The organism is Hominimerdicola alba (genome assembly GCF_900112155.1).
GTDB lineage: Bacteria > Bacillota > Clostridia > Oscillospirales > Ruminococcaceae > Hominimerdicola > Hominimerdicola alba_D.
This window is the reverse complement of the sequence record NZ_FOKQ01000004.1, coordinates 108675-166345: the sequence shown is the minus strand read 5'-3', so window position 1 is coordinate 166345 and position 57671 is coordinate 108675. Positions and strand designations below refer to the sequence as shown.

General features: G+C 45.8%; 50 protein-coding genes and 4 tRNA genes (1 of these 54 only partly in view). 41 read left to right on the top strand and 13 right to left on the bottom strand.

Annotation, left to right across the window (positions count from 1 at the left end):
* The 4 genes from BM265_RS03960 to BM265_RS03945 all read left to right on the top strand — a co-directional run.
* On the top strand, positions 1 to 13 hold the 3' end of the coding sequence (locus tag BM265_RS03960; protein WP_074960202.1) for an ROK family transcriptional regulator. It extends 1235 nt beyond the left edge of the window; 13 of the gene's 1248 nt are visible here — the last part of the coding sequence; the start codon falls outside the window, past its left edge; the stop codon is at positions 11 to 13.
* Positions 14 to 63: 50 nt separating this feature from the next.
* Positions 64 to 1341: a bifunctional folylpolyglutamate synthase/dihydrofolate synthase gene (locus tag BM265_RS03955; RefSeq protein ID WP_074960200.1), complete on the top strand. Its 1278-nt coding sequence runs from the start codon at positions 64 to 66 to the stop codon at positions 1339 to 1341.
* Between the two features lie 21 nt (positions 1342 to 1362).
* Positions 1363 to 1875 (top strand): phosphodiesterase, encoded by a 513-nt coding sequence (gene yfcE, locus BM265_RS03950; protein ID WP_074960198.1) that lies wholly within the window; start codon positions 1363 to 1365, stop codon positions 1873 to 1875.
* A gap of 129 nt (positions 1876 to 2004) precedes the next feature.
* On the top strand, positions 2005 to 4080 hold the full coding sequence (locus BM265_RS03945) for an EAL domain-containing protein (RefSeq protein ID WP_074960197.1): 2076 nt from the start codon (positions 2005 to 2007) through the stop codon (positions 4078 to 4080).
* A 91-nt stretch (positions 4081 to 4171) separates the two neighbouring features.
* Here the strand turns inward: BM265_RS03945 and argS are convergent, their stop codons facing one another.
* From argS to BM265_RS03910, 8 genes are all read right to left on the bottom strand, one after another.
* Positions 4172 to 5932 carry an arginine--tRNA ligase gene (gene argS / locus BM265_RS03940; RefSeq protein ID WP_074960195.1) on the bottom strand — a complete coding sequence of 587 codons (1761 nt, stop codon included), beginning with the start codon at positions 5930 to 5932 and terminating at the stop codon, positions 4172 to 4174.
* A gap of 14 nt (positions 5933 to 5946) precedes the next feature.
* Positions 5947 to 6387, bottom strand: a complete 441-nt coding sequence (locus tag BM265_RS03935; RefSeq protein ID WP_177219537.1) for a YwiB family protein — start codon at positions 6385 to 6387, stop codon at positions 5947 to 5949.
* 51 nt (positions 6388 to 6438) lie between these two features.
* Positions 6439 to 7260 carry a glutamate racemase gene (gene murI / locus BM265_RS03930; protein ID WP_074960191.1) on the bottom strand — a complete coding sequence of 274 codons (822 nt, stop codon included), beginning with the start codon at positions 7258 to 7260 and terminating at the stop codon, positions 6439 to 6441.
* On the bottom strand, positions 7253 to 8338 hold the full coding sequence (locus tag BM265_RS03925) for a D-alanine--D-alanine ligase family protein (protein WP_074960189.1): 1086 nt from the start codon (positions 8336 to 8338) through the stop codon (positions 7253 to 7255). Before BM265_RS03925 ends, murI begins: the two co-directional genes overlap by 8 nt.
* A gap of 214 nt (positions 8339 to 8552) precedes the next feature.
* A complete protein-coding gene (locus tag BM265_RS03920) occupies positions 8553 to 9038 on the bottom strand; it encodes a GNAT family N-acetyltransferase (RefSeq protein WP_074960188.1) in 486 nt (161 codons plus the stop codon).
* 130 nt (positions 9039 to 9168) lie between these two features.
* Complete coding sequence (locus BM265_RS03915) at positions 9169 to 10854, bottom strand: RNA polymerase sigma factor (RefSeq protein ID WP_074960187.1); 1686 nt, start codon at positions 10852 to 10854, stop codon at positions 9169 to 9171.
* The gene (locus BM265_RS19945) at positions 10841 to 10987 is read right to left on the bottom strand and encodes a hypothetical protein (RefSeq protein WP_177219536.1); all 147 of its coding nucleotides are present in this window, start codon (positions 10985 to 10987) and stop codon (positions 10841 to 10843) included. Before BM265_RS19945 ends, BM265_RS03915 begins: the two co-directional genes overlap by 14 nt.
* A gap of 547 nt (positions 10988 to 11534) precedes the next feature.
* Positions 11535 to 12743, bottom strand: a complete 1209-nt coding sequence (locus BM265_RS03910; protein ID WP_074960185.1) for an ATP-binding response regulator — start codon at positions 12741 to 12743, stop codon at positions 11535 to 11537.
* A 218-nt stretch (positions 12744 to 12961) separates the two neighbouring features.
* On the opposite strand from BM265_RS03910, the gene BM265_RS03905 reads away from it, so the two are divergent.
* From BM265_RS03905 to prfB, 12 genes are all read left to right on the top strand, one after another.
* The gene (locus BM265_RS03905) at positions 12962 to 13453 is read left to right on the top strand and encodes an RNA polymerase sigma factor (RefSeq protein WP_074960184.1); all 492 of its coding nucleotides are present in this window, start codon (positions 12962 to 12964) and stop codon (positions 13451 to 13453) included.
* Position 13454: 1 nt separating this feature from the next.
* A complete protein-coding gene (locus BM265_RS03900; RefSeq protein WP_074960182.1) occupies positions 13455 to 14642 on the top strand; it encodes a hypothetical protein in 1188 nt (395 codons plus the stop codon).
* A 345-nt stretch (positions 14643 to 14987) separates the two neighbouring features.
* Positions 14988 to 15416 (top strand): 50S ribosomal protein L13, encoded by a 429-nt coding sequence (gene rplM / locus BM265_RS03895; protein WP_024857551.1) that lies wholly within the window; start codon positions 14988 to 14990, stop codon positions 15414 to 15416.
* Positions 15417 to 15432: 16 nt separating this feature from the next.
* Positions 15433 to 15834, top strand: coding sequence for a 30S ribosomal protein S9 (gene rpsI / locus BM265_RS03890; RefSeq protein ID WP_024857550.1), 402 nt, complete (start codon positions 15433 to 15435; stop codon positions 15832 to 15834).
* A 115-nt stretch (positions 15835 to 15949) separates the two neighbouring features.
* Positions 15950 to 16426 (top strand): hypothetical protein, encoded by a 477-nt coding sequence (locus BM265_RS03885; RefSeq protein WP_207646949.1) that lies wholly within the window; start codon positions 15950 to 15952, stop codon positions 16424 to 16426.
* 131 nt (positions 16427 to 16557) lie between these two features.
* Positions 16558 to 17361, top strand: a complete 804-nt coding sequence (gene proC / locus BM265_RS03880; RefSeq protein ID WP_074960178.1) for a pyrroline-5-carboxylate reductase — start codon at positions 16558 to 16560, stop codon at positions 17359 to 17361.
* Positions 17362 to 17414: 53 nt separating this feature from the next.
* On the top strand, positions 17415 to 18029 hold the full coding sequence (locus BM265_RS03875; protein WP_074960176.1) for a hypothetical protein: 615 nt from the start codon (positions 17415 to 17417) through the stop codon (positions 18027 to 18029).
* Positions 18030 to 18068: 39 nt separating this feature from the next.
* Entirely contained in the window at positions 18069 to 18962 is an 894-nt protein-coding gene (locus tag BM265_RS03870; protein ID WP_074960175.1) for a YesL family protein, read from the top strand.
* 191 nt (positions 18963 to 19153) lie between these two features.
* The gene (locus tag BM265_RS03865; protein WP_074960173.1) at positions 19154 to 19987 is read left to right on the top strand and encodes a glycosyltransferase; all 834 of its coding nucleotides are present in this window, start codon (positions 19154 to 19156) and stop codon (positions 19985 to 19987) included.
* Positions 19988 to 20182: 195 nt separating this feature from the next.
* Positions 20183 to 22114: a protein kinase domain-containing protein gene (locus BM265_RS03860; RefSeq protein ID WP_074960171.1), complete on the top strand. Its 1932-nt coding sequence runs from the start codon at positions 20183 to 20185 to the stop codon at positions 22112 to 22114.
* Positions 22115 to 22296: 182 nt separating this feature from the next.
* Entirely contained in the window at positions 22297 to 23259 is a 963-nt protein-coding gene (gene pfkA, locus BM265_RS03855; protein ID WP_074960169.1) for a 6-phosphofructokinase, read from the top strand.
* A gap of 739 nt (positions 23260 to 23998) precedes the next feature.
* A complete protein-coding gene (gene prfB / locus BM265_RS03850) occupies positions 23999 to 25135 on the top strand; it encodes a peptide chain release factor 2 (RefSeq protein ID WP_074960167.1) in 1137 nt (378 codons plus the stop codon).
* A 317-nt stretch (positions 25136 to 25452) separates the two neighbouring features.
* Here prfB and BM265_RS03845 read toward each other — a convergent pair whose 3' ends face one another.
* Positions 25453 to 27012: an LCP family protein gene (locus BM265_RS03845; protein WP_074960165.1), complete on the bottom strand. Its 1560-nt coding sequence runs from the start codon at positions 27010 to 27012 to the stop codon at positions 25453 to 25455.
* 411 nt (positions 27013 to 27423) lie between these two features.
* On the opposite strand from BM265_RS03845, the gene BM265_RS03840 reads away from it, so the two are divergent.
* The 17 genes from BM265_RS03840 to BM265_RS03760 all read left to right on the top strand — a co-directional run bounded on the left by BM265_RS03840 (position 27424) and on the right by BM265_RS03760 (position 37832).
* A complete protein-coding gene (locus BM265_RS03840; protein ID WP_074960163.1) occupies positions 27424 to 28389 on the top strand; it encodes an RING finger protein in 966 nt (321 codons plus the stop codon).
* A 133-nt stretch (positions 28390 to 28522) separates the two neighbouring features.
* Entirely contained in the window at positions 28523 to 28813 is a 291-nt protein-coding gene (gene rpsF / locus BM265_RS03835) for a 30S ribosomal protein S6 (protein ID WP_074960162.1), read from the top strand.
* Positions 28814 to 28883: 70 nt separating this feature from the next.
* Positions 28884 to 29483: a single-stranded DNA-binding protein gene (locus BM265_RS03830; protein WP_074960161.1), complete on the top strand. Its 600-nt coding sequence runs from the start codon at positions 28884 to 28886 to the stop codon at positions 29481 to 29483.
* Between the two features lie 53 nt (positions 29484 to 29536).
* Positions 29537 to 29782, top strand: coding sequence for a 30S ribosomal protein S18 (gene rpsR / locus BM265_RS03825; RefSeq protein ID WP_024855864.1), 246 nt, complete (start codon positions 29537 to 29539; stop codon positions 29780 to 29782).
* A gap of 298 nt (positions 29783 to 30080) precedes the next feature.
* Complete coding sequence (gene lon, locus BM265_RS03820) at positions 30081 to 32501, top strand: endopeptidase La (protein ID WP_074960159.1); 2421 nt, start codon at positions 30081 to 30083, stop codon at positions 32499 to 32501.
* Positions 32502 to 32525: 24 nt separating this feature from the next.
* Positions 32526 to 32921 (top strand): cytidine deaminase family protein, encoded by a 396-nt coding sequence (locus BM265_RS03815; RefSeq protein ID WP_074960157.1) that lies wholly within the window; start codon positions 32526 to 32528, stop codon positions 32919 to 32921.
* 3 nt (positions 32922 to 32924) lie between these two features.
* Positions 32925 to 33389, top strand: coding sequence for a hypothetical protein (locus BM265_RS03810; protein ID WP_074960156.1), 465 nt, complete (start codon positions 32925 to 32927; stop codon positions 33387 to 33389).
* Positions 33390 to 33482: 93 nt separating this feature from the next.
* Positions 33483 to 34193: a ribosome biogenesis GTP-binding protein YihA/YsxC gene (gene yihA / locus BM265_RS03805; protein ID WP_177219535.1), complete on the top strand. Its 711-nt coding sequence runs from the start codon at positions 33483 to 33485 to the stop codon at positions 34191 to 34193.
* Positions 34194 to 34323: 130 nt separating this feature from the next.
* On the top strand, positions 34324 to 34632 hold the full coding sequence (locus BM265_RS03800; RefSeq protein ID WP_024855868.1) for a YerC/YecD family TrpR-related protein: 309 nt from the start codon (positions 34324 to 34326) through the stop codon (positions 34630 to 34632).
* A complete protein-coding gene (locus BM265_RS03795; protein WP_074960154.1) occupies positions 34629 to 35384 on the top strand; it encodes a class I SAM-dependent DNA methyltransferase in 756 nt (251 codons plus the stop codon). Before BM265_RS03800 ends, BM265_RS03795 begins: the two co-directional genes overlap by 4 nt.
* 30 nt (positions 35385 to 35414) lie before the next feature.
* Entirely contained in the window at positions 35415 to 35792 is a 378-nt protein-coding gene (locus BM265_RS03790; RefSeq protein WP_074960152.1) for a hypothetical protein, read from the top strand.
* Positions 35793 to 35888: 96 nt separating this feature from the next.
* Complete coding sequence (hslO, locus tag BM265_RS03785) at positions 35889 to 36770, top strand: Hsp33 family molecular chaperone HslO (RefSeq protein ID WP_074960150.1); 882 nt, start codon at positions 35889 to 35891, stop codon at positions 36768 to 36770.
* 234 nt (positions 36771 to 37004) lie between these two features.
* Positions 37005 to 37077, top strand: a tRNA-Val gene (locus tag BM265_RS03780).
* 46 nt (positions 37078 to 37123) lie between these two features.
* Positions 37124 to 37197 (top strand) — tRNA-Asp (locus tag BM265_RS03775).
* Between the two features lie 39 nt (positions 37198 to 37236).
* A tRNA-Gly gene (locus tag BM265_RS03770) sits at positions 37237 to 37309 on the top strand.
* Positions 37310 to 37319: 10 nt separating this feature from the next.
* Positions 37320 to 37390 (top strand) — tRNA-Cys (locus BM265_RS03765).
* A 16-nt stretch (positions 37391 to 37406) separates the two neighbouring features.
* Positions 37407 to 37832 (top strand): VOC family protein, encoded by a 426-nt coding sequence (locus BM265_RS03760; protein ID WP_278287599.1) that lies wholly within the window; start codon positions 37407 to 37409, stop codon positions 37830 to 37832.
* Positions 37833 to 38222: 390 nt separating this feature from the next.
* Here BM265_RS03760 and BM265_RS03750 read toward each other — a convergent pair whose 3' ends face one another.
* From BM265_RS03750 to BM265_RS03740, 3 genes are read right to left on the bottom strand one after another with little or no spacing between them, the layout of a single operon-like run.
* Positions 38223 to 38633 (bottom strand): peptide deformylase, encoded by a 411-nt coding sequence (locus tag BM265_RS03750; RefSeq protein ID WP_074960145.1) that lies wholly within the window; start codon positions 38631 to 38633, stop codon positions 38223 to 38225.
* Positions 38634 to 38637: 4 nt separating this feature from the next.
* Entirely contained in the window at positions 38638 to 40482 is a 1845-nt protein-coding gene (gene uvrC, locus BM265_RS03745) for an excinuclease ABC subunit UvrC (protein ID WP_074960143.1), read from the bottom strand.
* 56 nt (positions 40483 to 40538) lie between these two features.
* On the bottom strand, positions 40539 to 42383 hold the full coding sequence (locus BM265_RS03740; RefSeq protein WP_074960141.1) for a PIN domain-containing protein: 1845 nt from the start codon (positions 42381 to 42383) through the stop codon (positions 40539 to 40541).
* 859 nt (positions 42384 to 43242) lie between these two features.
* Between BM265_RS03740 and gdhA the strand changes: the two genes are divergently transcribed.
* Entirely contained in the window at positions 43243 to 44592 is a 1350-nt protein-coding gene (gene gdhA, locus BM265_RS03735) for an NADP-specific glutamate dehydrogenase (RefSeq protein ID WP_074960140.1), read from the top strand.
* Positions 44593 to 44786: 194 nt separating this feature from the next.
* Here gdhA and BM265_RS03730 read toward each other — a convergent pair whose 3' ends face one another.
* Positions 44787 to 45719, bottom strand: a complete 933-nt coding sequence (locus BM265_RS03730) for a LysR family transcriptional regulator (RefSeq protein WP_074960139.1) — start codon at positions 45717 to 45719, stop codon at positions 44787 to 44789.
* 326 nt (positions 45720 to 46045) lie between these two features.
* Here BM265_RS03730 and BM265_RS20540 point away from each other — a divergent pair, with 326 nt between their 5' ends.
* The 7 genes from BM265_RS20540 (at position 46046) to BM265_RS03690 (ending at position 57579) form a co-directional block, all read left to right on the top strand.
* Positions 46046 to 47578 (top strand): fibronectin type III domain-containing protein, encoded by a 1533-nt coding sequence (locus BM265_RS20540; protein ID WP_242940767.1) that lies wholly within the window; start codon positions 46046 to 46048, stop codon positions 47576 to 47578.
* Positions 47579 to 48012: 434 nt separating this feature from the next.
* The gene (locus BM265_RS03720; RefSeq protein WP_074960138.1) at positions 48013 to 49722 is read left to right on the top strand and encodes a BspA family leucine-rich repeat surface protein; all 1710 of its coding nucleotides are present in this window, start codon (positions 48013 to 48015) and stop codon (positions 49720 to 49722) included.
* Between the two features lie 213 nt (positions 49723 to 49935).
* Positions 49936 to 51507, top strand: coding sequence for a leucine-rich repeat domain-containing protein (locus BM265_RS03715; protein ID WP_074960136.1), 1572 nt, complete (start codon positions 49936 to 49938; stop codon positions 51505 to 51507).
* Positions 51508 to 51683: 176 nt separating this feature from the next.
* Positions 51684 to 52706, top strand: a complete 1023-nt coding sequence (locus BM265_RS19530) for a leucine-rich repeat protein (protein WP_177219534.1) — start codon at positions 51684 to 51686, stop codon at positions 52704 to 52706.
* 281 nt (positions 52707 to 52987) lie between these two features.
* Positions 52988 to 54184, top strand: coding sequence for a leucine-rich repeat domain-containing protein (locus tag BM265_RS03700; protein ID WP_074960134.1), 1197 nt, complete (start codon positions 52988 to 52990; stop codon positions 54182 to 54184).
* Between the two features lie 151 nt (positions 54185 to 54335).
* Positions 54336 to 55724 carry a leucine-rich repeat protein gene (locus tag BM265_RS03695; protein WP_074960132.1) on the top strand — a complete coding sequence of 463 codons (1389 nt, stop codon included), beginning with the start codon at positions 54336 to 54338 and terminating at the stop codon, positions 55722 to 55724.
* 664 nt (positions 55725 to 56388) lie between these two features.
* Complete coding sequence (locus tag BM265_RS03690) at positions 56389 to 57579, top strand: leucine-rich repeat domain-containing protein (RefSeq protein WP_074960131.1); 1191 nt, start codon at positions 56389 to 56391, stop codon at positions 57577 to 57579.
* Positions 57580 to 57671 lie beyond the last annotated feature (92 nt).

Here is a 57671-nt window from a genome sequence, read left to right as displayed (position 1 = left end):
TGCAAATTCATAATAAAATCTTCCCCGAGGGTCGAACTCTCGGGGATTTTTTGGGAGAAAACAATGTTTGAATACAGTAACGAAAAGGCAATAGAATACATATTCGGGTTCTCGCATTCGGGAAAGCCCGTGAAAGATCTTAGCCGCATAAAAAAGCTGATGGCGGCTATAGGCGACCCGCAGGACAGGCTGAGATTCGTGCATATTGCGGGAACTAATGGCAAGGGTTCGACTGCGCGTATGTTTGACGGCGTATTTGTCCGCGCAGGGCTGAAAACAGGGCTTTTCACCTCACCGTTCATCATCGAGTACGCCGACAGGATACAGGTGAACGACAGAAATATCGACAGAGAAGCCCTTGCAAGGTTGGCGGGCAAAGTTCATGAGGCGGTGTCACAATTCCCTGAAGATACGGGCTTTTCGCAGTTTGAGATAACTCAGGCGATAGCTTTCCTGTACTTTGAGGAACAGGGCTGTGATATCGTGGTTCTTGAAACAGGGCTGGGCGGTCTGCTGGACTGCACCAACATAATAACTACGCCCCTGCTGACCGTAATTACCAAGGTAGACCTCGATCATACCGCCATATTAGGCGATACTGTCGCGCAGATAGCCGCACAGAAAGCAGGCATAATCAAAAGGGGAGTGCCTTGCGTACTCAGTGCGGGCAACACCGAGGAAGTCAGGGCTGTGGTGGCAGATAAGGCGAGTGAGATGGATTCGAGCTTTGTTATACCTGACAATGATAAACTATCAGTACAAAATTCGGGGCTTGACGGAACGGACTTCACCTACAAGAACAAAAACTACCATGCTTCCATGGCGGGCATACATCAGACGGATAACGCGCTCTCTGTCATAGAGGGCTGTGAGATACTGCGTGGTGAACTTGGTCTTTCCGATGAAGATATCCGCGAGGGTATAGCAGATGCTGTACTGCCGGGCAGAACGGAGATACTTTCACGCGAGCCCCTTGTAATGCTGGACGGCGGTCACAATCCCGATGGAGTGCGTGCACTTGCAAAGGTCATAGCAGGGAAGCGCCCTTGTCATGCGGTAATTGGTATGTGCCGTGACAAAAATCTCCACGAGGCGTTGAGCGTGCTTATTCCTCACGTTGACAGCTTCATCACCGTTGACGGCTTCTCCGACCGCGCCGAAAATGCGTCGGAGCTTGCAGAGCTGATAAACGCTCTTGGCGGAAAAGCAGTGCCCGCTGAAAACAGCCTGCTGACCGTGATAGAAAATATGAAACAGCAGGACTCCGATGGGCTGACACTGGTGTGCGGCTCGCTTTATCTGGTCTCGGCTGTGCATGAGATCTACAAAAATAAAAACTGATTTGATAGAAAGTGTGATAATATGAAACTCTTTATAGCTTCCGATATACATGGTTCGGCTTACTGGTGCGAGAAAATGCTGGCGGCATTTGAAAAAAGCGGCGCTGAAAAAATGCTCCTGCTGGGGGATATCCTCTACCACGGACCCCGCAACGACCTGCCCGAGGGCTATGAGCCCAAGAAGGTCATTGCCATGCTGAATCCACTGAAAGAGAAGATGCTCTGCGTGCGCGGCAACTGCGATACCGAGGTTGACCAGATGGTGCTGGAATTCCCGATAATGGCTGAATATGCTTTCATCTATGCCGATAATTTAACAATATTCGCTACCCACGGACACAAGTTCAACTGTGATGCGCTGCCCCCTATGAGCAAAGGCACGATACTTCTCCACGGACATACACACGTCCCTGTTATCAAGGATCACGGGGATTTCACCTATATCAACCCCGGCTCTGTGTCTATCCCCAAGGAGGGTTCTGATCACAGCTACCTGATTCTGGAAAACGGAAAATTCACATTCGGAAAATTGTAAAAAAGCCTGTTTTTGTATTGTGCAAATCTTATAAAAATTTTATAACCTCTTGAATAAATTATAAAAATGTGATACAATTAAGAAAGAAGTAAAATTCGCTGTGTCATCACTGTTCAAGGGGGTGAGTGAATGGAAGAGAATAACAGGCTTAAAGCCGGCATCTGCTGTGTTGATTTTACAGCAGGCGGTAAGATAGTCTCTGTAGACGATGATTTTTTCAGCTTTACAGGGTACAGCCGTGATTATGTTCTGGAAAAGGAGCTTACATTCTACTCGCTTTTTGAAGAGAATGAACGTGAAAAGATCGAGGAATATATCGACAGCATTTCAGATGACAACAGGGCTTTCTGCGTAAGACTGCCCATAACTGCACGGGACGGAGAATCCATCTTCGTGCACTGCTGCGGCATAATCAACGACAGGAGCCGTGTTGAGGTGGTTTTCACCAACTGCAGCTGCCATGACAGGCTGGAAAACGAATATAAAAAGCTCAGGCGCAAGGTGGAGGAACAGCGGGATAAGCTGCATATGGTGGCTGAAAATACCGACGATGTCTACTACGATTACGATGTCAAGCGTGATATCATGCACCTGACCGTCAGCATCACAAGGTTCAGGCTGGATTATGACAACACTCTGGAAAACTTTCTGGGCAGCAGGGCAGCGGAGGAATTTCTCCATCCCGAGGACAAGGATGCCTATTTTGAAGCCTGGGAGGAAGCTCTGCAGAAGCCTATGAAAGGCACTATGGAGTTCAGGACAAAGGCGTATGACGATGATTACTGCTGGTACAGCGATGCGTATATCAGCTTTGCGGACGAATCTGGCAATGTTACCGAGGTCTTCGGCAGGCTTTCAAATATCCAGAAGCTGAAAGCTCTGGCTACCAAATCCGACAGTGATACCGAGTATATCAAGTTCCTGCTCCAGTCCGATCAGCTGACGGGGCTGTACAACCGCAAGGGCTTCACCCAGCAGGCGACAAATATGCTGGCGAAGCGGGAGAAGGATATGGTATATGCCATAGTGTATACGGATATCAATGAGTTCTCCTACGTCAATGAGAACTTCGGATATGAGACAGGCAACGCTATGCTTAGGGATTATACCGCCTGTCTGCGCGGCGGTGCAAGCTTTGTTATAGGTTGCCGCCTGTATTCTGATTTCTTTATATGCCTATGCAAGGCGAACACAAGGGCAGCGCTGATACGAAGCGTTGAACAGCAGAACGTAAGGTTCACCACGATGCAGAAGAAGAAATTCCCGTCGGGGGATATCCGTGTCGCCTGCGGAATGTATATACTTCCCGAGGGTGAGATCGAACTGAACACCGCCATCGACAATGCTAACCTTGCAAGGCGCAGCGTTAAGCATTCCAGCAGCATACTATGTGGAATATATTCTCAGAGAATGAGAATGCAGAAGCTCTACGAGCAGTCCATCTGCAACGAACTGCACGCGGCTATCAAAAACAGGCAGATAGAAATGTTCCTGCAGCCAAAGTTTCATCTTGAAAAACGTGTTATAATCGGCGCTGAAGCTCTGGCAAGGTGGAGAAATCCCAACGGCACGTACAAAATGCCATTTGAGTTCATTCCCGTGCTGGAAAAGGTGGGCTATATCGACGAGCTGGATTTCTTCATATACGGCGAGGTACTTCGCACCCTTGAAAAATGGAAGTGCGACGGCAAGCGAGTGCTTCCGGTATCGGTGAATTTCAGCCAGCATCATATTACGCAGCCGAAATTTGTTGATAATATCATCTGCACGGCGAATCTATACGATGTTGACAGAGGAGATATAGAGATTGAGATCACAGAATCCTGCTTCTCGGGAGATACTCAGGCACTGTTCTCGGTGATGGACAAGCTCAGGAACGAGGGATTCAAAGTCAGCATCGATGATTTCGGCATAGGTTATTCCACTCTCAGCGTGCTGATGAAAGCCCCTGTGGATATCGTGAAGATAGATAAGTCCTTCATAGACAATATCGAGCAGAATGAGAATGACCGTGATTTTGTTGCGAATATGTGCAGTCTTATCGACACCGCCCAGAAGGATATCATCTTTGAGGGCGTTGAGACCGATGCTCAGGCGGCTATCCTCTGCCAGAGCGGCTACACCAAAGCACAGGGCTGGCTCTTTGATAAGGCTATGCCTTTGGGCGACTTTGAAGAAAAGTATATGTATGACGATAAAAAATGATATAACAGGCTGCTGTACGGACAGCAGTCTGTTTTTAATGCAGAAAAAGCACTCTCCCGCGGGAAAGTGCTTTTTATTATCATAAGATCATTTACATACTCTCGGGACAGCCTATCTTCAGCATATCCAGTATGTTCTTGATTATCTGCTTTACAGCCATGGAGAGTGCAAGTCTTGCCTGCATAACGTTCTCTTCCTCGCCCTTGATACGGCAGGCATTGTAGAACTTGTGGTACAGTGTAGCGATATCTACCGCGTACTTGGTCACCTTTGCAGGGTCGTAAGCCTTTGCAGCTTCGGTTATGGTGGTGGGCAGAGTTGCCATCAGCTTGACAAGCTCCAGCTCCTCGGGTGTGCTGAGAGCTTCAGCCATATCAGCAGTAAAGGGCTTGGCTTCGATGTTCTCCTCTTTCAGCTTCTTGATGACTGAGCATATACGTGCGTGTGCGTACTGAACGTAGTATACGGGGTTCTGGCTGGAATTTGAGATAGCCAGGTCAAGGTCGAAATCGAACTGTGAGTTGGGCTCACGCAGGTTGAAGAAGAATCTTGCCGCATCTATCGGTATCTCTTCCAGAAGAGTATTCAGTGTGATAGCCTTGCCCGAACGCTTCGACAGCTTGTAGGTCTCGCCGTCCTTTACAAGTCTAACCATCTGCATGATGACAACATCCAGCTTCTTCTCGTCAACGCCCAGAGCTGTCATGGCAGCTTTCAGACGGGGGATATAACCGTGGTGGTCAGCGCCGAAGATATCTATCGCCTTATCGAACTTTCTTACAGCCAGCTTGTTGTAGTGGTAAGCGATATCGGGTACGAAGTAGGTGGGTATGCCGTTGTCGCGGACAAGAACTCTGTCCTTTTCATCGCCGAAATCGGTAGTCCTGAACCACAGCGCACCGTCCTGCTCGTAGGTGTATCCGCCTGCTTTCAGCTTTTCGATAACTTCCTGTACAGAGCCGTCATTGTGCAGTGTGCTCTCTCTGAACCATGTATCGTAGCTTATGCGGTACTTAGCAAGGTCTTTATGCAGACCATCGATATTCTTGGGCAGAGCGTAATCTACCAGAGCTTTCTTGCACTCCTCTTCGGGCTGTGCAGAAGCTATCATGCCGTATTCGTCAAAGAAATTCTTTGCATGGGCAATGATATCCATGCCGAGGTATACATCATCGGGCATGGGGAATGTTTCAGAATCTTCGTATATGGTCTTGCAGAAAGCGTCTATATCAAGGTTCTTGGCAACTATCTCCTGACCCTTGTCGCTGCATATCTGCATATATCTCAGTCTCAGGGACTTGCCGAACTTCTCTATCTGGTTGCCTGCATCGTTTATGTAGAATTCTCTCTCAACTTCATAGCCTGCATACTCCATAACAGCCGCCAGACAGTCACCGATAGCGCCGCCTCTTGCGTTGCCTATGTGCATAGGTCCTGTGGGGTTAGCGGATACGAATTCCACCAGAGCTTTTTTGCCCTTGCCGAAATCTGTCTTGCCGTACTCGGTACCCTCATCGAGAACTGCCTTTACTACCGAGCCGAACCAGCCCTTGCCGTAGTAAAAGTTTATAAATCCGGGACCTGCTATCTCGACTTTATCGAAACAGCTGCCCGTGGTACCTATCTTGCCGACTATTGCCTCCGCGATCTTTCTGGGAGCGCTCCTGAAAGGCTTTGCGCATACCATAGCCGCATTTGTGGAAACGTCGCCGTTCTTGGGGTCGGCGGGTATCTCAAGATTGAAAGCGGGCACAGCCTCAGCGGGGAATACCTCCTCGGCCACCAGCTGACCCAGTGCGTTCAGCACCAGTTCCCTTGCCTGCGCGAAAGCTTCCTTTATCAAATCCTGCATCTTACTTCCTCCGTTTATCTCAGTTTAAGTTGAATATCTATATCAAAGGTGCCTATCAGTCCCGAATTGACATCTACCACATACGAGAAAGACAGCCTGCCTCCCTCATCTGTGAGCTTATCGGTAATCTTACGTGCCTCAACGCCCACTTCAAAATTGCCGTAAAGCGTACCGTAGACACAGTGATGCTTCTCGCCGGGTTCTATCACCAGTTCAGAGGATACATTTCCCCGCCTGGACATCACCACTTTTTTCTTGCCGAAGCTCTCTATCTTCGTGATACAGCCCTCGAAGCCCGTAGCTTCGCTCTCTTCATACTCTATCAGATAGCCGTTTGCGGTCTTTTCGTATGTTCCCACCGAGAGCACTTCTGTCTGCTCGTAGTTCACGGGGTCATCGTCAAAGTCCTCGTACTGACGGCTGATGAGTATGATATCAACTTCTTTTTTATCCAAGCTCATTCTCCTAACATCGGTCAGCTTATTTTACTTATCCTGCCAAATGCATCAGTGGGCTGTCAGCACACATTTCTCCACCGTGCCCGTAAAGCTCTCTCCCAGAAATCTTTCCACGTTTTCCGAGAAAAGTTCGGGGCTGTCGGTGCAGTAAAGCTTCTGACTACCCTGCTCCTCACGGTCTGCAAGCTCATCGCTGTATGTGAGGGTCTTGACTGCGAACCTTGCAAGCTCGGCACCTGCTGATATCAGCTTAACGCCGTCACCCATGATGTCCGAGATAAGGTCAGCCAGCAGTGGATAATGTGTACAGCCCAGTATCAGTGTATCCACCTGTTCGCGCTTCATACATTCAAGGTATTCCTCTGCGAAATATCTGGTAGGCGCACAGTCCTTGCTGATATAGCCGTTTTCCACCAGCGGCACGAACATGGGGCAAGCCTTGCCTATTACCTTAGCGCTCGGGTCAATGCTTCTGATCACCTTGCCGTAGCTTCCGCTCCTGATAGTAGCACCTGTAGCGATAACGCCTATCCTGCCGTTTTTGGTAGATGCGCAGGCAGCATGGGCGGCGGGCATTACAACTCCGCTGTAGCTGGGTTCGGTGTTTCCGCTGAATTCGGGGCTGGACATTATAACAGAAGATGCTGTGCCGCAGGCAACAAGTATCATCTTTACGTTATGTCCCCTCAGAAATTCCATATCCTGTGCGGTGTATTCAGCTATCGTTTCCTTGCTTCGCGTACCGTAGGGGACTCTCGCGGTATCGCCAAGATATACTATATCCTCATGGGGCAGGAGCTTTGTGAGCTCCTTAACGCAGGTAAGTCCGCCCACGCCTGAATCGAATACACCAATAGGTGAATTATTCATAATCCACTTCCGATCTGTCGAGGGCAAGCTTTATCAGCCTGTCTTCCTGCTCGGGATAGCTTATGCCAGCGTGTTCCATCAGCATGGGGAACATACTGATCTTGGTATGACCCGGCAGAGTGTTTATCTCGTTGAGGATTATTTCGCCCTTGTCGGAAAGGAAGAAATCACATCTTGAAAGACCTGCACAGCCCATAGCCTTGTAAGCCTTAACAGCTGTCTCTCTGATAGCCTCGATCTTATCAGCGTCAATCCTTGCGGGTATGTAGGTCAGTGAACCCTCGTCATTGTACTTTGCGTCATAATCATAGAATTCGTTAGCAGGGGATATCTCGCCAACTGTTGAAGCGAAAGGCTCATCGTTGCCCATAACTGCACATTCAAGTTCGATGCCTACGATGCCCTGCTCAACCACAACTTTCTGGTCATGAGAGAACGCCGCCTTGATGCCTGCTTTCAGCTCATCGTAGTTGTGAGCCTTTGAGATACCCACGGAAGAACCGCAGTTAGCTGGCTTAACGTACATGGGATAGCCAAGCTCCTTCTCCATCTGTGCGCACTTTTCATCAAGCTGCTTCATATCGCGGTATATCATGCTTATCCACTTAGCGGTGCGTATGCCGTGAGCTTCAAGTATGGTATGTGTAACATCCTTGTCCATGCAGCAGGCAGAAGACAGAAGATCACAGCCCACAAAGGGTATCTCAGCCATCTGGAATATGCCCTGTATAGTACCGTCCTCTCCGTTTTTGCCGTGCAGTACGGGGAATACAACGTCAACCTTTATATTGGTGTAGCTGCCGTCATCTTCCAGCTGTATAAAGCCGCGGTGTACGGGGTCGGGGCTGAATATGCAGGCAGCGTTGTCGGGATTCTCAGCCCAGCTGCCGTTCTCGATATCCTCCACGCTTCCCATGAATCTTACCCAGTGACCCTTTTTGGTTATACCTATGCAGATTATCTCATAGCGGTCGGAATTTGCGCTGATACTGCGTATAACGTGAGCCGCTGAGACTACCGATACATCATGTTCATTGGATTTGCCGCCGAAAATGACAGCAACTTTAAGCTTTGCCATAATAATACGTCCTTTCGTGTACATACTACGTCAATTTAATATTATAACACATTTTTACGCTGAATGCAAACACTTATTACAATGAAATAAAAAGTTTACAATTTGCAGAGGTTTCTCACGCAGGATAAATACCAATAAAAAAGCTTTACCCCGAAGCATTATAAAGAACTTCGGGGCATGATTTTCCTGTCATGATAACTGAAAGGACAGATATCTATTTTATTATTTCGTAAAACACGATGGTCATTCTATCGTTGATTGGCATTTCATTGCCGACCAACTTAAATCCGCATTTTTCATACAGGTGACAATTGCCCGCTTCCTGCTTGATGGTGGAAAGTCTCCAAATATCGGCATTTTCGTACATATCAAAGAGCATTTTTATGACCCTCTGACCTATCCCTTTGTTCTGGTATTCGGGAATGATGAACAGTGGACTTATACGGTAAACGTGCCTGCCATCTTCAATACCGTCATCGACTACCCTAACTCCACCCACAGGCTTTGAGCCCGCATTTATGATATAATAATCCGTGTCTTCGCTTTTAAGATTGGCGATGACTTTTTCGATGGGCTCTTTTGCAGGGCTTGTTTCATCGTCTTTATAACGCTCATACAGCGGCAGAAAAGAAGAATACTTCAACGCGTGTATCGTCTTTTCATCGCCCGGTTTTGCTAAGATTAGTCTGATATCTTCCATGGTGCAGTCTCCGTAAATTTATTTGTCATAGTAAATATTATACTACCGGTCGGCATTGTTGTCAACAGAAAAGCCATAGTATCTCCGAATGCAAAACTGGGATACTATGGCAAATGCTTGTGTTTCAGGTTTAATAGTCTACAAAAATAAGTCCGGCAGAACTTATTTTTACGCCATTGTATGTGTTATATATATGTGCGTAGTCGCAAACAGGGTCGATACCGAGTTCAGTAAGGTCTATCATGGGGATATCGGTGGTACCCTCGTTTTCAAGCTCTATCTCATCTAACTTCTGATCGATGAGAGCCTTTTCTTCATCTGTTAATGCAAAGTGCAGCTGCCATACTCTGTAGTTTATCCAGGGATAAGCGAAGCCGTCGTTATAAAAATGCAGACTGCCGTTGGCATCTTTTATCTGGCTGTATGTCATGCCAACGCTGATACCCTCGCCGAGAGGTTCGTTACCCTGTACTATCAGTTCGCGGATCTCCTCACCGTCGAGCACTATCTTCTGATCTCCGTGCCAGCGATCGTATGTATCAAGAGGTCCGCTGGGCTGACCGTCTTCGCTTCTGCCGTCAACGATGTATACGTAGTTGGGGAAAGCTTTACATCTTATACCGTTCACAAGTGTGTAGGAATAGGGTTCAAGTACCACTTCAAAATCATTGTTTGAAAGCTCTCTCAGCTGAGAATTTGTCATGCTGAGAAGCTTTTGGGGAGTCATCTCCACGGGCTGAGTTTCTTTCTTTTCTTCGGGAACTTCAGTAGTTTCGGGAGCAGTCTCCACAGGTGCGGAGGTGTTCACTGCCGCGGTTACATCGATCCCATTGGAAGCCGGTGCAGGTTCTGCGTAGTTCTCGGCGGGTTTGGACGATGTATCATCTGCCTTGCTGTTTTCGGGACGGCTTGCGGTATCCTCAGCGGAAGATGCATCGGAGAGAGAAACTTCTATCAGCTCTGAAGCAAGTGTATCAACAGTGCTTGAATCATCTGCTTCAGCCGAAACAGCGCTGGAATCATGAACCCTTACGTTGCCTGCGATATCTGCATTTTTGTCCATGCGGCTAAGGCTAACTGGAACGCCCACAGCTATAACAGCCGCCGCGGATATGCCTGCAATCTTGCCGACCAGCGGGATACTGCTTAATGAAGCGCCTGATCTTGTCACCATAGCTGCCGCTTTCTTAGGTGATACTGTTCCGCGCAGCAGCTGGTTCATGGGCACAGCCGAGAGTACGATGCCCTTGCCAGCCATTTCCTCGATCTTGCTTTTCAGCTTCTTGCGTGCACGGAAGATCTTTTGCTTTGCAGTATTCTCGGGGATACCCATGGTCTTAGCCACATCAGCAAGGCTCATATCATTATAATAGTACAGTATCAGTGCCGATTTCATATCGGGCTTCAGGCTGTCTATCATGGATTTCAGCTGCCTGGCTCTGTCCTTGTCGGTGGCATAGTCCTCGGGAACCATTACGGGTTCGTTCAGGCTGTGGCTTTCCATAGCGGCTTCAAATTCCTCATCTGTATCAAAATATACATCGCTCTTTCTGCTGCGGAACATATCCGTACATCTGTTGTATGCGATGCTGTGAAGCCACGATACGTAATTTTCGGGCTTTTCCAGAGAATCGATCTTCTCCATAGATTTTAAGAAAGTATCCTGTGTTATATCCTCAGCCGCTTCCTTGCTGTCAACATTTTTCAGCACAAAGAAGTAAAGTCTGTCGTAGTATTCTTCATAAAGAGCCTTGAAAGCATTTTTATTTCCTGCCTTTACCTGTTCGACCATCTCGATAAGCTCATTCTTTTTCATCCGTGTTTTCCTCCTCATTGATCTTTGTTTCCAGTTTTTTCATTAATATTTCTTTCTCTTTCTCTGACAGTGCAGTATCTTTCTGCATCTGTATGAGCAAACGTCTGAACATCTCATCTATCGTGATATCCATACTGACCTCTCTTTTCTTATGATCCCTGTCATCTCCATTTTAGCATTTCCGGATGTGTTTGTCTACGTCTTTCTGTAAATAAGACGGGTGAAGTTTTAGCAGGGTTACACTTTTTTGAAAAAATTTTTTTCGGCGCACCGACCTCTCTATTTATTACTATCCATTGTTCTAACATTGTTTTTACCGATCGGATCTATGTCTCTCTGTTAATAAGACGGGTGAAGTCTGAGCGAGGTTACACTTTTGGAGAAAAATATTTTTGAGGTAAAAAAATATGCGTATCGGGAGGGGATACGCATGGGGGATATCGGGTTTCAGGGGAAGTTGGTGATGTGTTTGAAAATTTTTTGCAAATGGAATACGGAAGCCACCGTCAGCAAGGCTTGCTGTTATAGGAGATGCCTTACAGTCAAGACACAAAAGTGGTGGCAACAACAAAATCAGAGCGTATGCAAAACCAATTGCATACGCTCTTTATATCTGTGTATAATTATTGCCGCGCCTTTTGTCAGTGCGGGAAGTTTGTTACGCTTTTTGTTTCCGCCCATTATTTCAGCAGCTTTGCCAGCTCCGTATAAAGCACTGTCGGAATGACCGGCTTCGCGATATGCCTGTCCATGCCCGCCTCTTTTGAACGCTCCATATCCTCGGGATAAGAATTTGCACTCATTGCTATCATCTTTACTGTGGAACTGTCGCTGCGTTCAAGGGCGCGTATTTTGCCTGCGGCTTCAAGGCCGTCCATCACAGGCATTTTTACGTCCATAAGTATCACATCGTAATATCCGATGCCCGATGCCATGAACTTTTTCAGGCACTCATAGCCGTTGGCGGCAGAGTCCGTTTCAAAGCCCACACGCTTCAGCAGCTTGACTTCCAGTATGCGGTTTATGGAATGATCGTCCACCACAAGTGCACGTTTTCCACTGAAATCATAGCTAATTTCGGAGTTGTTCTCGTTAGCTTTGCCGCCCGATGCAGGCTCACAGTCGATCTCAACTACAAACTCAGTGCCCACGCCTACCTGGGATTTCACGCGGATGTCTCCACCCATCATATCCACAAGATTCTTGACTATGGAAAGACCAAGTCCCGAGCCCTGTATCTCCGCTGTTGCGGCGGTCCTTTCCTGGGTGAAGGGCTTGAACATATTCTTCGTGAACTCCTCTGACATACCGATGCCATTGTCCTTCACGGTGAACACCGTCCTCACCTTGCCGTTGCCCGCCGCCATCTGGGACACTGTCAGCACTACCCTGCCCTTTTCGGGGGTGAACTTCACCGCGTTTGAAAGCAGATTCAGCAGTATCTGCCTGAGTCTCAGCTTATCAAGCACCAGCGTATCAGCGAATATATCGTGAAATTCAGCCGCAAATTCGATGCCCTTCTGTTCAGCCTGCGGCGCCATTATGGAAGTCAGGTTCTCCGCAAGGGCTTCAAGGGAGTAAGCCTCGGGATAAAGTTTGAACTGACCGCTCTCGATCCTCGCCATATCCAGCACTTCACCTAGTATCTCTAGCTGATATTCGGCTGATTCCCTTATCTTTTTGAAATATTCCTTAACCGCCCTGCCTGTGGATTCTTCCTCACCAAGTCTTGCAAGACCTATTATGGAATTCATCGGTGTGCGTATCTCATGGCTCGTGCGGGACATGAAAGATGTTACCGCTTCATAGTTTCTCCGCGCCCGCGATAGTTCCCCTTTCAGCTCAGCGACCTCTTTCACCGCCGCAAGATATTCCTCCTCGGTATGCAAAAAAACACCTCCCCAAAATATTTATACTATTATAACACAATATTAAGCAAATGTAAAGACCTTTAGCTAAACCATTGGAGAAACTGACTGACAGGTAAACTTCTCATTGTGATTTTTTACACATCATGAATGGACTTTTAGTATATTCTGCCGATTTTTGAGATCACTATTGAGATATCGGAGATTTTGAGTGATTATTATACAGGAGGTGAAAAAGTATGCATACTGAAGAAACCGCCATTCAGGAACTTGAACAGACAATAATGAAATACAAACGCACGGTCTACGGTATTGCATTGACACAGCTGAAAAACAAGCACGAAGCAGACGATGTTTTTCAGGAAGTCTTTCTGCTGTACTATTTAAAGAAGCCCGTATTCGATGATGAGAAAGCCAGACGCGCGTGGCTCATCAGGACTGCGCTAAACAAATGCAGACAGTACAATCTCGGAAAATGGAACAGGAATACCGACAAGAACTTTGAACCACCGGAGGGCAGGCTGGCTGACTTTGAAAGCAAGTATGACAGTGAGATATTTGAAGCGGTAAGAGAACTCCCCGAGCATTTGCGCGAGACCTTGTATCTCCACTGTTTTCTGGGGCTTTCAGTCAACGAAACGGCTTCGATCCTTGGTATCAGAGCTAACACGGCAAGCATGAGACTGAGCAAGGCAAAAAAGATACTTAGATCAAAAACGGAGGGTGAATGATATGAAAGATAACGATTTTAGAAGAATTGAAAATCAGCTTGAACCCGATGACAGGCTGGTAAGATATGTGATCGATAAGGCATCACAGCTATCAGCAAACAGTGAGATGGCTGAAGATTACCTGAAAAGCCATGATGTTTCAGATACTATCACAGTCAAGCACAACAGAGTTTACAGATATGTCTTATCTGCTGCCGCCGCACTTGCACTGGTGTTCGGAGCAGGTATATATATTCGCAGTAATAACGCTGTAAAAACGCATACTCTCGATGTTTCAAGTTCGGTAGACAGTGTGGTAGAAGTCACTGACAGCACAGCTGAAGCAGCAGTTGCGGAGAATGTTTCGGTGTCTGAAAGCATTGCGGAAGCATTGGAAAGCAAGGTGGATATCCCAGACAGTACATTGGATACCCCCGCCAGAGTGGCTGACGAAGACGAAGCAGAGATAAGAGATGATGGCAGGAGCGAATGGAAACCGGACAGAACTGCTGACAGTTTTGAGACCAAGAACGGCAATGGTCAGGCGGCTGTATTGGCACCCGCAACCGATGAATACAGATCATTCGAGATGAACGACACTACCTATTATTTCGCCTGTGGCAACAAAGGTGAGATATATGATCCGGAACAAATGATCGGAAACAATATCCCGAACATTTCTTACATCAATGAATTCCTGAAAAATGTGGAAGTGCCCTCGATGTTCGGGGATATCCGTCCTTCGGCACAAGCAGAGGTTTACAGCCTGCAATTTGCCGATCCAAACTATATTGTGGCGGTAAGGTTCATAGATGTAAACGGCGATGAAAGGTACTATCTCTTTGCGGATATGGACCACAGCTTTGACACACTGGAGGAGCATCTGCTTGCACTGAACATTGACATATACACCTTTGACGGAACAGCCATCATCAGGCGTGACGGAGTGCGTTCTTTCGTCGATGATGACAGCACACTGAAAGAGATGCTGCTGTCATCCAACGGTGAAAAGACCGACACAGCATACGGTGAAGCCCTTTGTGAGATATTCCTCGATACACCTATCTATGGCGGAAGCGTAGGCTATACTGTTTACAGCGATGGCTATATCGGCGTGGTGAATGGTTTCGGAAGTGAAAGTATCTACAATGTCGGGACAGAAACAACCGCTCAGATGGTAAGCTATATAAATGAGAACTGCCATGAGTAAAGATCATGAGTCGGTGAAAATGATCATCCGGCAATAACATATCCCCTGCACATACTGTGGGGGATATTTGCTGTAAAAGCACAAGTTTTATCCCGTAATACTGTGCATTTTCACCTGTGAACGAAAAATGAAACAGCAAACGAGAAATCGAGAAAAACAAAGAGATTTAAAGAGAAATCAAGAGAATGAGGGATATAAATTAAAAATTCGGCGTATTGACTATTGACATTGGCGGAAAGATGTTGTATAATAGCTTACGTTGCGAATCCCGAAGGTCGTCTTGCGTGCGTCCTCGGGCAGATAGAACGGTTTTTACCGTACACGATATTTTAAGGAGGATACGATATGTCTACTTATATGCCCAAGGCTGCGGACATCACCCGCAAGTGGTATATCATCGACGCTGAGGGTCAGTCCCTCGGTAGAGTTGCCGCTAAGGCAGCTACTATTCTTCGTGGTAAGCATAAGCCTACTTATGCACCTCACGCTGACTGCGGCGACCACGTAATCATCATCAACAGCGACAAGGCTGTTCTCACAGGTAAGAAGCTCCAGCAGAAGAAGTTCTACCACCACACCGGTTGGATAGGCGGTCTGAAGGAGATCGGCTATGACAAGCTGATGGCTGAGCAGTCCGACAGAGCTATGACTATTGCTGTTGAGGGTATGCTCCCCAACAACACTCTGGGCAGAGCTGCTGCTAAGAGACTGAGAGTTTATAAGGGTGCTGAGCATAACAATGCTGCACAGAAGCCCGAAAAGTACGAGCTGTAAGAAAGGAGCAATCAGAATGTACGAATCCAAGCAGCCATATTTCTATGGCACAGGCAGAAGAAAGCACTCTGTTGCCCGCGTTCGTGTTTACGAGGGTACAGGTAAGGTTACTATCAACGGCAGAGACATCGACGATTATTTCGGTCTTGAGACCCTCAAGCTGATCGTTCGTCAGCCTTTCGCTGTTACTGATACTGTTGACAAGTATGACATTGTCTGCACTGTTACAGGCGGCGGTGTTACAGGTCAGGCAGGCGCTATCAGACACGGTATTTCCAGAGCTCTGCTCCAGGCAAGCGATGAGTTCAGACCTCTCCTGAAGAAGGAAGGCTTCCTCACTCGTGACCCCAGAATGAAGGAAAGAAAGAAGTACGGTCTGAAGGCTGCTCGTCGCGCACCTCAGTTCTCAAAGAGATAATTTTATCCCTATTGGGAATACTTCAAAAACATTTCAAGGCATCCATCGTTTGGTGGATGCCTTATTTATTAGAATGGAGCAGAATATGACACAACAAGAGATAAGCGAAAATATCATGATTGCAAGACGTTATATGAACGAATACCATCTTCTTTTGCCCGATGATGAAGTCCTGTTCGACTGCTATTGCCTTCCATCATTCAGGTTCAAGGCTTTCTATGTGCAGATATCTGTAAAAGACGGCATTTACAGAGCCAGCTGCGTCTATACAAGATATGCCGATCATTCAGGGGCAGAAAGCAATTCACTGCACTTTACAGCCGTTGAAAATGATAATCATCCCGCAAAACGAAACGACATTTTCTGCAAGATAATTTTTCCGAAACCCGAGATTGTTGATGATCTCATTTTAAAAGCACAGGAATATTCCGATAAAGCCGATGATCCGCAAAACAGTGTGATGATCGATGGCATCACCGCAGGGATAAGGCTATTTGAAAACGGCAAGATAGTCCGTGATATTGTATCTGATAATCCCACCAAGCACGAACCGCTGCTTGATGCTATCTGTTCTTTTTCCAAAATAATCTAAAGTTCCCCTCTTTGGCAGCTTTCTTCACTTGGTCGCCTCAACATTGGAGTTTCTTCATAAAATATACTTGAAATATCGCAATAAATGTGATACAATAACTATATCTATTTTTTGATTGGAAGTGTGACAAAATGAGTTATAAAGTAGGATTTATCGGCGCAGGCAATATGGGCAGCGCTATCATGAAAGGTATCGTCGGAAGTACCATGAACAGCGAAGTAGAACTGTATGCATACGACAGCTTCGAGGCCGCTGAGGATAGAGCTAAGTCTATCGGCGCAACAGGTCTCGGTAGTGAAGCTGAACTCACTGCTGCCTGCGATATCGTATTTCTTGCTATAAAGCCCCAGCAGCTTGACGAAGTTCTTGCTAAAATAAAGGGCGAAGTTACCAAGGATAAGGTGATCGTATCAATATGCGCAGGCGTAACAGACGATAATATCGCTTCAAAGACTATTGAGGGCGCAAAGGTAGTTATGGTAATGCCCAATACTCCTCTGCTGCTTGGCGAAGGTGCTACCGCTCTTGCAAAGTCTGACAGCGTTACTGATGAAGAGTTCGCACTGGTTTGCAGGATATTCGGTTCATGCGGTATATACTCTGTACTGCCCAAGGATAAGATGAAAGAGGTAATCGCCATAAACGGTTCTTCTCCCGCTTTCATTTATCTGTATGCTCAGTGCTTTATCGACTACGCAAAGAGCGTTGGCATTGATGAAAAGGCTGCTACCGATCTGTTTGCTAAATCGCTGATCGGCTCTGCAAAGATGATAACCGACAGCGGCAAAACTCTTGATGAGCTGATAACCATGGTTTCCTCAAAGGGCGGTACAACTATCGCAGGTCTTGAAAAGCTGAGAGCAAACAATATCGAAAAGGCAGTAAAGGAATGCTGCGAAGCTTGCACAAACAGGGCTTACGAACTGGCAAAATAATACAGTAATAATATTTCCGCAGTGGGCATAGTATTGTTATCGAGGTGATGATGATGCAGACGAGCCCCTGCAGGACAGACGAAAACAGAGCAAGTTACAGCGCAGGCACATTCGCTTTTATGTGCGGCGCCATGCTGACAGGTGTGCTCATCGGGACGATGTGCTTCTGCCTTTCGGCTGATACTCAGCTAAATAGGCTGATATCTCCCTCAGGTGAGATGGAGCGCCTTTTGCAGACCGACCTTGGCAGCGTTATGGCCGGCTCTCTGCTGGGAAGCACGGTATTCCTGCTGGGAATTGCTGCCGCAGGATTCTGTGCTGTGGGACAGCCCTTTGAAGTACTTCTCATCATGCTGAGAGGCATGGGTACAGGTCATAAGGCGGCACAGCTTTACAGTACCGCAGGCAGAGGAGATATCCTTTATGCAGCGGGACTGTTCCTGCCGGGTGCAGTGATATCTGCGCTGGCACTGGCAGCGGCAGCAAGGGAGGCTCTCAGCCTTTCAAACATCTACCTGAGGCTTACTTTGTCGGGTGGACGTGGCTGCGATCCTTCGGGAGCTGTGAAGCTCTACGGGGCGAAACTGCTGGTCATCGAAGCTATGCTGGCTCTGGCGGCAGGTGCTGATACAATCTGCTGTTATTTGTTTATTGGAAAGCTTGTCTGACAGAAAGGTCTGTCAGTGATTAAAAACAAGGAGAGTAAAATGGGATTTTTCGGAAATTACGATACGCCCGGAAGAGGAGTGCTGAAAACTCCTCACGAGAAGCGTCCGTTCTTCAAATTCTGGGAAGTATATTTCAGACATATGTGGCATCTTATGGGGCTTAACCTGCTGTACTTCCTGTTCACGGTACCGCTGGTCGCGGCACTGATGGGGGTATCTTTTACAGGTGATATGAAATGGCTGCTGCTGGTGGTGATATCTGGCATAATGGGACCTGCCACAGCGGCTATGACAAGAGTAGTGCGCAACTATTCGCAGGAGCGTCCCACATTCATGCTTCACGATTTCCGCAAGGCATTCAAACTTAACCTGAAGCAGGGTCTTATTATGGGCTATATCGATTCTATAGCAATAGTCAGCTTTATTGTGGGCGTGCCGATGTACAGCAAAATGGCGCAGGAAAACAGCATAATGTACGTGCCTTATGTACTCTGCCTGTCGTGTATGCTGGTATTCTTCATGATGCACTTCTACATCTATCAGATGATGTGCTCCACCACCCTGACGATGAAACAGATACTCCGCAACTCGCTGTTCCTCGTGTCGATAGGTCTCAAAAAGACCATATACACACTGCTGGCTTCACTGTTTGTGATAGCATTCAACTATATATTACTGATATTACCATCAACGATAGCCCTGGCGATGACACTTCTGATGTTCTTCCCATTCACGTTCCTGACTTTCGTTGCGTGCTTCAATTGCTATCCCGTAATACGCAAGTACGTTATACAGCCTTATTACGATAAGACAGGCGAGAAGAACCCCGAGGACAAAGATATTGATCCAGATGAAGTTCTTTTCGAGGACAAGGCAGCCGAGGAAGTGGCGGTACCTGTTCAGAAAAAGTCAAAGCCAAAGATGATAAAGTAAATATCGGACAGTAGCAGAGCAGCAAGTACTCAGATACTATAAAAGAGAGCTTTGGGGTCAAGCCTTTCGCGAAAAGCTTGACTAAAAGCTCTCTTTTTGGCATAAATCGCAAGTTCCGTAACCTCTATGTTGACAAAACCCAAGAAAAATGTTACAATAACTATATATGTGACACCGCGGAGGTGTGAGAAATGGAGAAAGATGGTGTCAGGCTTCCCGAGTACAGTGTGCTTATGTCTGTGTATAAGGGAGAAAAACCTGAGTTCCTTAAAGAATGTATCGATAGTATGCTGGGGCAGACTTTTGCACCCGATGATTTCGTGCTGGTCTGCGACGGCCCGCTGACAAAGGAACTGGACAGCGTTATCGATGAGTATGAGCAGAAGCATGAGTGCTTCCGCGTGCTGCGCCTGCCCAAGAATATGGGCGTGGGTCACTGCGCTAATGAAGGACTTAAAATGTGCAGGAACGAGTATATCGTAAAGATGGACTCGGATGATATCGCTTTACCCGAACGCTGTGAGCTCTCCATGTACATGATGGCGAAGCATCCCGGAGTTGATATGCTGGGCGCTTATATAAGCGAATTCGACAGCGACACGGGAGAGGAGATAGCTGTCAGGAAGACCCCCTCGGGAAATTCCGCAATAAGGAAGTACGCAAGGCGCAGAAATCCTTTCAATAACCCCACTTTGGTTTATAAGAAGTCATGGGTGGATAAGATAGGTGGTTATACGACGGTAAGGCGCTGTGAGGACTACGATTTCGTGGTGCGTATGCTGGCTGCGGGGGCTGTGGGCAGAAATATCCCCAAAGTGCTGGTGAGATACCGTGTCAACGGCGGAAATTATGACAGACGCCGCAACTGGGCAAATACCAGGAGTTTCATAGCGGTGCGCTGGAAGATATACCGCTCCGGATTCTCAGGACTGTGGGACTTTACCGTGACCACTGCTGCGCAGCTTGTGATGTTCCTGCTGCCATCATCGCTGACAGGAAGATTTTACAAGAAATTGTTAAGATGATTACGTGAGGACAACCAGTTCTTACAGAAAGAATACAAATTGTTTCACAACAAGTACAGTTAAGGAAAATCCCTTGACTTTGATGCGAAAAGTTGGTAATATTATTGAAGCGTCCCGGGACAGAGTTTCGCGGGACTTATCAATGGGAAAGTAAACGGCGGGATGAACGCCGATTTGAAAGTAAGGAGGTTCGGTATGGAGCCGAGTGTCAAGCTGTGCATGGGCTGCATGAACGAGCTGGGAGCGGACGGACACTGCCATTATTGCAGTTATACGGACGATATCCCCCATTTACAGGCTTATCTGGCACCCAGAACGGTGCTGGATAACAGATATGTCATAGGTAAGATGCTCTCATATAACGGCGAGGGTGCTTCGTATATATGCTATGATATGGTCGGCAAATGCAAGTGCGTCTGCCGTGAATATATGCCCGATACGCTGTGCGAGAGAGGACCCGACGGTCTGACCCTGAACGTAAACAGGGACTGTCTGGCGAAGTATAAAACTTTCATGTCCGAATTTGCCGATATGAACAAGGTGCTTTCAAGAATGAGGAACCTCACTCATATCGTCACTGCAAAGGATATGTTCGCCGAGAACAATACGACCTACGTGATACTTGAATATGTTGAGGGCGTATCCCTGAAGAAATTTCTGCAGTCGAACAAGGGCTTCCTTACATGGGAACAGGTAAAGAAGCTGTTCGTGCCCCTGTTCACTACGCTGAATATAATCCACAATGCGGGGATAATCCACAGAGGTATCTCCCCCGAGAATATAATAGTCACCACCGACGGCGAGCTGAAGCTCACGGGCTTCTGCATTAGTTCCATCAGGACATCGAATACAGGCATGATGCCTGAGTTCTATTCGGGTTATACAGCACCCGAACAGTATTCGTCACTTCAGTGGCAGGGTACATGGACGGACGTTTATGCGGTGGCTGCGGTCATATACCGCATACTCACCGGTAATATGCCCCTTGATGCCAACACCAGGATACACAATGATACGCTGATGGAAGCTTCCCGCATAAATCCCCGTATCCCCCTGCATATCTCCGATGCCCTGGCACAGGCTATGGCTGTGCGCGGCGAGGAGAGAACACAAACTGTCACCGAGCTTGTTTCGGGTTTGTTTGAACAGCCCTCAAGGATAGAACATCCCAAAGGCTCTACCCAGACTATACCGATACAGCACGTTCCCCGCGAGGAAAGACGCTACCGCGACGAGGAGGACGATGAGGAAGAGTATCAGCGCAGAAGACCTGCTGCTAAGAAGAGCAGTAAAGTGGCTACAATAGTCGGACTCTGCGTGCTTGGCGTACTGCTGGTGATAGGCATATATCTTATGACCCAGCTTTTCGCTCCACCTGATACCAGTACAACCACAGTATCCCGTGCTCCTGCGGAAGAAGTTTCGGATAGCGAGGAAGAGGACAGCTACGATTACGGCACAGCCACTATCACCACCGCAGCCAAGGATGACGATGATGACACCGAGTACGGCAGAGGTTCGATAATGCCGAATCTGGTGGGTCTGTACTATACCGAGGTCGAAAAGAAGATGGGCGACGAGTTCACCCTTAAGCCGAAGTATTACTACTCTGACGAGTATGACCGCGGCTATGTAAAGAGCCAGAGCATTCCCGAAGGAACGGATTATGACCCCAAGAGAAAGAATGAACTGGTGCTTGATGTATGTGCAGGACCTTCAGTAATACCCGTGCCCGACTGCACGAATTATTCCAAGAGCGAGTATATCAGCCTGCTGGACAGTCTGAACATCAAATACAGCGTTGCTGAAGATTACAGCAAGTCGGTGCCTTACGGTTTAGTGTTCAAGACCAGCATACCTGCAGGCGGCTGGATAAATATCGAAGAGGGCGATATCCTCACCGTAACGGTCAGCCTTGGCAAACCGCCCGAGACTACTACCAAGTCTTCCACATCTGTCAGCGGCGGCACAACAGAGCCTCAGCTCTCCGTGGATACACAGGATCCTTGGGCTCCCCATACCGATCCTCCCGTGTCTTCAAATGATCCCGCCAACACGGATCAGCCCGAAAATACGGACAATCAGAACAACGGAGACGACAACAACGGTGGAGTTGTATTCTACTGATATCAAACGTTTTCGGAATATTGCATTAAATAATGAACTTCATCTAAAACGTTTTTGAAAAAATGTGAAAACGTGCTCAAAGCCCTTGACATTCCGAGGGCTTTGTGTTATTCTTAGATTTGGAAAATTGAGAAGAAAAGGGCATATAATGGACAAACAGCCCGAATTTGGAGGTATATTTTATGGCAAAGAAAATCGGCGTTCTTACAAGCGGCGGCGATGCTCCCGGAATGAATGCTGCTGTAAGAGCAGTTTGCAGAGCAGCTCTTCAGAGAGGCATGGAAGTAGTTGGTATCCAGCGTGGTTACAACGGCCTGCTGAACGGTGAAGTCTTTGAGATGAACGCAAGATCTGTATCAGGCATTATCCAGAGAGGCGGCACTTGCCTTTATACAGCAAGATGTCCTGAATTCAGGGAAAAAGAAGGCGTTGCTAAGGGCAGAGACAAGTGCAGGGAACTGGGCCTTGACGGTATAGTAGTTATCGGCGGCGACGGTTCTTTCAGAGGTGCAGCTGACCTTTCAGCAATGGGTATCCCCTGCATAGGTCTTCCCGGCACTATCGACAACGATATCTCCTGCACTGAGTATACAATCGGTTATGATACCGCTATGAATACCGCTATGGAAATGATCGACAAGATCAAGGATACTGCACAGTCCCACGACAGATGCTCTGTTGTTGAGGTTATGGGCAGAAACGCAGGTTACATAGCAATCAACGTTGGTCTGGCTGTTGGCGCTGAGGCTGTTATCACTCCTGAAGAGGATTATGATATCGATGCTATCTGCGAAAAGATCAAGAACACAATGAAGAACGGCAAGAATCACTTCGTTGTAGTTGTAGCTGAGGGCGTTGGCAAGACCGACGAGATCACAAAGATCATCAGCGAGAAGACAGGTGTTGAGACCAGAGCAACTATCCTGGGTCACGTACAGAGAGGTGGCTCTCCTACAGTAAGAGACAGAGTTGTTGCTACACAGATGGGCTATCACGCTGTTGAACTGCTTGAAAAGGGCATTGGCAACAGAGTTGTAGGCATGAAGGATAACAAGGTATATGATGTTGATATCCAGGAAGCACTGTCCATGAAGAAGCCTTTCGAGGACGAGCTTTACAAGATACTGAACGAAACTGCGTTCTGATAAAACAGAATCCGGATATATACAGAGTTGTAATTGCTGTCGATTCTTCTTCCTGATGTTAAGATCGCTTAAAATTTGGAAAGAAGTCAATTCGTACACGAGAAAGCTCACGATATATGATATCAAAAGGACAGCTTCACGCTGTCCTTTTTTGATTTGTAAACTTATTATGAATCTTTGGACGAAAAATCGAAACCGTTTACGAAAAAGAACTCTGTCTGACTTGTGCATTTTGCATTATTCCTGGTCTGAAAAAAGAGCAGTATAAACAGTAATGAGAAAGCATTTTCCGCCCTAGGTGCTGTTTTTGCAGCAAATAAATATAAGTTAAAACTATTACGTAAACGGAGCGGTCATTGACAACTAACTCCGAAAACGTTATAATGTTAGTGTACTTGGGGAAGTATGCTTTATAAAGGCGGGGATATGTCATAGTGCAGGGTTATTAGCACGGACGCATCCAAAAACAAGCGGCTGCGGCGCAATTGCGCTGTAGCCGTTTTTCGGTTTCCGCCGTCTTTTGCTGCTGGTAGATGTTTATCATACGGACTGTGGGTTTCACTGGGGAAAACCTTTTTCAAAAGGGTCTTCCTCAATAAATCCCGCAGTTCGTATAACGGACATCTACCAGTGGTAAAATACGGCGGACGGCGAAAAAATTTGGCAAGGGGGCTTTACAATTCTGAAAAAATGATATATAATATATGTGTATGTATTTTTTTATGAAGGAGTAAAGATAATGGCAGTTGTTTTTTTAGAGAACCTTAGATCGGAGCTTGAAGCCTGCCGTCCGATGATAAAGGAGCTGCACGATGTATACGATATCGAGAATGCAGCCGAGAAGATCGAGGAGCTTCATGAGAAGGCAGCAGAGCCCGGATTCTGGGACGATCCCGAAAAATCGCAAGTGGTTCTGCAGCAGACAAGAAACTTTGAGGGCAAGGTGGAGCGTTACAACAAGTTCAACGGTGCTGCCGATGATATCGAGGTAATGATAGAGATGGCTGCTGAGGAGGACGAGGATACTCAGGCTGAGCTGGTAGAGGAGATCAAGGCTGAGCTCGACAAGCTGAAAGCTGACCTTGACGCAGCATCGCTGGAAACACTGCTGACTGGCGAGTACGACCACAGCAACGCTATCCTGAATTTCCATGCTGGCGCAGGCGGAACTGAGGCTCAGGACTGGACTGAAATGCTCATCAGAATGTATACCAAGTGGGCAGATTCTCATGGCTTCAGCGCGAAGATAATGGATATCCTTGAGGGCGGAGACGCTGGTATCAAGAGCTGCTCAATGTTCATTGAGGGCGAAAACGCTTACGGATATCTGAAAAGCGAATCCGGCATCCACAGACTTGTCCGCATATCGCCTTTTGACAGTTCAGGAAGCAGACACACATCTTTCTCTGCTGTAGAGGTTATGCCTGAACTCGATGATAATATCGAAGTTGAGATCAGACCCGAGGATATCGAGATGGAAGTTTACCGTGCAAGCGGCGCGGGCGGACAGCACATCAACAAGACCTCCTCAGCCGTAAGACTGATACACAAGCCCACAGGTATCGTTACAGCCTGCCAGACTCAGCGTTCGCAGTTCCAGAACAAGGACTACGCTATGAAAATGCTGAAAGCAAAACTGATCGAGATCAAGGAGAGAGAGCATCTGGAAAAGATCGAAGATATCAAGGGCGTTCAGAAGGAGATCGCATGGGGCTCGCAGATACGTTCCTACGTGTTTATGCCCTATACCCTCGTTAAGGATCTCCGCACAGGCTATGAGTATAACAATGTCAAGGCAGTTATGGACGGCGACCTTGACGGCTTCATTAATTCCTACCTGAAAGCACTCTCTCTTGGCAAGATCGAAAAGAACTGATAACAATTATCAGCCGCTTTGGGTTTGTTTTGTAATAACGTTTTTAGGTATTATTGTGGAAAACCCTATTGAAAAAGGATTATTCCCCCTAATCGTCAGCTTTGCTGATGGTGACCCTTTTTCCTAAAACTTCTGTTTCTTTTTGGCATGGGGTCAGACAGTTCTATAAGAAAAGCGCAGTATGACATCATACTGCGCTTTATTTGTATAGCTGCCCCCATCCATAAAAGAGTTAATAGTCTTTAGAAAGAAATCCGGAGGAAACCCTTATTCAGAAAGGTTTCCTCCGGTAGTAACCATATACATTATTTACAGTATCAGTAGTAGTACATAACAGGCGGCTGGAAATCGTTCTTTTCGTAGAACGTACCGTCGTCTATTTCTTTCTGGTACTGTGCTCTTGCCTCCTCGACGGTCTTGCAGTCGCCGTATACCATATATCTGAGCATTGCTGCATTCGCCTGGAACTGCCAGTTGGCCAGTGAGAGACAGCTCTGGCTGTTGATAAAGTCCATAGTGAAGTAATCGTCCACAGGGAGACGCAGCTGCTGTATGTCGTAATTCATGTAATCAAATGCGTTAAGAAGCATCTCTGCTATCTCGCCGTCTTCAAGGTCAGTCTCGACCTCGGGCAGCACCTTTTTCATAAGCTCGTCGAGCTGTACAAGACTGAGCTTTTTCGATTTGGAAATTATCTGCTGTATCGCCTCGCGCTGGCGCATTGTTCTGCCGTAGTCATCGCCGCAGCCGTATCTTACACGGGCATATGCCAGTGCCTGATTTCCGTTAAGGTGCATATGGATGACATTATCTTCTTCGGACTGATATTCGATGCTTGTGCAGAACTTGCCGTCAACATCGTAATAATTTACAGAATCGTCTTTGCCGTACTGTTTAAGGTCGATGTAATCAGTGCCATCAGGATTTTTGAGATGATAGTTCTGTTCGTCCATGGGGTCGCGCATTGCGACTGCCTCGGTGTAGCTGACATCGAAATCAAGTCCGCCGACGGTTTCTGCGATATCAATAAACTGCTTGAAGTTGACTTTAACAGTTCTGTCGATCTTTACGCTGTAATAGTCCTCAACTACTTCGGAGAGGTACTCGGCGCCGCCGTACCAGTAAGCCTGGTTCAGCTTGTTGCTGATGCCGAATTTTTCCATATATACCCAGGTATCTCTCATCAGCGAAGTCAGGGTGACGGTCTTGTGCTCCTTGTTGAGAGAGATCAGCATCATTACATCGGTGTTGCCTCTGTCCTGAGAAGCGGTATCGCGGATATCTTCGCCTATCAGCAGAACATTCATTACCTTTTCGTTTGAGATCTTCTTTGATCTCTGCTGAAGCATCTCACGGAGCTCTTTCTCCTTGGCTTCCTCATCGAGGGTATCTGGTTCATTCACCAGATCACGGCTGTCAACGGGCGGCTTTTCTGTCCTTATGGAATTGTCGCGGTCTTTCAGCAGACCTGTGTAGTAGAAGAAAAGGAACACGATTACTGCCATCAGCAGTACCAGTGCAATGAATATCACCCCGAGAGTAACGCCTGTCTTCTTGCGCAGACTCCACCCGCCCCGCAGGTTGATGGGAAAACGCTTTTTCTTTTCAGCCTTGACACCCGGCTCGCTATGTACGCTCTCACTGCTCTTGTTGTGCGAAGTATTCTTGCTGCCGTGGGCTTCGTCTTTATTTGTGTGGTTTTCCTTGCTATGTTCGGCATGAGAGATCTTGCCTGTGCTTGCCTTTTTATCCATAGCCTGAGCAATGCTTGATTTCAGGTCAGCATCAGCTTCGCTGTTGCGCTTGTTTATCATGGCATGATTGATCATGTCCCTAAGCTCTGCGGAAGCCACGGTATGCTCTTTATTATCTTTCATAGTAAATATTCCTCTTTTCAGCGGAAAGGGCTGTCAGCCCGTTTAATGTTTACCACTGTACCATATTTTCTAAGTACTGTATATTCTCATACAGATTATATTATATCTCAATTCCCATGAAATTACAACACGCAAAACTAACGAATTAACTCCTGCACATAGCGGATTTTTTAGGGCTTTAGTATATATTAACGCGGAAATAGCACGTTTTTTGGTACACTTTCAGCCCTTAAACCTTGTGCGGAGAATGTCTGAATATTATTTGCGGGTGCGTATTGCATTTTTACGCAGAGTGTGGTATAATATAAAGAAAAGTTTTATCACGATGAATCAACGTTTTATTACCGAATATCGATGACTATCGGAAAGTCGGATGTGAGTTTGTGACAGAACGCCGAAAGGAAAAGAAAAATGACGAATTATACAGGCTCAAAATGTATATGCTGCGGAAATCGGTTCACTGACGATGACGATATCGTTGTGTGCCCTGACTGCGGTACGCCCTACCACAGAAGCTGTTATGAAGAAAACGGAAAATGTATAAACGATATACTGCACGATAAAAATGTGAGCTGGCTGCCCGATGCTCCTGCTGAGGAGATACCCGTAACTTCGGCATCTAACGTTAAACGCTGTATCAGGTGCGGTGCGGAGAATGACCCTGGTCAGCGCTACTGCGAGCAGTGCGGTACGCCGCTGATTAATATGGATGCACCAAGACCTTTCAATGGCGATGCGGAGGACGGGCACGAAACCGGATCTGATCCCATGAAGACCAATATCCCGGGTATCAATATGACCCCTGTCATGCTGACCCAGGATTCGGATATAGACGGCGTAAAACTTGGTGATCTGGCAAGATATGTGGGACCCAACCCGTTGGGTTTCCTGCCCAGTTTCATAAAATTCGGCAAAACAGGCAGAAAGCTCTCCATGAATATATTCGCATTCCTGTTCCCGCCCCTGTACTTTATGTACCGCAAGATGAAGGGCTGGGGCTTGGCGGCAGCAGTGGTTATGGCCTTGCTGAATCTGCCCGTTATGATCGAAACTTTCAGCTCAGGAAGTTATGAAATCACCATAAAATTCGGCATAGATGTGAAATCACGAAATTTCCAGCTGCTGGAGCAGTTGGCGATGTATGTCAGAATGACGTTGGATATAATGGCAGGGTTCTTCGCCAATTATCTGTATTATAAGCAGGCAAGGCGCGATATTTTCAAGATATACCGCGAATCCGAGGACGAAGACCGCGATGCCATCAACGAGCGCATAATGAGCACAGGCGGCACTTCCTACGGATATATGCTGCTGTCATTTATGATATATACCATTTTTTCTATCGGCTCTCTGTTGCTGGTGGCTAAGGTTCTTTGACTAAGTTTACAAAAAGTTTACAAATGCCGATCGTGCGATGCTTGACATTCAGCACGGTCGGTGTTATAATATATGAGTTAATCCTTGCTTGTACTATATCGTACAGGCGAAATCCAAAAGGAGGTGTACTAAAATGGCAAAGATCAATGAGAACTACGAGGCAATGGTTATCTTCAGCCAGAAGCTCGATGAGGACGGCGTTAACGCGCTGACAACAAAGTTCGATGACATGATCAAGGCTAACGCTGAAAACGTAGAGCTGAACGTATGGGGCAAGCGCAAGCTGGCTTACGAGATCAACTACGAGACAGAGGGTACTTACGTACTGTGGTCTTTCAATAGCAAGACCGATTTCCCCGCAGAGCTGGAGAGAGTACTGGGCATCACTGACGGCGTTATACGTTTCCTTATCACTACTAAGTAAGTGACAGGAAAAAATCAGAAGTATCAGCAGTTGAACGGAATGAGTATTTTTATTGAAAGGAATTAGAGATATGCTGAACAGAGTTATTTTAATGGGTAGGATCACACAGGATCTTGAAGTAAGACAGACACCTAACGGACAGGCTGTAGTTACATTCAATGTCGCAGTAGATCGTAATTTCAAGGATCAGAACGGTCAGTATCAGTCTGATTTTATCACCTGCGTTGCATGGAGACAGCAGGCTGAATTTATCGGAAAATATTTCGGTAAAGGCAGAATGATCGCTATTGAGGGCAACCTCAGAACAAGAACTTACGAAGATAAGAACGGCACAAAGCACTACGTTACAGAAGTATTTGTAGACAGCGTTTCGTTCACCGGTGAAAAAGCCAATCAGGGCGGCGGTAATTATTCAAATAATTATGGCGGCGGAAACAATGGCTTCGGTAATAACAACGGCGGCTACTCAAACGGCGGCAACGGCGGTTATAACGGAGGCGGCTACAACAATGGCGGCTTCAATAACAACGGCGGTTTCGGCGGAAATAACGGCGGCAATCAGAATAGTTTCAACAATAACAATAATCAGGCACCGTCTAACGACGCGCTGAACATCGGTGATTTGTCGGAGTTTGAAGATGTACTTTCAGACGACGGCGTACCGTTCTGATAAGATCATTAAACGAATTTTGATAATTCCTAACGAGGAGGGAAGATCATACCATGGAAAAGGAAAGAACTGGCGGCAGACCTGTTAAGAGAGGTCGCAAGAAGGTTTGTATGTTCTGTGTTGACAGAGCTGAAAAGATCGATTACAAGGATATCACTAAGCTCAGAAAGTGCATGACAGAAAGGGCTAAGATTCTGCCCCGTCGTGTTACCGGCACTTGTGCTTATCATCAGAGAGAGCTGACAAAGGCTATCAAGAGAGCTAGACACGTTGCTCTTCTGCCTTACGTTGCAGACTAATATGATTTTTATGAGGTATCCTTCGGGATACCTCTGTTTTTATACTGTGATCAGCTTTATGGCGAATACTTTGGCGATTATTTTATTATCGAATAGATAACGATGTGTAAAAAAACAGATGCAAGCAGCAGAATTTCTGATCCTTGCATTTGTTTTTTAGCAGATAATACGCCTTAATACGGATTATCCCGCTTTACAGGCAAGTTTATTGCTTTTCATTTCCTCTTGCAATAATCAGGGATATATGCTATAATATTAACATGAAGTTTGACTCCATGATCGGAAGAAAGGAGCTTTTATGGAAAAGCGTACTGATATAAAGAACGGCATTCTGCTGCCGATGATACCTACCAGAGATCTGGTCGTTTTTCCCGGAATGAGCGTCAATTTCGACGTGGGCAGGGAAATGTCTATAAACAGTCTGCATAACGCAAGGAACGATTTCAGCGGTGATGTCTTCCTGTGTGCGCAGAAGGATATAAATATTGAATCCCCCGAGAAAAAGGATATGTTCAAGATCGGCACTATCGCCAATATCCGTCAGGTGATAAAAAGTCCCGGCGGTGTTTGCAGGTGCATGGTGAGAGGTGTCCGCAAGGCGAGACTTTCGGAGATGATAGTCCACGATGACTGCTATGAAGCGGTGGTAAAACCTCTGCCAAATTATTCCAAGGATAAATTGTATAATCATGAGCTTGACGCTGTTGAGAGGGAAGTCCGCAAGGCTTTTGAGGAGTATGCGAGACTTATGCCCAAGATGCCCCAGGAGATATATACTGCTGTTATGGGCGCAAAAACTGCATCTGAGCTTTTTGAAGCTGTGGCATTCAACGTGCCTCTGGCTTTCATCGACAGACAGGCTCTGCTTGAAGCACAGTCTGCGGGCGAGAAACTGGTGCTGATGATGACTATCCTCGCAAGGGAGATAGACGTGCTCTCTCTTGAAAAGGAGATACACGAGCAGGTTCAGAGCCAGATAGAGGATAATCAGCGGGAATACTATATCCGTGAGCAGATAAAGGCTCTCCAGAACGAACTGGGCGAAGGCGGCTTCGATGGTTCGGACGAGGGCGAGATACAGAAGTACTATGATAAGATCGAGGCGCTGAAAGCCCCCGATGAAGTCAAGGACAAGCTTTCCGAGGAAGTCAGAAGACTTTCCAGAATGGCTGGTTCTTCCCAGGAAGCTGTGGTCATCAGAGGTTATCTCGATACTGTTATCGGTCTGCCCTGGGGCGTTTACACAAAGGATACCACCGATGTAAAAAAGGCTCAGGCAGTGCTGGATAAAGATCACTACGGTCTGAAAAGGGTCAAGGAGAGAATAATCGAGAATCTTGCTGTCAGGGAACTTACTCCCGATATCAAGGGTCAGATTATCTGCCTTGTAGGACCTCCCGGTGTGGGCAAGACCTCGGTGGCGAAGTCCGTCGCAAGGGCGCTGAACCGTAAGTTCGTTCGTGTGTCCCTCGGCGGTGTAAAGGATGAGAGCGATATCAGAGGTCACAGAAAGACCTATGTCGGCGCTATGCCCGGACGTATCATAAATGCCATGAAGCTTGCGGGTTCAAGCAATCCCGTTATGCTCCTTGATGAGATAGACAAGATGAGCAATGATTTCAGGGGCGACCCCTCTTCGGCTATGCTTGAAGTTCTCGACAGTGAGCAGAACAATGCTTTCCGCGACCACTATACCGAAGTTCCATACGACCTCAGCAGTGTGCTGTTCATTACCACGGCGAATACCCTTGATACCGTGGCTGCGCCTCTGCTTGACAGAATGGAGGTCATCGAGCTTTCCAGCTATACCCGCGAGGAAAAGTTCAATATCGCCAAGAAGCATCTGGTGAAGAAGCAGCTTGAAAAGCACGGTCTGACTTCGTCCATGATGAAAATGACCAACGACGGCATCTATCAGCTGATAGACGGCTATACCCGCGAGGCGGGTGTTCGTACCCTCGAGAGAACTATCGGCTCGCTTTGCAGAAAGGCTGCGAGGGAGATAGTTGAGAATGACGTTAAGAAAGTTACTTTCAGCTCCAAGAATATCCCCGATTTCCTCGGACATATCAAGTATCTGCCTGATGATGCAGCCAAGGAAGATCAGGTGGGCAGTGTTAACGGTCTCGCATGGACATCTGTAGGCGGTGTGCTGATGCCTCTGGAAGTTCTTGTACTTGACGGCAAGGGCAAGGTGGAACTCACAGGCTCACTGGGCGATGTTATGAAGGAATCTGCGAAGATAGCTGTAAGCTACTGCCGAAGCATAGCATATGAATACGGCATCGACAAGGAATTCTACGAGAAAAAGGATCTGCATATCCATGCACCCGAGGGCGCTGTGCCCAAGGATGGTCCTTCGGCTGGTGTTACGATGATAACTGCCTTGGTATCCGCACTCAGCGGCAGAAAAGTCCGCGCGGATGTTGCTATGACAGGCGAGATAACCCTCACAGGCAAAGTACTGCCCATAGGCGGTCTCCGTGAAAAGACCATGGCGGCTTACAAGGCTGGCGTGAAGACTGTGATAGTCCCCGAAAAGAACAGGGGAGACCTTGACGAGATAGACGATACTGTCAAGGAAGGTCTTGAATTTGTCTTTGCCGAGAGGATATCCGATGTGCTTGACGCGGCACTGGTAAAGCCTCCCGAGAACGCTGTTCTGCCCGATATGTTCAGTGATCCTCAGCCCAGGGTGAGAGCGAGAAAGACGTTATAAACAGATAAATCAGGAGAAACAAAAATGGAACAGATATGGAAAGATATGTATGATGCTGCCAAAGCTGTCTTTGGGGCGCGTAAGATATCAGACTACGTGACCTGCGGAGAGGTGGCTGCGGCAGTACTTTCAAAATCGGGAAAAATATACACGGGTGTGTGCATCGACACCTGTTCGACCCTTGGAATATGCGCCGAAAGGAACGCAATATTCAACATGATAACCAACGGCGAGCAGGAGATAGACAAGGTGCTGTGCATATCCCCGAATCCCTCAAATGGCGGACCATGCGGTGCGTGCAGAGAGCTGATGGTACAGCTGATGCCCGAAAGCTACAAGGATATCCGGATAATGATAGACTACGAAAACGAGCGCATAATGACCCTTGGGGAGCTTACTCCCGAGTGGTGGATAGGTTAGCTTATGACCAAGGATCTTATAGAGTACTGTGATAAAAACGGTATAGAGTACAGAGTGCTTACTGCGGAAGAGAAGGCGGATATCAACGCTCTCATCGCTGAGCGCTATGTTGATAAGAACTCAAAAGGCGGGCGAACTCTCTTTGATCGACTGAAGATATATGAATCCGTTGCGGTGAATGACAGCGATTCATGGAGATGGCTGCTGCCGTTTTTCAGGGGCAGGAAGACTGTGGTCTTCAAAAGTTCTGATGAAGAAAGTTTTGTGGAGCTTTTAGACGGCGGAAGCTTTTTCGGGTTCTATGATAACTATGCTGCCGTTGAGTTCTATCTGGCTGATCCCTGCGGACTGGCTGATCCCTGCGGAGAGTATCTCTGCGGGTACAATCATTCCCACTGCGTTTTCGCTATGGGTACTGCTGCCGACTGGCTCGAAAATACACAGGAGTACAGGCAGTTTTACGGGTGATGACCCGATACGTGATAGTTCCGAGGGCTGAACGGTGACTGTGTCCACCGTGGCTGCCCTCTTTTTGTGAGTATTAAGACAGGAGTGAATGAGATGAAACCGCTGAATTTCAATAAGGCAGAATTTATCACCTCATACGGCAAGTTTACGCAGATACCCGAATCCGATCGACCCGAGTTTGCATTTTCGGGCAGGTCGAACGTGGGCAAAAGCTCGCTGATAAATAAGATATTCAACCGCAAGAATATGGCAAGGGTCAGTTCTGTTCCGGGTAAGACCGTTACCATAAATTTCTTCGCGGTGGAGGATGTTTATTTTGTTGACCTGCCGGGCTACGGTTACGCAAATGTATCAAAAGGTGAGAAAAAAGGCTGGGGCGACCTTATCGGCGGATATCTCGCTGACTTCGACCGCGACCTTGAGCTGGTGTTCCAGCTGATAGATATGCGCCATGCCCCAAGCAAGGACGATCTGCAAATGATAAACTACCTCATCGACAATGAGATACCTTTCGTTATCGTGCTGACCAAGGCTGATAAGCTGAAACCCACCGCACGTAAGGAGCGCATGGCGGCATTCGCTGATGATATACCGTGCTTTGAGGATATCCACTGCATACCTTTCTCTGCTGTGACGGGCGAGGGCGTTGAGGAGCTGAAATCCATAATCGAGGAGATTCGCGAAGACTGGTACGCAAATGCTGAAAATGCGGAGGAAGAGGAAGAAATCGCTGAAGATATCCCCGATGACGAGGGCGACAGCGAGCCGCCCACGGGATTTCTTACCCCTAACCGTAATAGATAAAAGATTTGATCTATTAATATAAAATATTCAATATACCCCTTTACATTTACGCTGTAATGTGCTAAAATATAAATGTAATTTAGCACTTTACAATATGAAAAATAAAGTAAATGTAAAGGAGTGTTTTTTTATGCGCGATAAATTAGAGATAGCAAATCTGGACGAGCTTTACGAAGCAATACTCTGCCTGGAAACTCTTGAAGAGTGCAGGCTTTTCTTTAAAGACCTCTGTACAGTTCCTGAGCTGAAGAGCTTTTCACAGCGTTTTCAGGTGGCAAGGATGCTGACAGACAAGCACGTATACAGTGATATCGTCAAGGAGACAGGCGCTTCCACGGCAACTATCAGCCGTGTTAACAGGTCACTTTCCTATGACGGCAGCGGCGGATATAACATAGTTTTCGACAGGCTGGAGAAGAAAAAGGAAACCGAGGAATGAACGGCTACAGCAGCTTTGCCGGATATTATGACGCGCTCCAGAAAGACGTCCCATACGGCGCGATAGCCGCAAGGATACGTCAGCTGGGGCTTGAATACAGCAGTGAGAACGAGGTAGTCGTTGAGCTGGGCTGCGGCACAGGCAGACTTTGTACCGAGCTTGAAAAGCTGGGCTTCGATGTGATAGGCGTGGATATATCCGCGGATATGCTTGAAGCGGCTGAGGAGAACCGTCCCGTTGACAGCGATATCACCTATATATGCCAGGATATGTCTGAGCTCGACCTATGGGGCGCAGCGGATATTATCGTCTGTGTGCTTGACGGTATGAACCATCTGCCGAATGAGGAAGCTTTCCGCAAAACTGTGGAGCGGGCTTCAATGTTCACCTGCGACGGCGGGCTGTTTATATTTGATATGAATACCGAGTACAAGCACCGTGAGGTACTGGGCGATAACTGCTTCGTCTATGAACTTGACGGGCTGTTCTGTGCATGGAGGAATAACTGCCGCGAGGACGGCAGGGTGGATATCGCTCTGGATTTCTTCGCTGAAAAAGAAGAAGGCAGTTATACCCGCGAGACTGAGTATATCACAGAGATACTGCTTTCCCGTGAGCTTATCGAGAGGACTGCTGAGGAGTTCGGGTTTGAAAAGGTAGGCATCTATGACGGACTTACCAACGACCCGCCCGACAGCAAGACCGAGCGTGAGTTGTACGTGTACAGGCGTAAAGACCGCGGCACTGAATAATATGGTGCTTTTTATAATGAGGATGATAATATGGAAGATAATGTAAAAGAAGAATTTGAAACCTACGGCATTGCAGACCTTGAACAGATTATTTACGAGCAGAGAGATCTGTATTCGGAAGAGGATATCGAAACTGCAAAGGAAGTGCTTGCCCGCAAAAGGAAAGACGCAGCAGCCGGCATTAGTCAGACAGAGGCTCTGTTAACAAAGGATAACGACGTTTTGTGTACACTGCTTTGCATATGCATTCTTTTAAATCCTTTGTGTGGTATTATCGCATTGATAGGTGTGGGAGTAAAAGGCTCATCAAAGTCGAAAAAATATATCAAGCCCATGATAGGTGCAACAGTGGTATCGATAACCCTTGCGGTGTTCCTGTTTTTCGGCGGATTCATGAGCTTCTTATAATAAAAACGAATATAGCTCTGCATCATGCGTATTCTGATGTAAGGGCTGGGTGTATATTAAAGACTGATCATTTACTTACGATAGGAGTAATTTAAAGTGGGAAGAATAGTAAGAGCGATCTCAAAGGATGCTTCGGTAGTATGTTCGGCTATCGATGGCAAGGACATTGTTGAAGAGATCGAACGTGTGCATAAGTCCTCAGCGGTTGTTACAGCGGCGCTGGGCAGACTTTCAATGGGCACATCCCTCCTCGGCTTCGGCATGAAAGGCGAGGATGATAAGATAACAGTCAAGATCGAAGGCGGCGGACCTGCGGGTCAGCTGATAGCGGTTGCTGACAGCTACGGCAACGTCAAGGCTGATGTTATGCAGCCTGTGGTTGAGCTTCCGCCTAATGCCATCGGCAAGCTTGATGTTGCAGGCGCAGTTGGCACGGACGGCGCTATAACCGTTATCAAGGACCTTGGTCTGAAAGAGCCCTACGTGGGTCAGGTGCCACTTGTAAGCGGCGAGATAGCTGAGGATATCACTGCGTACCTTGCCCAGAGCGAGCAGGTGCCCAGCGTGTGCGCCCTTGGCGTGCTGGTTAATTCAGATCTCACTGTTAAGAACGCAGGCGGTTTCCTGATACAGGTACTGCCATTTGCCAGCGACGAGGTAATAACTCAGATCGAGAAGAATATCCAGGCTATGCAGTCTGTTACCGCCCTTATGGAGAACGGCAGGACTACTGATGAGATTGCGCTGATGGCTCTTGACGGTCTTGAGCCAAACGTGCTTGATGATTTCAAGGTGGACTACCGCTGTGACTGCTCACGCGAGAGGACTGAGAGGGTGCTGATATCTCTCGGCTCGAAAGAACTCAATGATATCATCGATGATGGCAAGGATATCGATATCAAATGCCACTTTTGCGGCAAGCATTACAGCTTCACCCCCGACGAAGTGCGCAGTCTGATATCTGAAAGCAAGGAATAAATCGGTTTGCCGCAGGCTTATGTCTGCGGCATTTTGCTTTTGTGATGAAGTTTTGATGATCGAACAATTATTCTGAGCAAGGCGTTATTTTGATTTCAAAACGGTGAAATAATTAAATGAAAAAAATATCATTTTTTTTGAAAAAAGGGGTTGACAAATCGCTTGCAATGGTGTATAATAGATACTGTTGTGAGGGACAAAACGAAACGAAAAACCTCACAAAGCCAGCAAAATGGGGGTTTAGCTCAGCTGGGAGAGCATCTGCCTTACAAGCAGAGGGTCACAGGTTCGAGCCCTGTAGTCCCCATCGGTCAGAAGTGTGCAGAAACTTCTGCACACGACTTTTCTGACACGGCCCGGTAGTTCAGTTGGTTAGAACGCCGCCCTGTCACGGCGGAGGTCGTGAGTTCGAGTCTCATCCGGGTCGCTTGCGTCGAAAGGCGTAGCCAATCAAATATTGGCACTTGCGGATTTAGCTCATCTGGTAGAGCGCCACCTTGCCAAGGTGGAGGTAGCGAGTTCGAGCCTCGTAATCCGCTCTTTTTATATGGCGCTATAGCCAAGTGGTAAGGCGTGGGTCTGCAACACCCTGATCCCCAGTTCAAATCTGGGTGGCGCCTCTCGAGTGATATTGATATGAGAAATCATATCAACGTCACTCTTTTTTTATTATATCGAGGTGATACTATGGTGAAATGCATACATCACATATCAATGAAATGCAACCGAAGTGAGCTTGAAGCGGTTCTCTCTTTGTACAGAGATATACTCGGGCTGAAAGTTGCGCGTGAATGGAAGGACGGCATAATGCTCGATGCGGGCAACTGCCTTATTGAGATATTCTCTACAGGCGGAAACAACAGGGAAGTTGGCGCTGTGCGGCATTTTGCTTTTGCAGTTGATGATGTTGATGCTCTCATTGCGCAGGTGCGCTCTGCGGGTTACGAAGTTTTCGTCGAGTCCAAGGACATCTGCATACCCTCTGAACCGCCTTTGCCTGCGAGGGTTGCTTTCTTCTACGGCGCTCTCGGCGAGGAGATCGAGCTGTTTTGTGAGAGGTGAATTCCTTGATGTTCTCTTCTGGGGACTGCGGGTGTTGCTCGCCCATTGTTCCTTGGGGCGAGAAATCAACGAGCTATCGCCGTTGATTTCGGGCGCGGCAATAATTTACGCTAATAGAAAGAGCGTGGGCATTTGTATTGTCCACGCTCATGATTTTGATATTGCCGCGCCTTTTATTATCGATAGTTCGTTTTGCTTTTATAGTTCGCTATACATTTTGGCTTTGCACCTTGATGCGAGGGCTCTGCCCTCGCGCTCCCGCAAGCCTGCTAGCGCGAGGCATATGCCGACGCAGTCGCATATACCGCGCGCTTTGTTACTTTGGCAGTTTTACGCTTGTTTGCTATTGCGAAAAGCCTGACCAAAAGCTCTCTTTCCTGGCATTCTCCGCTATATTATTATCCCCTCAAGATGGTCACATTCATGCTGGATGATCTGTGCCACAAATCCTGTAAATTCACCGCGCTTCTTATTGAAATCCGTATCCTGATATTCAACAGTGATCTTTTCCCATCTCCTGGTCTTACGCACACCCGTCAGCGAAAGACAGCCCTCCTCGGTCTCGTAAGGCTGAGCTTTTTTCACTATCACAGGATTTATCATCACGATATCCATGATGCCCGCCGTAAAGATTATGATGCGCTTGTTGTACCCTATCATGTTTGCTGCCATGCCTACGCATCTGTCGTGGTTTGCTTTCAGCGTGTCTTTGAGGTCGGTGACTATCTGCATATCGTTTTTGTCCGCTTTTGTGGACTTCTGCTTCAAAAACAGAACGTCGTGCACTATCTCTCTTACCATATCATCAACTCATTTCATCTATTATACTTTTGAGCTCACGGGCGGTCTCCATGCTGACTCCCGCCACAGCCCGCAGTTCTTCTAAAGACGCATTTTTCAGCGCTTCCTTTGTCTTGAATTCCCGCAGAAGCTTCTGCGCTTTCTTGTCCCCCACGCCCCTGACCTGAGTCAGTTCAAGCGTGAAAGAGCTTTTCTTGCGCTTTGATTTCTGATAGCTTATCGCAACACGGTGAACTTCGTCCTGTATCTGTGTCACCAGCGCGAATGCCCCGCGGCTTTTCAGCAGAGAAATCTCGCCGTTTCCTGTAGCTATCGCCCTTGTGCGATGACGGTCGTCCTTAACCAGACCATACAGCGGAACTTTTATTCCAAGCCTCTCCAGAACAGGTCTTATGGTGTTTACGTGACCGTTGCCGCCGTCAAGGAGTATCAGGTCGGGCAGCTGAGAAAATCCCTCGTCTTCGCCTTTTTTATATTCAGCAAACCGCCTTTCTATGACCTCGGTCATGCAGGCGTAATCGTTCTGCTCGAATACTGTTTTTATGCCGAATTTTCGGTAGAATTTCCGACAAGGTCTTCCGTTCTCGAATACCACCATTCCTGCCACCATATCGCTTGAAGCCAGATTTGATATATCGTAGCACTCGATGAATCTGGGCGGCTTTTCCATGCCCAAAGCCCTTGCCAGTTCTTCCAGTCCCGCAACTTCACGGCCTGTTCTGCCTACGCGGACGGATATGAATTCGTTGGCATTGTTTTTTGCCAGAGTACACAGCTTCACTAAATGTCCTCTTTTTGGTACACTTACATAAACTGCGTGATCGTATTTCTCGCGGAGATACTGCTCAAGCATTTCAATGTCCGCAGGTTCTTCTGCAAGCAGGACGTTTTTGGGCGCATCTTCTTTCATCGCGTAGAAACTCAGCACGAACTCTTCCATCATCTGTGCAGGCTCGGCACGTTCACCAAGGAAATAATCCGCCTTGTCCGTCAGTCGTCCGCCGCGGTACATTATCACACTTGCACAGGCGATATCCACGTTCTGGGATATGGCGATGATGTCGCAGTCGGGTATGGTCTCGTCGATGACTTTCTGGCTCTCGGCGGCTTTCGTGATGGCATTTATCCTGTCCCTCAGCTTTGCGGCAAGCTCGAATTCCAGATCTTCCGCCGCGCGTTCCATCTCCGCTGTCAGCCGTTCCACGGATTGCGCCGAGCCGTTCTTGATATAGTCCACAGCCTGCGCTACGGTCTTGCGGTACTCATCTTCGCCGAAATGCCCTGTACATACGCCCATACATCTCTTGATATGGTAATTTAGGCAGGGACGTTCCTTTTTGATGTCACGAGGGAAGATTTTTGTACAGGTAGGCAATCTGAAAACTTTGTTAGCTTCCTCAACAGCCTGCTTTACCGTGAATGAACTGGTATAGGGTCCGATGTATTCCGCACCGTCATCGGTCTTCTGCAAAACCGCCTGTATACGCGGATATGGCTCGTTCGTCACGCGGATATAGCTGTATCCCTTATCATCTTTCAGCAGGATATTGTACTTCGGCGTGTGCATTTTTATCAGCGAACATTCCAGCACCAGCGCTTCAAACTCGCTGTCCGTCACGATGAACTCGTAGTCGTTCACGTTTGAAACCATCTTCCACACCTTAGGCAGATGATCCTGTCCCTTGCGGAAATATGAAGTCACGCGGTTGTGCAGATTTTTTGCTTTGCCGATGTATATTATCTTCCCGCCCTTGTCTTTCATGATATAGACCCCCGGCGAAGTCGTCAGCTTCGAGGTCTTGTCCCGCAGAAAAGGCAGACGCGGGTTGTGTTCTTCGGTGATATACATATATCCTCCATTCAAGAATTATCCCCCGTCCGCAGACAGGGGATATAGTTATTTCATTATTTTATTGCATTGCTGATAGCGTTGTATTCCTCTTTTATCGCGCTGTAATATACACAGCCGTTCTTTTTGCCGAAGAGCTTTATCATGCGGATATAAAGCTGCTGTCTTGAGGGAACTTCCCTGAAAAGCTGACGTATCAATTCAACTTCATCAGTCGAACATTTTCCATCAAGAAGCTGTTCAAGTCTGTCTTCAGCTGCGCTCTCTGCGGGAGCTTTTTCAGCAGTTTTCGCAGATTTCTTGCTTGTGCGTGTCTTGGAAGTTTTGGCAGTCTTAGCAGTCTTTTCGGTCTTTTCAGCCTTTGCGGTCTTGCCCTCATCGGATTTCTTAGCCTTTGAAGTTCTGGTCTTTTTCCTTGCGGGCTTTTCCTCTGCGGCAGGTGCTTTCTCGGTAGATTCCTCTGCCTTTTCGGTTACAGCCTCAGCGACAGTCTTGACTTCTGCCTCAACCTTTGCAGGTTCTGCGGCAGGAACTTCTTTCTTCTCGGTGTTTTCAGCCTTAGCGGTAGCTTCTGTCTTTGCAGTCTCCTTGACTTCGGCTTTTGCTTCTGCCTTGGGAGCTTCTGCCACGGGCTGTACAGTCACTGTGTCGGGGCTGACATACTCGGGGTGCTCTGCGGCGTACATCTCTTTCAGACGGAGATATTTCGGGCGCAGCAGCTTGTAAAGCTCGGTGGCATCCTGCTTGTAATCCTTGGCAAGCAAGTTGTGGAATTCTTCCTTGGTGTCGGAGTTTATCAGCAGCTGTGATACGTGGTTTATCATCTCAGCCTTGCACTCGATCTTTTTCATGATCTCTTTCAGTGTCGCGAAAAATCCCTTGGTCTGAACCTTCTGCTTGTCTGCGGGCTTTTCGCTCTTAGGAGCTTCCTTTGCGGATTCAGCTTTTGGTGCTTCCTTTGGAGTTTCGACCTTAGCAGGTTCTTCCTTGACCTCCGCCTTCACCTCGGCTGGCTTTGCCGCGGGAGCAGGCTCGGCTTTTTTCTCTGCGGGCTTTTCAGCCTTTTCAGCTTTCTTAACATCAATGATGGAATAAGCGCTGAATGAAGCTTCCAGAGCATTCAGTTCCTCGGCACTGATGGTGAATTCCTCTTCCTTTGCGGGAGCATTATTCTTCGCCTGCTTGGGAGCTTTATCCTTTTTGGGTTCCTGCTTGGGCGCTGGCTTGGTAGCGCACTTCTCGGTGAGGTCTGCGCTCATAACAACAGCCTTTTCCGAAGTCTCGCTCTTAGCGGCAGGCTGTTCCTTTTTCTCGGGCTGAACTTTTGCGGGTTCTGCCTTTGCTGGAGCTTCTTCCTTAACAGCGGGAACTTCTTCCTTAGCGGTCGGAACTTCCTTTACAGGCTCTGCTTCCTGAACTTCATTCTTCTGCTCGCTTGCGGAAGTATCCTCCGCAGGTGCGAATACAGCAGTATCCGTATCATCGTCATCATCGGGGATAGGCTGCTTTTTGCCGCCTACATAGTTGATAGCCTGAGCAATGGTCTTGGTGCGGTATACGATACAATCAGGAGCGGCTATATACTTGCCATGCCAGAAATCGTGGAGGAAATCAAAGCTCTTGTCGTTACTGATAACAAAGATATGGCTGTAATAGTTCTTGCTAACAAGATATCCCAGCAGAGTTGAAAGCTGGAAATCCAGAGCATTTTTGCCGCCTACGTGTACCTTGAAATACTCCACCTCGGCTTTGGATATCAGCACCTTCTGGTGCATCTCAAAATTGATGGTGTCCGCATTCTCACTGTAAAAAATGATGACGCGGTCATACTCGGTCAGGCTGTCGATGCCTGTCAGACCCTTTGACTTCACATTTTCAAAGTCGATAAGATAAATTTTCATCTGTCTTGTCCTTTCGGTATGTTACGGAAAGGCAGTGTACCGTACATCGCTGGCTCACACAGAATCTCCCTACCGTTCAGACATTCCCGCGTCTGTCCCTCAACGCACATATAAGGTATTGCGCACCTGTGCGAAAGGGAAAGTGTCCGCTTTGGATAAGGTGATACTTTTGGGGTCATATCCCGCAGATATCCTGCCTATGACCGCCGCTGTTATGTATCACATATAATGCCCGACTTATGCCCTGCCTATGGCATAGGTTAAGCCGGATATATGTCAGTCGGTATAAAGAACTCCGTGCTGCCGCAGTAACAGAACGCACCGCCGCGTCCGTTTCGGATTCGGAGCAAATATGGCTCCGTCATAAGTATTATACCATATAAAATGCAAAATGTAAAGATATCGGGTTATATTTTCATGCTTATACGGGAAAATTTTTCCACTATATCCCGTAATTCAGATACTCTCTGACGGATATCAGCATATATTGCCGCCGCTGACATATCTCGATATCGGTGTGATGATGATTTTGCAGGAATCGATGAAATAAAATTCATTTTGCGCAAATACACGTAAAACAGGCGCTATAACGACATTTATTTTTAAAATTTTTCGCTGATTATATTTTGAATATACAGAACTATTCCGACTATTTGCATAAATACAAAGAGCTATTTTGCGATAATTATTCCGAATGTACTAAAATTCACTGATATTCTGAAATTTTGTGTTTCTATACTTGCAAAATAAAAAAGAGTGTGCTATAATAATAGGGCAGTGTGAGTCCGGAGCGTACAAGTGTACGCCGTAGTCGGACTCTGACAGTAATTTTTATTTATTTAAGATGGGAGTTTTTACAATGGCATTGAAGAATGAGTACCTCCAGAAGGTATACGAGCAGGTCGAGAAGAGAAACCCCGGTGAGAAGGAATTCCACCAGGCAGTATATGAGGTTCTTGAGAGCCTTGTTCCTGTTGCTGACAAGAGACAGGACCTTATCGATGCAGGCGTTTTTGACAGAATCGTTGAGCCTGAGAGACAGGTTATGTTCCGCGTTCCCTGGGTTGATGACAACGGCAAGGTACAGGTAAACAGAGGTTTCCGTATCCAGTTCAACTCCGCTATCGGACCTTACAAGGGTGGTCTGAGATTCCACCCCACAGTATGCGCTTCCGTTATCAAGTTCCTGGGCTTCGAGCAGATCTTCAAGAACAGCCTGACCAGCCTTCCTATGGGCGGCGGCAAGGGCGGTTCCGACTTTGACCCTCAGGGCAAGTCTGACGCTGAAGTTATGAGATTCTGCCAGAGCTTTATGACTGAGCTTTGCAAGCACATCGGAGCTGATACCGACGTTCCTGCCGGAGATATCGGTGTAGGCGGCAGAGAGATCGGCTACCTCTTCGGTCAGTACAAGAGGATCAGAAACGAGTTCGTAGGCGTTCTGACAGGTAAGGGTATGCAGTACGGCGGATCTCTGATCAGGCCTGAGGCTACAGGCTACGGCGCAGTTTACTATGCAGTAGAGCTCCTGAAGCACTTCGGCGACAGCATCGAGGGCAAGACCTTTGCAGTATCAGGCTTCGGTAACGTTGCTTGGGGTACTATCAAGAAGGTTAACGAACTGGGCGGTAAGGTAGTAACTATCTCCGGTCCTGACGGTTACATCTACGACAAGGACGGCATCACAGGCGAGAAGGTTGATTACCTGCTGGAGATGAGAGCTTCCTGCAGAAACAGAGTTCAGGATTACGCTGACAAGTTCGGTGTACCTTTCTTCGCAGGCAAGAAGCCTTGGGAGCAGAAGGTCGACATCGTAATGCCTTGCGCAACTCAGAACGAGGTCGCTATCGAGGATGCTAAGAACATCATCACAAACGGCGTTAAGTACTATGTTGAGGTTTCCAATATGCCTACAACAGCTGAGGCAGTTACCTACCTGAGAGAGAACGGCGCTATCGTTGCTCCTTCCAAGGCAGTTAACGCAGGCGGTGTTGCAGTTTCCGGTCTCGAGATGAGCCAGAACTCCATGAGATACAACTGGACTTCCGAGGAAGTTGATGCTAAGCTGCACCAGATCATGAAGAACATCTTCTCTGCTTCCATCGAGGCAGCTCATGAGTATGGTCTGGGTGATGACCTGGTAGCAGGCGCAAACATCGCAGGCTTCCTGAAGGTAGCAGAGGCTATGAAGGCACAGGGCGTGGTATAATACTAGCCATTTAAACTATATAGTCCTTATATATCGAATATACCCGTCAGTAATGACGGGTATATTTTTTTGCGAAAAGCAATATAATGGGAACTGCCAAGGAAACAAAGCGCGCTTTGTTTCCTTGGCAGTTCCCGAAAGATCATGTGATCAGCTATACTATTATAATAGTATAGTGTATATATCCGCCTATCCTATTCAGATACGCTTATCTCCCCGCGGACTTTCTCCAGCTCATTCACGAACATATTGTCCGTTGCACTCAAACGGTAACTCGACTGATATATCAGCACATCCTTGTTGGTTTTGCGGATTTTCGGCGTGCTGCGCTGTACAAGCTTGCAGCGGTCAAGTATCTCCTGGGGCATGGGCGAAACCCACATATACGATTCGGGACAATCCGACAGTATATCAAACTGACTGCCCCGCTCGTAAACATAAATATGCCGCCTGTGAGGATTGAGGTCTGCATTTTTCTTCTGATATACCGCCGATATATTCGGCACGGTATTGTCGCCGTGAAGTATCTCGATGTACTTTTCAAGGGTCTCCTCGGTTATCTCAGACTCCCGTGCAAGAGGACTGTCCGCACTCATTATCAGCACATAGTCGTACTCCCAGCTGTTGTGTATCGTGAGATTTTTCTCCTCCAGCAGTGGCAGAAAAAAGCTTTCGTATGCGATGGGATAGCGGATTATGCCCATATCGTACTCGCATTCCACCACCGAGTTTATAGCTTCCATCGAGTTTGTTTCCTTTATCTTTATGTCCATCGCCTGCCTGTCCGATACCCTGTTCAAAAAACAGGTGAAAGCATGGGTGATGTAGCTTGCACGTGGCAGAAGCAGAGAAAAGCTCACCCTGTTGCTGACATTGTCCTTGTAAAGATTTTCCATCTTGTCAAGCTGAACGAGTATGGCTTTGGCGTACTGCAAAAACTCCTTGCCCTTGTCCGTTGGCACTACACCCTTTGCAGACCTTTTGAATATCGGTATCCCGACCTCGTGTTCCATTTCTTTTATAGCCTTTGAAAGGTTGGGCTGACCCATATAAAGCGCCGCAGCAGCTTTGGTTATCGACCCTAGCCGCTCGACTTCCACAATGTACCGAAGATGCGTCAAATTCATTGTTATCCCTCCGTTATATCGAAAAGTACATAATGTCATATGTATTATACAATATAATTTTTTATATGTCAAGAGCGGATATCACCTATAAATGTAATTGCCGTTAGCATACAAAAAACTTCTTAAAAGAACATACCATAATTTTGCAGTACGTCAATTGACGAATAGTTAAAATTATAATATAATTAACAGCAGCGATATGATCTGTCTCATTTATCCCGAACTTGTCAGTACTGCAAAAGCTAGTGCATACAGATGGGATAGGTATTGTAAAAGTCGGGTTCATGTCGTTTAAAAAAATATTATATTATATGGAGGCTTCAATTATGAACAACAAAAAAATCGTAGCAGGTCTGCTGGCACTGTCATTCGTATTCGGCGGCGCGGTTGTGCCAAGTAATGTAGTGAGCAACGTAGCATCGGTTATAACAGCGCAAGCTGCTGATGTTGAAACATGGACATCTGTCAAAGAACTGACTTCCGATCTGACGATAGACGGTTCTGTAGAAACTAACAGCGATATTATCCTCAACGATAATACTCTTACTATTAACGGTGACCTGTACATGACTGCGGGTATGCTGGATATCGGCACTGGAAAACTGATAGTAAAGGGCAATCTGTACATAGGTAAGGAAAATGCAAGTTCTTATGCATATATCGTGATGCAGAATTCTTCGGCATCAATAACCATTACTGGTGACCTTATTTGGAACGTACATTCAGAGATGAAAAACTCGGTGGGCAGAAGTGGATGGTATACCTACGATATTATCACCGCGGGGACGATCAATGTTGCCGGCAATCTTTATGACTACATTTATGAAGGTAATCATAATGCTTTTACTATGATGGGAGACTCCGTACTGAACCTAAACGGCACAGGAATGCAGACTATCAAATGTTCGTACCAGGGAGAGTTAGCTAAACTTACAGTAACAAATAACAGAACAATTGATATGGAGGGATATTTCTATTCAACAACACCACTCATCTCCGATCTGAACATCAAAACTCAAAAAGGTCTGAAGATCTCTAGCATGGTGATGGATGGAAAAACGGTGAATATTACAGGAAATGTAACCCAGTTTTTAAGTGATATCGACCTAGGTGGCGGAACGCTGAATATCACGGGCATTTTCACCGCGCAGGGTGGCACCACAAAGTTGGATGGAGGTGAACTCAATATCATCGGAGATTACAGGATAGCAAAGCTCAGCAGTAGTGGCAAACTTGTAGAGAGTCAAGCAGGTCTTGATATGACAAACAGCAACGATGTAGTTAATGTGAGTGGAAACTTCATTGTAAAAACTTACTATAATTTAACTAAAGATAATGTTACGATGAAAGCGGGCAAGATGTATGTTGGCGGTAATTTTGACTGTTCTTCGCCACACATAACCTTTGGTTCTGGCAATACTGTATACATGAACGGTACAGGCAAGCAGACCGTCAAGCTTACAGACCGCAAGAAGATATATAATCTCGTACTGATGCAGGATCGTTCAAATTACAATTCAGACATCGGCGATTATGCAAAAAATGTGAGTGTTGAGATCCAGAATTCAAATCCAACAAATCCAACATACCCCACCAACATTAAGGTTGATTACAGCGAACAGTATCACCAGATTCGTTTCACATGGGACAAGGTAGAAAATGCTGACAGATACGGTATCGCAGTATACCTCGCAGGCAAGTGGAGGATTCAGACCCAGACCATTACCGGCACTTCCTACACTACTCCCAAGAATCTCACCCCCGGTAAGACTTACAAGGTTGCTATCGCAGCTAGAGTCAATGGTCAGTGGGATGTAAATAATGCTATCAAGAATGCTGTCACCGTTACTGTAAAGTAATATCCGCACAGCATAAGCTATCACCTTTGGATTTTAATCTGACATGATGCCAACAGCGCCTGAGTTAATCGGGCGCTGTTTTTGGTATTTTGATTGTTATCCCTCCGTTATATCGAAAAGTACATATTGTCATATGTATTATACAATATAATTTTTTTATATGTCAAGAGCGTATATTGCTCATATATCTGCCATCGGCGCGTAAAATTATCTTCACAGAGATCAATTTTATTTTGAACGTGCCTATTGACAAATAGTTAAAAATATAATATAATTAACTATAGACGACATGTGCTATTATATTTATCCCGATCTTGTCAGTGTAGCCAAGCACAGCACAAGTGGCAGGGATAAGTAATTTTTATTGTCGGGATAAAAATTTTTTAGTCGGGTCCATGTCGTTAAATTGTTTTTTATATAGGAGGGTTCATATTATGAACAACAAAAAAATCGTAGCAGGTCTGATGGCGCTGACATTAGTATTCGGCGGCACAGTTCTGCCAAACACAGCAGTGAGCAGCACAGCGTCGGTCATAACAGCACAGGCTTATGATCTTGAGTCAGAATGTTATTCATTTGACTTGGATACAGGTGTGCTTACGCTCAGAGGCGAGGTTGACGCTGATGCATTAAGGGAATTGGGCGTTGGACCGATCGTAAGTTCCGTTGTAGCTGAGGAAGGAACAGTTTTCCCCGAAGATTGCAGAGACTTGTTTAAGGACTATTTTAATTGTACTTCTATCGACCTTTCAAAGGCAGATACAAGCAATGTAACAGATATGAGTTTCATGTTCAGCAGGTGTTATAAGCTGACTTCTCTTGATTTGAGAAGCTTTGATACAAGCAATGTAACAAATATGAGGGAAATGTTCAGTAGTTGCAGTAATTTGACATCGATTGATCTGGGTAATTTTGTTACAAACAATGTCAGAAATATGATGGAAATGTTCGATGGTTGTTCCAGCCTGACCACACTTGATCTTAGCAGTTTTGACACTGGCAATGTCACTAGTTTGTCAGCAATGTTCGATGGTTGTGGAGCGCTGACCTCTGTTGATATTAGCAGCTTTGATACAAGCAATGTGACAAATATGACATACATGTTCTCTAGGTGTCGTGATCTGACCTCTCTTGATGTTAGTAGCTTTGATACAAGCAATGTTACGGAAATGGATGCCATGTTTTCTAATTGTTCCGGTTTAACTTATATTGATCTGAGCAACTTTGAAACCAGCAAAGTCACAGATATGTCTGGAATGTTCCGCGGTTGTGGAAACTTGACCACACTTGATCTGAGTAGCTTTGACACCAGCAAAGTCACAGATATGTCTGGAATGTTCTGGGATTGTTTAAAACTGACATCTCTTGATGTAAGTGGTTTTGATACAAGCAAAGTTACAGATATTGGATATATGTTTGATGGATGTTATGGTTTGATCTCACTTGATGTTAGTGGATTTGATACAAGTAATGTCACAGATATGAGATCCATGTTCAGTCATTGTGAGAATCTGACCTCGCTTGATCTGAGTAGTTTTGATACAAGCAATGTCGAAAATATGTATTCTATGTTCGATTCTTGTAAAAATCTGACCGTTCTTGATCTGAGCAGCTTTGATACAAGCAAGGTAATAGAGAGTGAACGGTTTAACTCAGGTATGAATGAAATGTTCAGGGATTGTGAGAACCTGAGAATAATTACTCTGGGAGAGAATTTCAAAAGCATAAAACTTAATGCCCACCTTCCAAACGGCGACGGCTGGATGAATGTTAATGACCTTTCGACCATTGTGACCGATGGAGAATACTCATTTTTATACGCAGTTATCGAAAATGAAGGTAACAACACCTATGTTCGTTATTTTAGATATACACCCACAAATATCAATGTTGAATACAGCGAGAAGTATCACCAGGTAAGATTTACATGGGATAAAGTAGAAAAAGCCGAGCAGTACGGCGTAGCAGTTTATCTCGCAGGCAAGTGGAGAGTTCAGGCTCAGAATATCACTGATACTACTTACACTACTCCCAAGAACCTTACTCCCGGAAAGACCTACAAGGTAGCGATCGCAGCAAAAGTAGACGGCAAATGGTATACATCAAGTGCTATCGAGAATGCTGTCACCGTTACTGTAAAGTAATATCCGCACAGTATAAGTCATCCCCTTTGGATTTTAATCTGACATGATGCCAACAGCGCCTGAGTTAATCGGGCGCTGTTTTTGGTATTTTGATGATATTAATATAATATGTTGACAAAAGCTAAAAACTGTTGTATAATATACATCAAACGACAGGAGATGTCCTGTCGGTGTACGGGTTAAAAAATGGTCAAAATAACAGGGGGTTAAAAGATGAGTACTAAGAAGATAATTTCAGGTCTGCTGGCACTGACCTTAGTTTTTGGCGGTACACTCGTTCCAATCAGCGCAGTAAGCAGTATCTCAACTGTTACCGCAAGTGCAGCAACAATAAAATCCGGTGACTTTATTTACGATCTGCGTAAAGACGGTACTGCAGAGATCAAAAGGTACGTTGGCTCTGATGCAAGTGTTGATATACCAAGCGAGATCGATGAAGTCAGTGTTGCCGCTATAGGTTCAGGTGCTTTCAGCGGAATAACTACACTTGTAAGTGTAGTTATTCCTGATAGTGTTGTTTCTATTGATGTAGCAGCATTCTCAAACTGTACTGCACTTGCAGATGTAACTCTGTCAAATAATCTGGAAACTATCAGTACCTCAATGTTTGTCAAATGTGAATCTCTGCAAGAGATCGTTATACCTGACAGCGTAACTTCCATTGCAGATAATGTATTCGCTTATTGTTCAAGCCTTGAAAGTGTAACTTTTTCCGAAAATCTGCAGTCTATCGGATTTGGTTCTTTTGCTTATTGTGAGAACCTCAGGAAAGTAACTTTACCTGACAGCGTTACATCTCTTGGAAATTCGGAATTTGCTAACTGTACAAATCTTGAAAGTGTAACGTTATCCGCAAATCTGGAGACTATAGGAAAAGCTACTTTTGCTTTCTGTGAAAGCCTTAAAAAGGTAACTATACCCAACAGCGTAACTTCTATCGGTGCTTCTGCTTTTGATAACTGCTCAGCCCTTGAAAGCGTCAACTTATCAAAATACATAACATCTGTTGAAGAAAGTACTTTTGCAAATTGTAAAAAGCTCAAAAGCGTTGTTATCCCTGATTCTGTAGAGAGCATCAAAGATAAGGCATTCTCAGCGTGTGATGGTCTGGAAAGCGTTACATTCTCCAGAAATCTGGAGTCTATCGGCGCAAGTGCTTTTGAAGACTGTAATAGTCTAGCAGGCATCACATTGCCGAAAAATCTGAAAACTATCGGTCAGTCTGCCTTCAATGCTTGCATACTTCTTAAAACTGTTGTTATACCTGATGGCGTTGAAAGTATCGGAGCAAGTGCTTTTTCAGGATGCAGCGATCTTGAGAGCATAACTATACCTGCAAGTGTTACTGAGATAGGTGATAATATGGTCACCAATTCTAATTCCATTACTCAGACATCTAATCCTGCAAGCAAAGTAACCGTATACTGCTACACAAACTCAGCAGCACATAAATATGCAGTAACAAACAAGCTGAAATTCGAGCTGTTGGATGCAGCGAAGCCCACATATCCCACAAACATCAAGGTCGATTACAGCGAAGAATATCACCAGATAAGATTTACATGGGACAAGGTGGAGAACGCACAGCAGTACGGCATAGCTGTATATCTGGCAGGCAAGTGGAGAATACAGACCCAGAAGATACCCGCTACATCTGTAAGTTATACCACTCCCAAGAACCTGACTCCGGGAAAATCCTACAAGGTGGCTATCGCAGCTAAGGTAGACGGCACTTGGGATACATCCAATGCTATAAAGAACGCTATCACAGTTACTGTAAAGTAATATCGTGATATACTGTTGACATACTATTAAAAAAGATATATAATAATTATCAAACGACATATTATTTCACACTTATCCCGATGACACAGCAAAAACACACCTTCTGCGGTCGGGACAAGCGAATGTTTTATGTCGTTTGTTTTATTTATCTATTCAAAAGATTCGGAGGTAATGAAATGAACAACAAGAAGATCATAGCAGGTCTGATGGCACTGACATTCGTATTCGGTGGTACATTCCTGCCCGGTGCAGCAAACAACAGCACGGTTATTACAGCAAGTGCAGAAACAATTGCATTTGATGACTATGAGTACAGGCTTCTGGAAGACGGTACAGCTGAGATCGCAAGATACAGGGGCGAAGATACAGAGGTCACGATACCCGATAAGATAGACGGCGTGGCAGTAACTAGTATTGGTGAGTCAGCATTTGAAGGCAATTTCGATATCACCGGCGTCATTATGCCTGATAGCGTAACTACTATCAAGGGATATGCATTTACCAGCTGCTTTAATCTTAAAAGTATCAAATTTTCAAAAAATCTGAAGTATATAGGTGAGACCAATTTTGCGGAGTGTGTTGCACTTGACAATGTGGTCATACCTGATGGTGTTGAACGCATTGAGGTGGGAACATTCAACAGCTGCACGAACCTCAAAAACATTGTTCTGCCCCAAAACCTGAAGTATATAGGTGAAGCTGCTTTCGGATACTGTACAGATCTTAATAATGTTACTATTCCCGCTAGTGTTACCGAGATAGGTGAAGAGGCATTTTCAGAATATGATACACACGATGATAGCTATAAGCCATTAAAGAACGTGATTATCAATTGCTACGCAAACTCAGCTGCCGAGAAATATGCAAAAGCAAACGATTTGAATTATAAGCTGATCGATGAAAAACTCCCTAATTGTCCCCCTCCTAATATGTTAAGAGCTGAATGCAGTGCGGAGTATCATCAGATACGTTTCAGCTGGGATCCTATTAGTGGCGCTGAAAAGTACGGCATCGCTGTATATCTTTCGGGGAAGTGGAGAGTGTGGACCAGTTCTATCCCCGCTTCGACCACAACATTCACTACACCAAAGAATCTTACACCAGGCAGGACCTATAAGGTCGCAGTTGCTGCTAGGGTGAACGGTAAGTGGAATACAACTGACCCAATCAAGAGCGCTGTAACTGTTACCGTTAAGTAGTGATATACAGTAACGTAAATACGGCATTTCAGTAAATCTCACGTGTGATATAGCGGCCAATGGGAATAGTCATATATCAACAGCAGAGTATTTACAGATATTGTCATAAATGTTAAAACTGTCAATTGACACAAAGTAAAAAAAGATATATAATTACTATCAAACGACATGATCTTTCGCGTTTGATCCGATCAGTGCCGCCAAAACAGCGCATTCGGTCGGAATGGGCGAAAGTGAGATGTCGTTTGTTAATTATATAACAAATTTAGGAGGACACAAAAATGAAAAACAAGAAGATCGTAGCAGGTCTGCTGGCCCTGACATTCGTATTCGGCGGTGCAGCTCTGCCAAACACAGTAGTTAACAACAGCGTGATAGCTTCGGCAAGTGAAGAAGCGGAGGTACTTAGATACGGCGATTATGAGTACAAGCTGCTTGAAGACGGTACTGCTGAGATAACATCTTACGACTTTTACAACAGTTCTGACACAGAGATCGAGGTGCCCGCTGAGATGAATGGTGTGGCTGTAACTAGCATTGGTGAAAGAGCTTTTTCAATGTGTGTAGAAATTAAGAGCATTGTTATCCCTGATGGTGTGAAGACAATTGGGGCGGGAGCTTTTAATATGTGCAATAGTTTGGAGCGCATTGTTATTCCCGATAGTGTTGAATATATAGGTGAATTGGCATTTTGGGAATGTAACAGTCTTAAAAGTATAACATTACCGAAAGGCTTGAAGCAGATAAGCGATGGTACATTTTTTGTATGCACTGGACTTGAGAATGTTGTTATGCCTGATGGTGTTGAAAGTATCGGTTCAGGGGCATTTAGTTCTTGTGAGGAACTCAAAAGTATCGTATTACCGAAAGGCTTGAAGAAAATAGGGGCTTCCGCTTTTGCAAACTGTCAGGAACTTGAAAGTATAACTTTGCCTGAAGGAACGGAAGAAATAGGGGCAGATGCCTTTGGAAACTGCCTTGCTATTAAAAGCATTTCAATTCCCGCAAGTGTTACCAAAATAGGTGACGATGCTTTTTCGAAAGTGTATTATACCGATGAAAGTGAAGATGATTCTTCCGATTATTATTTCAAGCCATTAAAAGATTTGGTAATTAATTGCTACAAGGATTCAGCTGCACATAAGTATGCTCTGGAAAACGGCAACAGCTTCGAGGTTATCGATGCTAAGGATAGCAAAACAAAATATCCCGAGCTGATAAAGGAAGGATACAGTTCAAAATACCGTCAGTTCCGCCTGAACTGGACAGTAGTGGGAGGTGCACAGCAGTACGGCATAGCCGTAAAGCTTGCTGGCAAGTGGAAGGTACAGGCATACACCGATGCTGCTGCCACAACATACACTTCGCCCAAGCTGACCTCGGATCAGAGTTATCAGGTCGTTATCTGTGCTAAGGTAAACGGCAAGTGGGATACTTCTGCTCTCAATAACAGAGCATTTACTCTTACTGTAAGATAATATCTAAGAGTCATTAAAAAATCAAACGACATGATCCTAATACTTATCTCGATACAATCTGGATAAGCAGTTACTAAAATCTGAAAAAGATAATATTAAAGTCGGGTCCATGTCGTTTATATAAATATTTTTATATTAGGAGGACACAAAAATGAACAACAAGAAGATCGTAGCAGGTCTGCTGGCGCTGACATTCATATTCGGCGGTGCAGCTCTGCCAAACACAGTAGTTAACAACAGTGTGGTAGCTTCGGCAAGTGAAGAGGATGCAGAGGTACTTAGATACGGCGATTATAAGTATATTCTGCGTGAAGATGGCACTGCTGAGATAGTAGAGGGTCATTTTTCAACTGACGAGATCGAGATACCGGGCGAGATAAATGGCGCAGTTGTAACAAGCATTGGTGAAGATGCTTTTGATTATTACAACCCATATATTAAAAGTATTGTTATACCGGATAGTGTTACAGTGATCAAAGAAGGTGCATTTGATTGTCTCTTTGAACTTGAAAGTATCACATTACCAAAAAATCTGAAATATATAGATGATCGTGCTTTTGAGCAATGTAGAAAAATTAAGAACATCGTTATACCTGATGGTGTGAAGACAATTGGATATTACGCTTTTTCCGGGTGTGAAAGTATTGAGAGCCTTGTTATCCCCGATAGCGTGGAATTTATCGATAAAGGCGCGTTCAGTTACTGCATGAACCTTAAAAGTATTACATTGTCGGATGGATTGAAAGAAATAATAACTGATACTTTTTTGGAGTGTCGTTGTCTTGAGAGTATTGTAATACCCGATAGTGTTGAAAATATCAGGGGAGAGGCTTTTTATCGCTGTTATGCTCTCAAAAGTGTTACATTACCAAAAGGCTTGAAGGAAATAGGTCATGGTGTGTTTTCAGATTGTGTAAGTCTTGAAGGTATTACTATACCGGAAGGAGTGGAGAAAATAGGTGGTTGTGCCTTTTTAGCCTGCCATAGCCTTGAAAATGTTGTTATACCTGATAGTGTAAAAACCATAGGAGAATATGCATTTACAAACTGCCATAGTCTTAAAAGCGTTACAATTCCCGCAAGTGTAACTGAAATAAATGAGTATGTATTTTCTTACTATGATTCAAAGGAAGAAAAATTTAAGCCCTTAGAGGACGTGACCATCAATTGCTACGCAAACTCAGCTGCCGAGAAATATGCAATAGCAAACGGCTTGAATTACAAGCTGATCGATGAAAAACTTCCTGCTTGTCCCCCTCCGAAGAGGATGGTCATCAAAGCTGAACTCAGCGAAGAATATCACCAGATACGTTTAAGATGGAAGCCTTATGAGAATGCCGAAAAGTACGGCATCGCTGTATATCTTTCAGGAAAGTGGAGAGTTTGGACTAGTTCTATCCCTGCCGATGTTACTGTTTTCACATCTCCCAAGAACCTTACACCCGGCAAGACCTATAAAGTAGCTGTTGCAGCTAGGGTAAACGGTAAGTGGAATGTAAAGGATGCTGTCTATGACGCTGTAACTGTTACCGTTAAGTGAGATACAGGAACGTAAATAAGGCATTTCAGTAAATCTCACGAGCGATATAATGGCAAGTGGGATAACAACAGGGCATTCACACTTACTATAAGGTAATTCTGATACCATTATAAAACATAATAATTAATACTTAATGTCGAATGGATCTTCCCGACATTCATAAAGCTGATGGGGTATGTCAAAATATCAATCGGCTATCGTGGATGATATATGGGAGGATCCATTGACTTTTAATAACGAATATGTTAAAATAATTATAGGTTAATTTAAACTCAAAAATAACAAATAATGAACATTAAGGTTGTATCATAACTGTCGATTCTTAATCCGAACTAGAATTAAAGCATAGTCGGATATAGCAATAAACAACAGCGAAATGGTATCAGTAAGCGGGATACAGTCATCTTAGCAATGGTCGAATGCTAATGTGAAATTACTGAAATCAACAGGATAGAGTTTATTTTTACAGGCGGTTAATGTTAAAATAGACTGTTGACATAAAGTTTAAAAAGTAATATAATTAACATTAAGCGACATAACTATTCATACTTATCACGACACGGTAAATGCCTAAAAGCATTGCACCAACAGTCAGGATAAGTAGTTGTAAAAGTCGGGATTCATGTCGTTTAAATAAAATTTTTTTATTAGGAGGGTTCATAAAATGAACAACAAAAAAATCGTAGCAGGTCTGCTGGCGCTGACATTCGCATTCGGCGGTGCGGCTCTGCCAAACACAGTAGTTAACAACAGTGTGGTAGCTTCGGCTAGTGAAAGTGAATATTTTTCATATGGCGAGTTTATGTGTACTATGCAGGAAGATGGCACTGTTTGGGTATTAGAATTCATGGATCCCAGAGCAACAGAGGTCGAGATACCCGCCGAGATAAATGGTGCGCCTGTAACAAGAGTTGGTGGTATGGGATTTTATAATAGAAAGATCATGACAAGCGTTGTCATACCCGATAGTGTTACGGAAATTGATATGTGTGCATTTCATGATTGTGAAAGCCTTGAAAGCATCAAATTGCCTGAAAACCTGGAATATTTAGACGATGGTGCTTTTGCTGGTTGCCTGAATCTTAAAAGTATCACATTACCCAAGAAGCTGAAGAATATCGGATATAGTGTTTTTGAAGATTGCAGCAGCTTGGAGAGCGTTGAAATACCCGATAGTGTTGAGGTCATAAATGATTGTGCTTTTAAAAACTGCCATCTGCTTAGCGGTGTTACATTACCGAAAAATCTGGTGCGTATAGGTGATGCAGCTTTTAGAAATTGCTCACTTATTAAGAATGTAGTTATACCTGATAGTGTGGAGGAAATAGGAACAGGTGCTTTTAGTGGCTGTAGTAAAGACTGGAGAAGTGTTACGATCCCTAAAAATGTCACCGTGGGTTATGATGCATTTGGTGATTATGATGAGGTTTCAGATTCTTACAAGCCCTCAAAGCAGCTTATGATAAATTGTTATATGGATTCATCTGCATATTGGAGTGCTTTGAATAGCGGCAGCAACTTCAATGTGCTCGATGCTGATAACATCAAAACTAAATATCCTGAGCTGATCAAGGAAGAGTACAGTTCAAAATACCATCAGTTCCGCCTGAAATGGACAGCGGTTGAAGGTGCTGAGCAGTACGGAATAGCAGTAAAGATCGCAGGCAAGTGGAAGGTACAGGCTTTGACTGATGCTGATGTCAGGACATATACTTCGCCAAAGCTGACCGCAAACAAAAATTATATTGTTGCGATTTGTGCCAAGATCAACGGCGAATGGGATACGAGCAATCTTCATATTTCTTACTACGGTGGCAGATCCTATGGCAGAACATTTCCCCTTACTGTAAGATAATAGCTAATATCCTGTTGACAAACAATTAGTAATAAGCGACATGATTTTTATAATTGTCCCGACGAGGTCGGTGCCACAAAGCACCGCATCCA

What these genes read in the sequence shown, in the direction of transcription:
- BM265_RS03715 (WP_074960136.1), top strand. Translation starts at nt 49,936, where the DNA reads ATGAGTACTAAGAAGATAATTTCAGGTCTGCTGGCACTGACCTTAGTT.
- pfkA (WP_074960169.1), top strand. Translation starts at nt 22,297, where the DNA reads ATGGCAAAGAAAATCGGCGTTCTTACAAGCGGCGGCGATGCTCCCGGA.
- BM265_RS03730 (WP_074960139.1), bottom strand. Translation starts at nt 45,719, where the DNA reads ATGAATTTGACGCATCTTCGGTACATTGTGGAAGTCGAGCGGCTAGGG.
- BM265_RS19945 (WP_177219536.1), bottom strand. Translation starts at nt 10,987, where the DNA reads ATGGATATCACGATAGATGAGATGTTCAGACGTTTGCTCATACAGATG.
- gdhA (WP_074960140.1), top strand. Translation starts at nt 43,243, where the DNA reads ATGGCATTGAAGAATGAGTACCTCCAGAAGGTATACGAGCAGGTCGAG.
- BM265_RS03875 (WP_074960176.1), top strand. Translation starts at nt 17,415, where the DNA reads ATGCAGACGAGCCCCTGCAGGACAGACGAAAACAGAGCAAGTTACAGC.
- BM265_RS03760 (WP_278287599.1), top strand. Translation starts at nt 37,407, where the DNA reads ATGAGAAATCATATCAACGTCACTCTTTTTTTATTATATCGAGGTGAT.
- BM265_RS03720 (WP_074960138.1), top strand. Translation starts at nt 48,013, where the DNA reads ATGAACAACAAAAAAATCGTAGCAGGTCTGATGGCGCTGACATTAGTA.
- rplM (WP_024857551.1), top strand. Translation starts at nt 14,988, where the DNA reads ATGTCTACTTATATGCCCAAGGCTGCGGACATCACCCGCAAGTGGTAT.
- BM265_RS03845 (WP_074960165.1), bottom strand. Translation starts at nt 27,012, where the DNA reads ATGAAAGATAATAAAGAGCATACCGTGGCTTCCGCAGAGCTTAGGGAC.
- murI (WP_074960191.1), bottom strand. Translation starts at nt 7,260, where the DNA reads ATGAATAATTCACCTATTGGTGTATTCGATTCAGGCGTGGGCGGACTT.
- BM265_RS03915 (WP_074960187.1), bottom strand. Translation starts at nt 10,854, where the DNA reads ATGAAAAAGAATGAGCTTATCGAGATGGTCGAACAGGTAAAGGCAGGA.
- BM265_RS03790 (WP_074960152.1), top strand. Translation starts at nt 35,415, where the DNA reads ATGGAAGATAATGTAAAAGAAGAATTTGAAACCTACGGCATTGCAGAC.
- BM265_RS03750 (WP_074960145.1), bottom strand. Translation starts at nt 38,633, where the DNA reads ATGGTAAGAGAGATAGTGCACGACGTTCTGTTTTTGAAGCAGAAGTCC.
- BM265_RS20540 (WP_242940767.1), top strand. Translation starts at nt 46,046, where the DNA reads ATGAACAACAAAAAAATCGTAGCAGGTCTGCTGGCACTGTCATTCGTA.
- argS (WP_074960195.1), bottom strand. Translation starts at nt 5,932, where the DNA reads ATGCAGGATTTGATAAAGGAAGCTTTCGCGCAGGCAAGGGAACTGGTG.
- BM265_RS03830 (WP_074960161.1), top strand. Translation starts at nt 28,884, where the DNA reads ATGCTGAACAGAGTTATTTTAATGGGTAGGATCACACAGGATCTTGAA.
- BM265_RS03795 (WP_074960154.1), top strand. Translation starts at nt 34,629, where the DNA reads ATGAACGGCTACAGCAGCTTTGCCGGATATTATGACGCGCTCCAGAAA.
- uvrC (WP_074960143.1), bottom strand. Translation starts at nt 40,482, where the DNA reads ATGTATATCACCGAAGAACACAACCCGCGTCTGCCTTTTCTGCGGGAC.
- prfB (WP_074960167.1), top strand. Translation starts at nt 23,999, where the DNA reads ATGGCAGTTGTTTTTTTAGAGAACCTTAGATCGGAGCTTGAAGCCTGC.
- lon (WP_074960159.1), top strand. Translation starts at nt 30,081, where the DNA reads ATGGAAAAGCGTACTGATATAAAGAACGGCATTCTGCTGCCGATGATA.
- BM265_RS03700 (WP_074960134.1), top strand. Translation starts at nt 52,988, where the DNA reads ATGAAAAACAAGAAGATCGTAGCAGGTCTGCTGGCCCTGACATTCGTA.
- BM265_RS03810 (WP_074960156.1), top strand. Translation starts at nt 32,925, where the DNA reads ATGACCAAGGATCTTATAGAGTACTGTGATAAAAACGGTATAGAGTAC.
- yihA (WP_177219535.1), top strand. Translation starts at nt 33,483, where the DNA reads ATGAAACCGCTGAATTTCAATAAGGCAGAATTTATCACCTCATACGGC.
- yfcE (WP_074960198.1), top strand. Translation starts at nt 1,363, where the DNA reads ATGAAACTCTTTATAGCTTCCGATATACATGGTTCGGCTTACTGGTGC.
- rpsF (WP_074960162.1), top strand. Translation starts at nt 28,523, where the DNA reads ATGGCAAAGATCAATGAGAACTACGAGGCAATGGTTATCTTCAGCCAG.
- BM265_RS03920 (WP_074960188.1), bottom strand. Translation starts at nt 9,038, where the DNA reads ATGGAAGATATCAGACTAATCTTAGCAAAACCGGGCGATGAAAAGACG.
- BM265_RS03815 (WP_074960157.1), top strand. Translation starts at nt 32,526, where the DNA reads ATGGAACAGATATGGAAAGATATGTATGATGCTGCCAAAGCTGTCTTT.
- BM265_RS03945 (WP_074960197.1), top strand. Translation starts at nt 2,005, where the DNA reads ATGGAAGAGAATAACAGGCTTAAAGCCGGCATCTGCTGTGTTGATTTT.
- BM265_RS03900 (WP_074960182.1), top strand. Translation starts at nt 13,455, where the DNA reads ATGAAAGATAACGATTTTAGAAGAATTGAAAATCAGCTTGAACCCGAT.
- BM265_RS03925 (WP_074960189.1), bottom strand. Translation starts at nt 8,338, where the DNA reads ATGGCAAAGCTTAAAGTTGCTGTCATTTTCGGCGGCAAATCCAATGAA.
- BM265_RS03695 (WP_074960132.1), top strand. Translation starts at nt 54,336, where the DNA reads ATGAACAACAAGAAGATCGTAGCAGGTCTGCTGGCGCTGACATTCATA.
- BM265_RS03955 (WP_074960200.1), top strand. Translation starts at nt 64, where the DNA reads ATGTTTGAATACAGTAACGAAAAGGCAATAGAATACATATTCGGGTTC.
- rpsR (WP_024855864.1), top strand. Translation starts at nt 29,537, where the DNA reads ATGGAAAAGGAAAGAACTGGCGGCAGACCTGTTAAGAGAGGTCGCAAG.
- BM265_RS03800 (WP_024855868.1), top strand. Translation starts at nt 34,324, where the DNA reads ATGCGCGATAAATTAGAGATAGCAAATCTGGACGAGCTTTACGAAGCA.
- BM265_RS03690 (WP_074960131.1), top strand. Translation starts at nt 56,389, where the DNA reads ATGAACAACAAAAAAATCGTAGCAGGTCTGCTGGCGCTGACATTCGCA.
- BM265_RS03905 (WP_074960184.1), top strand. Translation starts at nt 12,962, where the DNA reads ATGCATACTGAAGAAACCGCCATTCAGGAACTTGAACAGACAATAATG.
- BM265_RS03865 (WP_074960173.1), top strand. Translation starts at nt 19,154, where the DNA reads ATGGAGAAAGATGGTGTCAGGCTTCCCGAGTACAGTGTGCTTATGTCT.
- BM265_RS03840 (WP_074960163.1), top strand. Translation starts at nt 27,424, where the DNA reads ATGACGAATTATACAGGCTCAAAATGTATATGCTGCGGAAATCGGTTC.
- BM265_RS03870 (WP_074960175.1), top strand. Translation starts at nt 18,069, where the DNA reads ATGGGATTTTTCGGAAATTACGATACGCCCGGAAGAGGAGTGCTGAAA.
- BM265_RS03740 (WP_074960141.1), bottom strand. Translation starts at nt 42,383, where the DNA reads ATGAAAATTTATCTTATCGACTTTGAAAATGTGAAGTCAAAGGGTCTG.
- BM265_RS03860 (WP_074960171.1), top strand. Translation starts at nt 20,183, where the DNA reads ATGGAGCCGAGTGTCAAGCTGTGCATGGGCTGCATGAACGAGCTGGGA.
- BM265_RS19530 (WP_177219534.1), top strand. Translation starts at nt 51,684, where the DNA reads ATGAACAACAAGAAGATCATAGCAGGTCTGATGGCACTGACATTCGTA.
- proC (WP_074960178.1), top strand. Translation starts at nt 16,558, where the DNA reads ATGAGTTATAAAGTAGGATTTATCGGCGCAGGCAATATGGGCAGCGCT.
- BM265_RS03885 (WP_207646949.1), top strand. Translation starts at nt 15,950, where the DNA reads ATGATTGCAAGACGTTATATGAACGAATACCATCTTCTTTTGCCCGAT.
- rpsI (WP_024857550.1), top strand. Translation starts at nt 15,433, where the DNA reads ATGTACGAATCCAAGCAGCCATATTTCTATGGCACAGGCAGAAGAAAG.